This is a genomic window from Streptomyces sp. NRRL S-340 (genome assembly GCF_000720185.1).
Lineage (GTDB): Bacteria > Actinomycetota > Actinomycetes > Streptomycetales > Streptomycetaceae > Streptomyces.
Map to the genome: position 1 here is coordinate 55,665 of NZ_JOIY01000026.1, position 57,037 is coordinate 112,701.

At 73.4% G+C, this 57,037-nt stretch carries 50 protein-coding genes (2 of these 50 only partly in view); 36 read left to right on the plus strand and 14 right to left on the minus strand.

The window, feature by feature from the left end; genetic code table 11:
- The 7 genes from rpsM to IG64_RS20900 all read left to right on the plus strand — a co-directional run.
- Window positions 1-119, plus strand: the 3' end of a protein-coding gene (gene rpsM / locus IG64_RS20870) for a 30S ribosomal protein S13 (RefSeq protein ID WP_037858429.1). 262 nt of this gene lie to the left of the window's left edge; the window shows 119 of its 381 coding nt (coding positions 263-381); its start codon lies off the left edge, out of view; its stop codon occupies window positions 117-119.
- A gap of 65 nt (window positions 120-184) precedes the next feature.
- Entirely contained in the window at window positions 185-589 is a 405-nt protein-coding gene (gene rpsK / locus IG64_RS20875; protein WP_003956432.1) for a 30S ribosomal protein S11, read from the plus strand.
- Between the two features lie 144 nt (window positions 590-733).
- Window positions 734-1,756 (plus strand): DNA-directed RNA polymerase subunit alpha, encoded by a 1,023-nt coding sequence (locus IG64_RS20880; RefSeq protein WP_003966937.1) that lies wholly within the window; start codon window positions 734-736, stop codon window positions 1,754-1,756.
- Window positions 1,757-1,960: 204 nt separating this feature from the next.
- Window positions 1,961-2,446: a 50S ribosomal protein L17 gene (gene rplQ / locus IG64_RS20885; RefSeq protein WP_037858430.1), complete on the plus strand. Its 486-nt coding sequence runs from the start codon at window positions 1,961-1,963 to the stop codon at window positions 2,444-2,446.
- A 141-nt stretch (window positions 2,447-2,587) separates the two neighbouring features.
- Window positions 2,588-3,442, plus strand: coding sequence for a tRNA pseudouridine(38-40) synthase TruA (gene truA / locus IG64_RS20890; protein WP_037858431.1), 855 nt, complete (start codon window positions 2,588-2,590; stop codon window positions 3,440-3,442).
- 112 nt (window positions 3,443-3,554) lie between these two features.
- The gene (locus tag IG64_RS20895; RefSeq protein WP_037858433.1) at window positions 3,555-4,865 is read left to right on the plus strand and encodes a UDP-glucose dehydrogenase family protein; all 1,311 of its coding nucleotides are present in this window, start codon (window positions 3,555-3,557) and stop codon (window positions 4,863-4,865) included.
- Window positions 4,862-5,641, plus strand: a complete 780-nt coding sequence (locus tag IG64_RS20900) for a polyprenol monophosphomannose synthase (RefSeq protein WP_051813145.1) — start codon at window positions 4,862-4,864, stop codon at window positions 5,639-5,641. Before IG64_RS20895 ends, IG64_RS20900 begins: the two co-directional genes overlap by 4 nt.
- A gap of 27 nt (window positions 5,642-5,668) precedes the next feature.
- Here the strand turns inward: IG64_RS20900 and IG64_RS20905 are convergent, their stop codons facing one another.
- Entirely contained in the window at window positions 5,669-6,535 is an 867-nt protein-coding gene (locus IG64_RS20905; RefSeq protein ID WP_037858436.1) for a hypothetical protein, read from the minus strand.
- Between the two features lie 367 nt (window positions 6,536-6,902).
- On the opposite strand from IG64_RS20905, the gene rplM reads away from it, so the two are divergent.
- The 3 genes from rplM to glmM all read left to right on the plus strand — a co-directional run bounded on the left by rplM (window position 6,903) and on the right by glmM (window position 9,536).
- Window positions 6,903-7,346 (plus strand): 50S ribosomal protein L13, encoded by a 444-nt coding sequence (gene rplM, locus IG64_RS20910; RefSeq protein WP_037858438.1) that lies wholly within the window; start codon window positions 6,903-6,905, stop codon window positions 7,344-7,346.
- A gap of 42 nt (window positions 7,347-7,388) precedes the next feature.
- Entirely contained in the window at window positions 7,389-7,901 is a 513-nt protein-coding gene (gene rpsI, locus IG64_RS20915) for a 30S ribosomal protein S9 (RefSeq protein ID WP_051813147.1), read from the plus strand.
- 276 nt (window positions 7,902-8,177) lie between these two features.
- On the plus strand, window positions 8,178-9,536 hold the full coding sequence (gene glmM / locus IG64_RS20920) for a phosphoglucosamine mutase (RefSeq protein WP_037858440.1): 1,359 nt from the start codon (window positions 8,178-8,180) through the stop codon (window positions 9,534-9,536).
- Window positions 9,537-9,674: 138 nt separating this feature from the next.
- Here the strand turns inward: glmM and IG64_RS20925 are convergent, their stop codons facing one another.
- Window positions 9,675-10,619, minus strand: a complete 945-nt coding sequence (locus tag IG64_RS20925; RefSeq protein ID WP_037858442.1) for a DUF389 domain-containing protein — start codon at window positions 10,617-10,619, stop codon at window positions 9,675-9,677.
- A 28-nt stretch (window positions 10,620-10,647) separates the two neighbouring features.
- Window positions 10,648-11,616 carry a type I pantothenate kinase gene (gene coaA / locus IG64_RS20930; protein ID WP_037858444.1) on the minus strand — a complete coding sequence of 323 codons (969 nt, stop codon included), beginning with the start codon at window positions 11,614-11,616 and terminating at the stop codon, window positions 10,648-10,650.
- Window positions 11,617-11,971: 355 nt separating this feature from the next.
- On the opposite strand from coaA, the gene glmS reads away from it, so the two are divergent.
- The 3 genes from glmS to IG64_RS20945 all read left to right on the plus strand — a co-directional run bounded on the left by glmS (window position 11,972) and on the right by IG64_RS20945 (window position 14,582).
- Window positions 11,972-13,819, plus strand: coding sequence for a glutamine--fructose-6-phosphate transaminase (isomerizing) (glmS, locus tag IG64_RS20935; protein ID WP_037858445.1), 1,848 nt, complete (start codon window positions 11,972-11,974; stop codon window positions 13,817-13,819).
- 144 nt (window positions 13,820-13,963) lie between these two features.
- Complete coding sequence (locus IG64_RS20940; RefSeq protein ID WP_037858447.1) at window positions 13,964-14,176, plus strand: DUF4287 domain-containing protein; 213 nt, start codon at window positions 13,964-13,966, stop codon at window positions 14,174-14,176.
- A 34-nt stretch (window positions 14,177-14,210) separates the two neighbouring features.
- Entirely contained in the window at window positions 14,211-14,582 is a 372-nt protein-coding gene (locus IG64_RS20945; RefSeq protein WP_037858448.1) for a holo-ACP synthase, read from the plus strand.
- Between the two features lie 51 nt (window positions 14,583-14,633).
- On the opposite strand, the gene IG64_RS42875 is transcribed toward IG64_RS20945, so the two are convergent.
- The gene (locus IG64_RS42875; protein ID WP_078884116.1) at window positions 14,634-16,640 is read right to left on the minus strand and encodes a PP2C family protein-serine/threonine phosphatase; all 2,007 of its coding nucleotides are present in this window, start codon (window positions 16,638-16,640) and stop codon (window positions 14,634-14,636) included.
- 122 nt (window positions 16,641-16,762) lie between these two features.
- On the opposite strand from IG64_RS42875, the gene IG64_RS20955 reads away from it, so the two are divergent.
- From IG64_RS20955 to IG64_RS41655, 5 genes are all read left to right on the plus strand, one after another.
- A complete protein-coding gene (locus tag IG64_RS20955; protein ID WP_037858509.1) occupies window positions 16,763-18,223 on the plus strand; it encodes a bifunctional ADP-dependent NAD(P)H-hydrate dehydratase/NAD(P)H-hydrate epimerase in 1,461 nt (486 codons plus the stop codon).
- Between the two features lie 44 nt (window positions 18,224-18,267).
- Complete coding sequence (alr, locus tag IG64_RS20960) at window positions 18,268-19,470, plus strand: alanine racemase (protein ID WP_037858449.1); 1,203 nt, start codon at window positions 18,268-18,270, stop codon at window positions 19,468-19,470.
- A gap of 134 nt (window positions 19,471-19,604) precedes the next feature.
- Entirely contained in the window at window positions 19,605-20,831 is a 1,227-nt protein-coding gene (locus IG64_RS20965; protein ID WP_037858450.1) for an alpha/beta fold hydrolase, read from the plus strand.
- Complete coding sequence (tsaE, locus tag IG64_RS20970) at window positions 20,797-21,357, plus strand: tRNA (adenosine(37)-N6)-threonylcarbamoyltransferase complex ATPase subunit type 1 TsaE (RefSeq protein WP_037858451.1); 561 nt, start codon at window positions 20,797-20,799, stop codon at window positions 21,355-21,357. The genes IG64_RS20965 and tsaE overlap by 35 nt, the downstream gene beginning before the upstream one ends.
- Before the next feature lie 634 nt (window positions 21,358-21,991).
- The gene (locus tag IG64_RS41655) at window positions 21,992-22,165 is read left to right on the plus strand and encodes a hypothetical protein (RefSeq protein WP_199811631.1); all 174 of its coding nucleotides are present in this window, start codon (window positions 21,992-21,994) and stop codon (window positions 22,163-22,165) included.
- A gap of 200 nt (window positions 22,166-22,365) precedes the next feature.
- Here the strand turns inward: IG64_RS41655 and IG64_RS20980 are convergent, their stop codons facing one another.
- Window positions 22,366-22,926: a hypothetical protein gene (locus IG64_RS20980; RefSeq protein WP_037858454.1), complete on the minus strand. Its 561-nt coding sequence runs from the start codon at window positions 22,924-22,926 to the stop codon at window positions 22,366-22,368.
- A 183-nt stretch (window positions 22,927-23,109) separates the two neighbouring features.
- Here IG64_RS20980 and tsaB point away from each other — a divergent pair, with 183 nt between their 5' ends.
- Genes tsaB through IG64_RS21000 form a run of 4 tightly spaced genes read left to right on the plus strand, consistent with a single transcriptional unit; the run spans window position 23,110 to window position 25,666 of the window.
- Window positions 23,110-23,763 carry a tRNA (adenosine(37)-N6)-threonylcarbamoyltransferase complex dimerization subunit type 1 TsaB gene (gene tsaB / locus IG64_RS20985; RefSeq protein ID WP_037858455.1) on the plus strand — a complete coding sequence of 218 codons (654 nt, stop codon included), beginning with the start codon at window positions 23,110-23,112 and terminating at the stop codon, window positions 23,761-23,763.
- 44 nt (window positions 23,764-23,807) lie between these two features.
- Window positions 23,808-24,269: a ribosomal protein S18-alanine N-acetyltransferase gene (rimI, locus tag IG64_RS20990; RefSeq protein ID WP_107474313.1), complete on the plus strand. Its 462-nt coding sequence runs from the start codon at window positions 23,808-23,810 to the stop codon at window positions 24,267-24,269.
- Window positions 24,270-24,275: 6 nt separating this feature from the next.
- Complete coding sequence (tsaD, locus tag IG64_RS20995; protein WP_037858458.1) at window positions 24,276-25,400, plus strand: tRNA (adenosine(37)-N6)-threonylcarbamoyltransferase complex transferase subunit TsaD; 1,125 nt, start codon at window positions 24,276-24,278, stop codon at window positions 25,398-25,400.
- Window positions 25,397-25,666: a hypothetical protein gene (locus IG64_RS21000; RefSeq protein WP_037858459.1), complete on the plus strand. Its 270-nt coding sequence runs from the start codon at window positions 25,397-25,399 to the stop codon at window positions 25,664-25,666. The genes tsaD and IG64_RS21000 overlap by 4 nt, the downstream gene beginning before the upstream one ends.
- A gap of 288 nt (window positions 25,667-25,954) precedes the next feature.
- On the opposite strand, the gene IG64_RS21005 is transcribed toward IG64_RS21000, so the two are convergent.
- From IG64_RS21005 to IG64_RS21020, 4 genes are read right to left on the minus strand one after another with little or no spacing between them, the layout of a single operon-like run.
- The gene (locus tag IG64_RS21005) at window positions 25,955-28,267 is read right to left on the minus strand and encodes a glycoside hydrolase family 3 N-terminal domain-containing protein (protein WP_037858460.1); all 2,313 of its coding nucleotides are present in this window, start codon (window positions 28,265-28,267) and stop codon (window positions 25,955-25,957) included.
- Between the two features lie 35 nt (window positions 28,268-28,302).
- Window positions 28,303-29,208, minus strand: coding sequence for a carbohydrate ABC transporter permease (locus IG64_RS21010; protein ID WP_420709951.1), 906 nt, complete (start codon window positions 29,206-29,208; stop codon window positions 28,303-28,305).
- A gap of 4 nt (window positions 29,209-29,212) precedes the next feature.
- Window positions 29,213-30,109, minus strand: coding sequence for a carbohydrate ABC transporter permease (locus IG64_RS21015; protein ID WP_037858462.1), 897 nt, complete (start codon window positions 30,107-30,109; stop codon window positions 29,213-29,215).
- Window positions 30,106-31,419 carry an ABC transporter substrate-binding protein gene (locus tag IG64_RS21020; protein WP_037858464.1) on the minus strand — a complete coding sequence of 438 codons (1,314 nt, stop codon included), beginning with the start codon at window positions 31,417-31,419 and terminating at the stop codon, window positions 30,106-30,108. The genes IG64_RS21015 and IG64_RS21020 overlap by 4 nt, the downstream gene beginning before the upstream one ends.
- 164 nt (window positions 31,420-31,583) lie before the next feature.
- On the opposite strand from IG64_RS21020, the gene IG64_RS21025 reads away from it, so the two are divergent.
- Window positions 31,584-32,612, plus strand: a complete 1,029-nt coding sequence (locus IG64_RS21025) for a LacI family DNA-binding transcriptional regulator (protein ID WP_037858465.1) — start codon at window positions 31,584-31,586, stop codon at window positions 32,610-32,612.
- A gap of 159 nt (window positions 32,613-32,771) precedes the next feature.
- Here IG64_RS21025 and IG64_RS21030 read toward each other — a convergent pair whose 3' ends face one another.
- Window positions 32,772-33,992 carry a THUMP-like domain-containing protein gene (locus IG64_RS21030; RefSeq protein ID WP_234438580.1) on the minus strand — a complete coding sequence of 407 codons (1,221 nt, stop codon included), beginning with the start codon at window positions 33,990-33,992 and terminating at the stop codon, window positions 32,772-32,774.
- Between the two features lie 90 nt (window positions 33,993-34,082).
- Here IG64_RS21030 and IG64_RS21035 point away from each other — a divergent pair, with 90 nt between their 5' ends.
- From IG64_RS21035 to groL, 4 genes are all read left to right on the plus strand, one after another.
- Complete coding sequence (locus IG64_RS21035) at window positions 34,083-35,048, plus strand: polysaccharide deacetylase family protein (protein WP_037858513.1); 966 nt, start codon at window positions 34,083-34,085, stop codon at window positions 35,046-35,048.
- The gene (locus IG64_RS21040) at window positions 35,045-35,893 is read left to right on the plus strand and encodes a polysaccharide deacetylase family protein (protein ID WP_037858468.1); all 849 of its coding nucleotides are present in this window, start codon (window positions 35,045-35,047) and stop codon (window positions 35,891-35,893) included. Before IG64_RS21035 ends, IG64_RS21040 begins: the two co-directional genes overlap by 4 nt.
- A 324-nt stretch (window positions 35,894-36,217) precedes the next feature.
- Window positions 36,218-36,526 (plus strand): co-chaperone GroES, encoded by a 309-nt coding sequence (gene groES, locus IG64_RS21045; protein ID WP_009190181.1) that lies wholly within the window; start codon window positions 36,218-36,220, stop codon window positions 36,524-36,526.
- A gap of 117 nt (window positions 36,527-36,643) precedes the next feature.
- The gene (gene groL / locus IG64_RS21050; RefSeq protein ID WP_037858470.1) at window positions 36,644-38,269 is read left to right on the plus strand and encodes a chaperonin GroEL; all 1,626 of its coding nucleotides are present in this window, start codon (window positions 36,644-36,646) and stop codon (window positions 38,267-38,269) included.
- A 618-nt stretch (window positions 38,270-38,887) separates the two neighbouring features.
- Here the strand turns inward: groL and IG64_RS21055 are convergent.
- Together IG64_RS21055 and IG64_RS21060 are read right to left on the minus strand one after the other, a co-directional pair.
- On the minus strand, window positions 38,888-39,661 hold the full coding sequence (locus tag IG64_RS21055) for an SDR family NAD(P)-dependent oxidoreductase (RefSeq protein WP_037858472.1): 774 nt from the start codon (window positions 39,659-39,661) through the stop codon (window positions 38,888-38,890).
- Window positions 39,662-39,768: 107 nt separating this feature from the next.
- Complete coding sequence (locus IG64_RS21060) at window positions 39,769-40,464, minus strand: MOSC domain-containing protein (protein WP_037858474.1); 696 nt, start codon at window positions 40,462-40,464, stop codon at window positions 39,769-39,771.
- 80 nt (window positions 40,465-40,544) lie between these two features.
- Here IG64_RS21060 and IG64_RS21065 point away from each other — a divergent pair, with 80 nt between their 5' ends.
- Window positions 40,545-41,441, plus strand: a complete 897-nt coding sequence (locus IG64_RS21065) for a LysR family transcriptional regulator (RefSeq protein WP_037858475.1) — start codon at window positions 40,545-40,547, stop codon at window positions 41,439-41,441.
- Window positions 41,442-41,535: 94 nt separating this feature from the next.
- Here the strand turns inward: IG64_RS21065 and IG64_RS39070 are convergent, their stop codons facing one another.
- Window positions 41,536-41,865 (minus strand): WhiB family transcriptional regulator, encoded by a 330-nt coding sequence (locus tag IG64_RS39070; protein ID WP_037858476.1) that lies wholly within the window; start codon window positions 41,863-41,865, stop codon window positions 41,536-41,538.
- Between the two features lie 382 nt (window positions 41,866-42,247).
- On the opposite strand from IG64_RS39070, the gene IG64_RS21075 reads away from it, so the two are divergent.
- The 4 genes from IG64_RS21075 to IG64_RS21090 all read left to right on the plus strand — a co-directional run bounded on the left by IG64_RS21075 (window position 42,248) and on the right by IG64_RS21090 (window position 47,113).
- A complete protein-coding gene (locus IG64_RS21075; RefSeq protein ID WP_003948568.1) occupies window positions 42,248-42,859 on the plus strand; it encodes a response regulator transcription factor in 612 nt (203 codons plus the stop codon).
- 743 nt (window positions 42,860-43,602) lie between these two features.
- The gene (locus tag IG64_RS21080; RefSeq protein ID WP_026252030.1) at window positions 43,603-44,190 is read left to right on the plus strand and encodes a sigma-70 family RNA polymerase sigma factor; all 588 of its coding nucleotides are present in this window, start codon (window positions 43,603-43,605) and stop codon (window positions 44,188-44,190) included.
- A gap of 142 nt (window positions 44,191-44,332) precedes the next feature.
- Entirely contained in the window at window positions 44,333-45,838 is a 1,506-nt protein-coding gene (guaB, locus tag IG64_RS21085) for an IMP dehydrogenase (protein ID WP_037858477.1), read from the plus strand.
- 150 nt (window positions 45,839-45,988) lie between these two features.
- Window positions 45,989-47,113, plus strand: a complete 1,125-nt coding sequence (locus tag IG64_RS21090; protein ID WP_037858479.1) for a GuaB3 family IMP dehydrogenase-related protein — start codon at window positions 45,989-45,991, stop codon at window positions 47,111-47,113.
- Between the two features lie 554 nt (window positions 47,114-47,667).
- Here the strand turns inward: IG64_RS21090 and IG64_RS21095 are convergent.
- On the minus strand, window positions 47,668-48,876 hold the full coding sequence (locus IG64_RS21095; RefSeq protein WP_037858480.1) for a nucleotide sugar dehydrogenase: 1,209 nt from the start codon (window positions 48,874-48,876) through the stop codon (window positions 47,668-47,670).
- A gap of 292 nt (window positions 48,877-49,168) precedes the next feature.
- Between IG64_RS21095 and IG64_RS21100 the strand changes: the two genes are divergently transcribed.
- From IG64_RS21100 to IG64_RS21115, 4 genes are all read left to right on the plus strand, one after another.
- Complete coding sequence (locus IG64_RS21100; protein ID WP_037858481.1) at window positions 49,169-50,875, plus strand: glycerol-3-phosphate dehydrogenase/oxidase; 1,707 nt, start codon at window positions 49,169-49,171, stop codon at window positions 50,873-50,875.
- A 456-nt stretch (window positions 50,876-51,331) separates the two neighbouring features.
- Window positions 51,332-53,542, plus strand: coding sequence for a serine/threonine-protein kinase (locus IG64_RS21105; RefSeq protein WP_037858484.1), 2,211 nt, complete (start codon window positions 51,332-51,334; stop codon window positions 53,540-53,542).
- 123 nt (window positions 53,543-53,665) lie between these two features.
- Complete coding sequence (locus IG64_RS21110; RefSeq protein ID WP_037858486.1) at window positions 53,666-56,806, plus strand: protein kinase; 3,141 nt, start codon at window positions 53,666-53,668, stop codon at window positions 56,804-56,806.
- Window positions 56,807-56,951: 145 nt separating this feature from the next.
- Window positions 56,952-57,037, plus strand: partial view of a serine/threonine-protein kinase gene (locus IG64_RS21115; RefSeq protein ID WP_037858487.1) — the 5' portion only. 1,852 nt of this gene lie beyond the right edge of the window; 86 of the gene's 1,938 nt are visible here — the first part of the coding sequence; its start codon is at window positions 56,952-56,954; its stop codon lies beyond the right edge, outside the window.

The following is a 57,037-nucleotide window of genomic DNA, read 5'->3' on the forward strand; positions in this document are numbered from 1 at the left end:
AGGGTCTGCGGCACCGCCGCGGTCTGCCCGTCCGCGGTCAGCGCACCAGCACGAACGCCCGTACCCGCAAGGGCCCGCGTCGCGCCATCGCCGGCAAGAAGAAGCCGGGCAAGAAGTAGTCCGCAGCGGACTCGCCGTCCAGCGGTCTTCGCTGTAGGACCGACCACCTCCCGTAGGAGAAGACATGCCCCCCAAGGGACGTCAGGGCGCTGCCAAGAAGGTGCGCCGCAAGGAAAAGAAGAACGTCGCTCACGGCCACGCGCACATCAAGAGCACGTTCAACAACACGATCGTCTCGATCACGGACCCGTCGGGCAACGTGATCTCCTGGGCCTCCGCCGGCCACGTCGGCTTCAAGGGCTCCCGGAAGTCCACGCCGTTCGCCGCGCAGATGGCCGCCGAGTCGGCTGCCCGCCGCGCGCAGGAGCACGGCATGCGCAAGGTCGACGTGTTCGTCAAGGGCCCGGGTTCCGGTCGTGAGACCGCCATCCGTTCGCTCCAGGCGACCGGTCTCGAGGTCGGCTCCATCCAGGACGTCACCCCGACCCCGCACAACGGCTGCCGTCCGCCGAAGCGTCGTCGCGTCTGACGCCGGCCCGGTCGGTGGTTCAGGGCGGTACGGCTCCTTCGGGCCGTGCCGCCCGTACCCTTGCAGTACCCGCACTTCTCATGGGTGCGGTTTCCGTCGGGCGTCAAATAGCGGGCGTCCACGAAAGAAGGATCTGATCCACAGATGCTGATCGCTCAGCGACCTTCGTTGACCGAAGAGGTCGTCGACGAGTTCCGCTCCCGGTTCGTGATCGAGCCGCTGGAGCCGGGCTTCGGCTACACCCTCGGCAACTCCCTGCGCCGTACGCTCCTCTCCTCGATCCCGGGTGCGGCGGTCACGTCCATCCGCATCGACGGTGTCCTGCACGAGTTCACCACCGTGCCGGGCGTCAAGGAGGACGTCACCGACCTGATCCTCAACATCAAGCAGCTGGTCGTCTCCTCGGAGCACGACGAGCCGGTCGTGATGTACCTGCGCAAGCAGGGCCCGGGTCTGGTCACCGCCGCCGACATCGCGCCCCCGGCCGGTGTCGAGGTGCACAACCCCGACCTCGTCCTCGCCACGCTCAACGGCAAGGGCAAGCTGGAGATGGAGCTGACCGTCGAGCGCGGTCGCGGTTACGTCTCCGCCGTGCAGAACAAGCAGGTGGGCCAGGAGATCGGCCGTATCCCGGTCGACTCCATCTACAGCCCCGTGCTCAAGGTCACGTACAAGGTCGAGGCCACGCGTGTCGAGCAGCGCACCGACTTCGACAAGCTGATCGTCGACGTCGAGACCAAGCAGGCGATGCGTCCGCGTGACGCCATGGCCTCCGCGGGCAAGACGCTGGTCGAGCTGTTCGGTCTCGCCCGCGAGCTGAACATCGACGCCGAGGGCATCGACATGGGCCCGTCCCCCACGGACGCCGCCCTCGCCGCCGACCTCGCGCTGCCGATCGAGGAGCTGGAGCTGACCGTCCGCTCCTACAACTGCCTCAAGCGTGAGGGCATCCACTCCGTGGGTGAGCTGGTCGCGCGCTCGGAGGCCGACCTGCTCGACATCCGCAACTTCGGTGCGAAGTCGATCGACGAGGTCAAGGCGAAGCTGGCCGGCATGGGCCTGGCCCTCAAGGACAGCCCGCCCGGATTCGACCCGACCGCCGCCGCGGACGCCTTCGGCGCCGACGACGACGCGGACGCCGGGTTCGTGGAGACCGAGCAGTACTGACGGCTCGGGCCTTCCGGTCCGCACTCGGGCGCGGGTGCGCTGCGCTTGATCGCGCAGTTCCCCGCGCCCCTGTCGGGACGCCCTTCGGGCTGCCCCGACACCCTCCGGAGCTGAAGAAGCTCCGGATCTCCGACAGGCGACCGCCTGCTCGGATACTGACTCCGGTACCTGATACGGCCGGGGCAGACACCTAGGAGAAACATCATGCCGAGGCCCACCAAGGGTGCCCGTCTGGGCGGCAGCGCCGCGCACGAGAAGCTCCTCCTCGCGAACCTCGCGAAGAGCCTCTTCGAGCACGGCCGCATCACCACCACCGAGGCGAAGGCCCGCCGCCTGCGTCCGTACGCCGAGCGTCTGGTCACCAAGGCGAAGAAGGGCGACCTTCACAACCGCCGTCAGGTGCTCCAGGTCATCACGGACAAGAGCGTCGTCCACACCCTCTTCACCGAGATCGGCCCGCGGTACGAGAACCGTCCCGGTGGCTACACCCGCATCACCAAGATCGGTAACCGCCGTGGCGACAACGCGCCCATGGCCGTCATCGAGCTGGTCGAGGCGCTGACGGTGCAGCAGCAGGCCACCGGCGAGGCCGAGGCCGCCACCAAGCGTGCGGTCAAGGAGGCCGAGGAGGCCAAGGCCGAGCAGACCGAGGCCACCGAGGCTCCTGCCGAGGAGTCCAAGGACGCGTAAGCGTTCTGCCGGGCACGGCGGGTCGGTGGCTGCGGCTCCGTCGTGACCGGTCGCGCAGTACCCCGCGCCCCTCGAGGGCGCTGGCGGGTCCGTTCCTTTCCAGGGGCGGGCCCGCTTTCGTCTGGCTGAGAGGATCTCTGGGTGAGTGACGAAGTGGAGCCCGGGTTCGTGCGGGTGCGGCTGGACCTGTCCTACGACGGCGGTGGCTTCCACGGGTGGGCCAAGCAGGCCGGCGGGAAGCGGACCGTACAGGGCGAGATCGAGGACGCGCTGCGCACGGTGACCCGGTCCCGCCGGACGTACGAGCTGACCGTGGCCGGGCGGACCGACGCCGGGGTGCACGCGCGCGGCCAGGTGGCCCACGTGGACCTGCCGGAGGAGGTCTGGCGCGAGCACCACGAGAAGCTGCTCAAGCGGCTCGCCGGGCGGCTGCCCAAGGACGTGCGGGTGTGGGCGCTGAGGCCCGCGCCCAGCGGTTTCAACGCCCGGTTCGCCGCGGTCTGGCGCCGGTACGCCTACCGGGTCACCGACAACCCCGGCGGCGTCGACCCGCTGCTGCGCGGGCACGTGCTGTGGCACGACTGGCCGCTGGACGTCGACGCGATGAACGAGGCCGCCCGGCAGCTGCTCGGCGAGCACGACTTCGCCGCCTACTGCAAGAAGCGCGAGGGCGCGACCACCATCCGCACGCTCCAGGAGCTGAGCCTGGTGCGCGGGGCCGACGGGATCATCACGGCGACCGTCCGCGCGGACGCCTTCTGCCACAACATGGTGCGCTCGCTGATCGGGGCGCTGCTCTTCGTCGGCGACGGGCACCGCCGACCCGGCTGGCCCGCCGAGGTGCTGGCCGCGGGCGTCCGGGACTCCGCGGTGCACGTCGTGCGGCCGCACGGCCTGACCCTGGAGGAGGTCGGCTACCCGGCCGACGAACTGCTGGCCGCGCGCAGCCATGAGGCGCGCAACAAGCGGTCGCTTCCGGCCACCGGCTGCTGCTGACCCCGCCCGGTCACCCGCCGTGACGGTACGGCCGGTGCCGGGCGGGAACTCGCAGGGACGGTCCGACCGCCGTACGGCGGTGGCAGGGGGCGTACGGCGAGGAGGGCGGCCCATGCGGCTCACCGTCATCGGCACCGGCTACCTGGGTGCCACGCACGCCGCCTGCATGGCGGAACTGGGGCACGAGGTGGTCGGGGTCGACGTCGACGCGGGCAAGGTCGCCGCGCTGCGGGCCGGCCGGGTGCCGTTCCACGAGCCCGGACTGGCCGCGATGGTCGCCCGGCACACGGCGAGCGGGCGGCTGCGGTTCACGACCTGCTACGAGGAGGCCGGTGCCTTCGGGCAGGTGCACTTCGTGTGCGTGGGCACCCCGCAGCGCAAGGACGGCGACGCCGCCGACCTGACGTGCGTCGAGAGCGCCTTCGCGGCCCTCGCACGGCACGCGCGCAAGAACGCGCTGCTGGTGGGCAAGTCGACCGTGCCGGTCGGCACGGCCGCGCGGCTGGCCGCCGGGCACCGCGTCGAGATCGCCTGGAACCCGGAGTTCCTGCGGGAGGGCTTCGCCGTCGAGGACACGCTGCGCCCGGACCGGCTGGTGTTCGGGGTGCGCACGGCGCGTGCGCAGCGGCTGCTGCGGACCGTGTACGCGCCCGTCCTGGCCGCCGGGACACCGCTGGTCGTGACCGACTTCGCCACCGCCGAACTGGTGAAGACGGCCGCGAACTCCTTCCTCGCCACCAAGATCTCCTTCATCAACGCGATGGCCGAGGTGTGCGAGGCGGCGGGCGGCGATGTGCGCGAGCTGGCCGAGGCGCTGGGGTGCGACGAGCGGATCGGGCGGGCGTTCCTGCGGGCCGGGGCCGGGTTCGGCGGGGGCTGTCTGCCCAAGGACATCCGTGCCTTCGCGCACCGGGCCGCCGAGCTGGGCGTGGACCTGGGCTTCCTGCGCCAGGTCGACGCGATCAACATGCGGCAGCGGGACCGGGTGATCGCCCTGGCCAGGCAGCTGTGCGGGGGCACGGTGCTCGGGGCGCGGGTGGCGGTGCTGGGCGCGGCCTTCAAACCGGACTCCGACGACATCCGCGACTCGCCCGCGCTGAACGTGGCCGCGCGGCTGGATCTCGACGGCGCCGACGTGACGGTCTACGACCCCCGGGCGATGGACAACGCCCGCAAGGCCTTCCCGCTGCTCGGCTACGCGCTGTCGGTGGAAGAGGCGCTGCGCGGGGCGGAGCTGGTGCTGCACCTGACCGAGTGGCCGCAGTTCCGGCAGGTCGATCCGCGCCGGGCGGCGGCCCTGGTGTACCGTCCGCGGATCGTGGACGGGCGGGGCGTGCTGGACGCGCGGGCGTGGCGGGCGGCGGGCTGGCGGTTCCGGGCGCTGGGTGCTCCCGCGCCGGACGGAGAGGGCGAGGAGAGATGACGCAGCCTGAGGAGCGCCGCGCGGGCGAGGGCGGCGGGCACGCGGTCACGGTGGTGATGCCGACGTACAACGAGGCGGGGAACCTGGCGCGGACGGCCGAGGCGGTGCTGGGGCTGCCGCTCGGCGGGCTCCGGCTCCTCGTCGTCGACGACGACAGCCCCGACGGCACCGGGCGGATCGCCGACGAACTGGCGGAGAAGTACGGCGTGGACGGACCCTCGGGGCACCGCCGGATGGGCGTGCTGCACCGCACCCGCAAGGACGGCCTGGGCCGGGCGTACACGGCGGGCATGACGGCCGCGCTGGCGGAGGGCGCCGACTACGTCGTGCAGATGGACGCCGACGGCAGCCACCCGGTGGAGGCGGTGCCGCGGATGCTGGACGCGGCGCTGTCCTCGGGGGCCGGGCTGGTGGTGGGCAGCCGGTACGTGGCGGGCGGCTCGCTGGACGAGCGGTGGGGCGCGCACCGGGTGCTGCTGTCCCGGTTCGCCAACGCCTACGCGCGGGCGGTGCTCGGCACCGGGATCAAGGACATCACCGCGGGCTTCAACCTGTGGTCGGCGGCCACGCTGCGGGACGTGGGCCTGTCGACCCTGGACAGCGCGGGCTACAGCTTCCAGGTCGAGCTGAAGTACCGGGCGGTGCGGGCGGGCCACCGTGCCGTCGAGGTGCCGATCCGGTTCGGGGAGCGTACGGAGGGTGCGTCGAAGATGACGCTGCGCGCCCAGCTGGAGTCGGCGGTGGTGCCGGTCAGGCTGCGTCTGAAGCGGTGGTAGCGGCCGGGGCCGGCCGCGCCCCGGCGCTCACTGTCCGGTCGCGGCGGAGGCCTGGGCCTCGCCGCGCCGGCGGATCTGGCGGAACGTGTACTCGGCGAGGTCGTCGCCGGTGCGGAACACCTTGGTGTCCTTGGTCGTCACGTCCTTGCCGCCGGGGAAGCCGGTGAGGGTGAAGTAGGCGTAGCGGCCGTAGGAGTTGGTGGTGGAGCGGCAGACCGCGCCGTCGCAGAAGGCCTTGACGCCGCTGCCGGCGAGCGGCTCGACGATGCTCTTCTTGTCGGCCTGGCCCTTGGCCCTGGCGGCCTGTGCCTCGGTGTCGAAGACGGCGACGCCGACGGTGACCGCGATGCCGCCGCGGGTGTAGGTGGCGCGGATCAGGCGGGTGCAGCCGTTGCCGGTGAGGACCTTGGCGAGGGTGCCCTGGACGGCGGAGGCGCAGTCGCGGGTGTCGGCCGTGGGCCCCTTCTCGTAGACGGTCCGGTCCATGGTCAGCCGGGTGCCCCCGAAGAGGGTGCCGGGGCCGAGCGGGGCGGTGTCCTTCTTCGCGCTGGATATGAAGTCCTTCGGGTCCAGCGGCGGCGGTGCGCTGGTGGGTTCGAAGGAGGGACCGGAGGCCGAGCCGCTGGGCAGGGCGGCGGTGGGCTGCGGGGAGGCGTGGCCGCCGGATCCGCCGTCGGCCGAGATCACGGCGACGGCCACGGCCGCGCCGACGGCGACGGCGGCCAGCGCGCCCCCGCCGACGAACAGCAGCCGGCGCCGCTTGGCGCGCGTCTCGGAGGCCTCGGCGAGTGCCGCCCAGTCCGGGGTCCCGTCGCCGCCGTTCGACGGCTGCTGCGCGTTCGGTTTCCAGGGATCCCACTGGGACTGCGAGCCGCCCCCCTGCCCATAAGTCATGGGCGGCATCCTAACGGCGCCCCACGGCTCCCGGGCGCGCCGCGGGCCGCCGCGGCGGCCTCCCGTCCGCGGGCCGCGGGCGCCCGGGGCGGCCGGGCCGGGGCGGGGCGGACGTACACTGGGGCGGAACAGGCGGGACCGGCGCGGCGGCCGTCGTTTTGACCCACGGTGTGCCGCCCGGGTAGTCTGCTTGTTCGTTGTGTATTGGCTTGGCTCTTCTCACGGACCCGGCCCTTACACCGGTCCACCGGGCCGATGACCAGCGACCAGCACGCGGTTTGCGTCACCGCTGTGCGGTCAGGGCTGTCGTGATCGTCTTCGGTGACCTTGTCAGGACCATTCACTGAAGAAGCGAAGGCTACGAACCGTGCGTACGTACAGCCCCAAGCCCGGCGACATCACGCGCCAGTGGCACGTCATCGACGCCCAGGACGTCGTCCTGGGTCGCCTGGCGACCACCGCCGCCACCCTTCTGCGGGGTAAGCACAAGCCGATCTACGCGCCGCACGTCGACGCTGGTGACTTCGTCATCATCATCAACGCCGACAAGGTGCACCTCTCCGGCAACAAGCGGACCCAGAAGATGGCGTACCGCCACTCCGGCTACCCGGGCGGTCTGCGCTCCGTCCGCTACGACGACCTCCTCGCGAACAACCCGGAGAAGGCCGTCGAGAAGGCCGTCAAGGGCATGCTCCCCAAGAACTCCCTGGGCCGTCAGATGCTCTCGAAGCTGAAGGTCTACAAGGGTGACCAGCACCCGCACGGCGCCCAGCAGCCGGTGCCGTTCGAGATCACCCAGGTCGCGCAGTAAGTCCGGCCACCCCCTAAGACTGAACAGAATCTGAGGAGAATCGTGGCCGAGACCACTGCCGAGCAGCCGATCGAAGAGATCGACATCGAGAGCTACACCACCGAGTCCGAGGTCCCCGTCGAGGGCGAGTACACCTCGGAGTCCATGGCCTCCCGCTTCGGCGAGCCGCAGCCGGCCGCCGGCCTGGGCCGCCGCAAGAACGCCATCGCCCGCGTCCGGATCGTCCCGGGCACCGGCAAGTGGAAGATCAACGGTCGCACCCTCGAGGACTACTTCCCGAACAAGGTGCACCAGCAGGAAGTCAACGAGCCCTTCAAGGTGCTGGAGCTCGAGGGCCGTTACGACGTCGTCGCCCGCATCTCCGGTGGCGGTGTGTCCGGCCAGGCCGGCGCCCTCCGTCTCGGTGTCGCCCGCGCCCTGAACGAGGCCGACGTCGACAACAACCGCGGCCCGCTCAAGAAGGCCGGCTTCCTCAAGCGCGACGACCGTGCGGTCGAGCGCAAGAAGGCCGGTCTCAAGAAGGCCCGCAAGGCTCCGCAGTACAGCAAGCGCTAATCAGCCGCTGCCTGCGGACAGGCCTACTCCGAACGCCCCGGCGGCACGCCACTGTGCCGCCGGGGCGTTCGTTTATCACCGGCCTTGGGCGTATAACGGCACAAGGTGCTCAGGTGCTCAGGTGCTCAGCAGCTCAGCCGTTCAGCGGCTGGTGTGATCGGATGCCCGGCTCAGGGATCCGCGGACGCACCGAGAACATCGAACCCAGTGAATGGTGAACGCGCGCTGAAAACCTCGGCACGGCTTCACGAACTGACGCTTCCTCAAGGAGGACAAGTGGGACGACTCTTCGGCACGGACGGCGTGCGTGGTGTCGCCAACGCGGACCTGACCGCCGAGATGGCGCTCGGCCTGTCCGTCGCCGCGGCGCACGTACTGGCCGAGGCGGGCACCTTCGAGGGGCACCGCCCGAAGGCCGTGGTCGGCCGGGACCCGCGCGCCTCCGGTGAGTTCCTGGAGGCCGCCGTGGTCGCGGGCCTGGCCAGCGCCGGCGTGGACGTGCTGCGGGTCGGCGTGCTGCCGACGCCCGCCGTGGCGTACCTGACCGGCTCGCTCGGCGCGGACCTCGGCGTGATGCTGTCGGCCAGCCACAACGCCATGCCGGACAACGGCGTCAAGTTCTTCGCCCGCGGCGGCCACAAGCTCGCCGACGAGCTGGAGGACCGCATCGAGAAGGTCTACGAGGAGCACCGCACCGGCGCGCCCTGGGACCGTCCGACCGGCGCGGGCGTCGGCCGGGTCCGCGACTACGACGAGGGCTTCGACAAGTACGTCGCCCATCTCGTCGGTGTCCTCCCGAACCGGCTCGACGGGCTGAAGATCGTCCTGGACGAGGCGCACGGCGCCGCCGCCCGGGTCTCGCCCGAGGCGTTCGCGCGGGCCGGTGCCGAGGTGATCACCATCGGGGCCGAACCCGACGGCCTCAACATCAACGACGGCTGCGGCTCCACCCACCTGGGGCAGCTGAAGGCCGCCGTCGTCGCGCACGGCGCCCACCTCGGCATCGCGCACGACGGCGACGCCGACCGCTGTCTGGCCGTGGACCACACCGGCGACGAGGTCGACGGCGACCAGATCCTGGCCGTGCTCGCGCTGGCGATGCGGGAGCGTTCCGCGCTGCGCTCCGACACCGTCGTCGCGACCGTGATGTCCAACCTGGGCTTCAAGCTGGCCATGGAGCGTGAGGGCATCCACCTCGTGCAGACCGCCGTCGGCGACCGCTACGTCCTGGAGGAGATGAAGTCCGGTGGCTTCGCCCTCGGCGGCGAGCAGTCCGGCCACGTCATCATCCTCGACCACGCCACCACCGGCGACGGCACGCTCACGGGTCTGATGCTGGCCGCCCGGGTCGCCGCGACCGGCCGTACGCTGCGGGAGCTGGCGGGGGTGATGCAGCGCCTGCCGCAGGTCCTCATCAACGTCCCCGACGTCGACAGGTCCCGGGTGAAGACCTCCGCGGACCTGGCCACGGCGGTCGCCGAGGCCGAACACGAGCTGGGCGAGACCGGACGCGTGCTGCTGCGCCCCTCGGGCACCGAGCCGCTGGTGCGCGTGATGGTCGAGGCCGCGGACATCGAGCAGGCCCGCTCGGTGGCGGGGCGGCTGGCGGACGCGGTGAAGTCGGCCCTGGGCTGAGCACCGGAGGGTGGTACCGCGTGACCGCCCCGTTCCCGTCCGGCGGTTCACCGTGTGAGCGTGCCGGTCGGGTGCGAGGCGGCTTCCCGGAGCGTGCCGGTCGGGTGCGAGGCGGCTTCCCGCGTGAGCGTCCCGCTGCTATCCGGCGGTCTTCCGCATCCGTGCCCGCTGCGTCGACCACAGCCACTTCTGGAAGAGCAGGGTGAGGGTGCCGGCGAGGACGATGCCGAGCAGGTTCAGCAGCAGCTGCTTGCTGGAGCCCCAGGTCTGGGCGGTGTCGCCGTAGGCGAAGGCGACGGCCGCGTTCGCGGCCGCCGGGACGGTGGTCACGGAGATGGCGACACCGACCAGGGCGCCGGACTTGGCCGAGGTCAGCGACAGCGTGCCGGCGATCCCGGCGAGGACCGCCACCACGAAGGAGAACCAGTCGGGGGCGTACACGAAGCCGGTGCTGGGCCGCGGGCCCTCCAGCTGCGCCTTGCTGAACAGGCCGACGGCGTCCATGAGCAGGCTGAAGCCCACGGTCACGGCCATGGCCAGCGCGAACCCCGCCAGCAGCGCCACCAGGGAGCGCAGCGCCAGTCGGGGTGCCCGGCGCACCAGCGCCGTGCTGATGCCGGCCAGCGGTCCGAACTCCGGTCCCACCGCCATCGCGCCGACGATGAGGACGGCGTTGTCGAGCACCACGCCGCAGGCGGCGATCATCGTGGCCAGCGTGATGAACGCGAGGTAGGTGATCGACAGCGTCGACTCCTCGTGGGTGGCCTCGGTCAGCTCCTCCCACAGCACCGCGTCAGCGGCCTCGCCCGGCGCCTCCTCCTCGGCCCTGTCGGCCCGGTCGGACAGCGACAGGTCGATGCTCTCCACGGCGATGGAGCCGGTCCGGTCGATGCCCAACTCCCTCAGACCTCCGAGGAGTTCGTCGGCGGCCTCCCGGGCGACGTCGCACATGACCACGTCACCGGAGGGGCTGCGGGCCGCGCCCGGCAGCACGACGAGGTGCGCGGTGCCGACCGTCCGGTGGATCAGCCCCGCCACCTCGTCGGTGCGGTCGGCGGGGGTGATCAGTCGCAGATGCAGCATGCAGGGCAGCGTAGACGCCCCGCCGCGGTCACAGCTTCCGCAGCCGCAGCCGCTGCACCTTGTGGTCGGGCCCCTTGCGCACGACGAGCGTGGCCCGGCCGCGGGTGGGGGCGATGTTCTCCACCAGGTTGGGCCGGTTGATGGTCCGCCACATGGTGCGGGCGTAGTCGAGGGCCTCGTCCTCGGAGACCTGGGTGTACTTGCGGAAGTACGAGGAGGGGTCCTGGAAGGCGGTGTCGCGCAGCTTGCGGAACCGGTTCAGGTACCAGCGCTCGACGTCCTCGGTGCGGGCGTCGACGTACACGCTGAAGTCGAAGTAGTCGGCGAGCCCGACCCGGGTGCGGCCGTCCTGGCCGGGCAGCGCGGGCTGCAGGACGTTGAGGCCCTCCACGATCAGGATGTCGGGGCGGCGCACGGTGAGCTTCTCGCCGGGCACGATGTCGTAGATCAGGTGCGAGTAGACGGGAGCGGTGACCTCCGCCTTCCCCGCCTTCACGTCGGCGACGAACCGGGTGAGCGCCCGGCGGTCGTACGACTCCGGGAACCCCTTGCGGGCCATCAGGCCGCGTGCCTGGAGTTCGCGCGTCGGCAGCAGGAACCCGTCGGTGGTCACCCGCTCCACGCGCGGATGCTCGGGCCAGCGCGACAGCAGCGCCTGGAGCAGCCGGGCCACGGTCGACTTGCCGACGGCGACCGATCCCGCCACCCCTATGACGAAGGGGGTGCCGGACTGGGAGCCCTGCTCGCCGAGGAACCTGTTCAGCGCGCCGCGCAGCCCGTCGGTCGCGCCGACGTACAGATTGAGCAGCCGGGACAGCGGCAGGTACACGTCCCGCACCTCGTCGAGGTCGATGACGTCCCCGAGCCCGCGCACCCGTTCCACCTCCTCCGCGGTGAGCGGCAGCGGCGTCTTGTCGCGCAGCGCACTCCACTCGGCACGGGTGAGGTCGACATAGGGAGTCGCCTCCGGCCTGGGCCGGTGGGCGCTCCGGGGCATCGAGGGGACCGGAGAGATCACAGTCCATTGTTAACGGAGTTCGAACGGCGTGGGGGGTGGGGTGGGTCACGTGGACGTGCCCGCGTCACGCCGGCGTCACGATCGGACACCGGCCGGCGGTACGGCCGGCCACCTGCGGGGCCGCTGTGCCACGGGCGGCGGCTCACCGAGCCGCCACCTGCGGGGCCGCTGTGCCACGGGCGGCGGCTCACCGAGCCGCGGTGACGGCGTGTGGGCCACCGCCGGAGGCCGTACGGTCCTGGGCCGCGAGACCCTTCGTACCCCGGCGGGAATTTCCGATTTCGGGCACGGAGAGGCGGGTTCCGTCGGCTGACGGGCCGTAGGCTGCGGAGCCATGTGCGGAATCGTGGGATATGTGGGTTCGCAGTCGGCGCTCGACGTCGTGATGGCCGGGCTGAAGCGGCTGGAGTACCGGGGGTACGACTCGGCGGGTGTCGCCGTGCTCGCGGACGGCGGCCTCGCGGCGGCCAAGAAGGCCGGAAAGCTGGTCAACCTGGACAAGGAGCTGGTCGAACGGCCGCTGCCGACCGGCTCCACCGGCATCGGGCACACCCGCTGGGCCACCCACGGCGGCCCCACGGACGCGAACGCCCACCCGCACCTCGACAACGCCGGACGCGTCGCCGTGGTCCACAACGGCATCATCGAGAACTTCGCCCTGCTGCGGGCGGAGCTGGCCGAGCGCGGGCACGAACTGGCCTCCGAGACCGACACCGAGGTCGTCGCGCACCTGCTGGCCGAGGAGTTCTCCTCCTGCGCCGACCTCGCCGAGGCCATGCGCCTGGTGTGCCGGCGCCTGGAGGGCGCCTTCACTCTCGTCGCCGTGCACGCCGACGCGCCCGGCGTGGTCGTCGGCGCCCGCCGCAACTCCCCGCTCGTGGTGGGCGTCGGCGAGGGCGAGTCCTTCCTCGCCTCCGACGTCGCCGCGTTCATCGCCCACACCCGCTCCGCGATCGAACTCGGCCAGGACCAGGTCGTCGAACTGCGCCGGGACGGCGTCACCGTCACCGGCTTCGACGGGCGGCCCGCCGAGGTCCGCTCCTACAACGTCGACTGGGACGCCGCGGCCGCCGAGAAGGGCGGTTACGACTACTTCATGCTCAAGGAGATCGCCGAGCAGCCCAAGGCGGTCGCCGACACCCTCCTCGGCCGCATCGACGCCGCCGGCTCCCTGACCCTGGACGAGGTGCGGATCAGCGCCGCCGAACTGCGCGAGACGGACAAGGTCGTCATCATCGCCTGCGGCACGGCCTTCCACGCGGGCATGATCGCCAAGTACGCCATCGAGCACTGGACCCGCATCCCCTGCGAGGTCGAACTCGCCAGCGAGTTCCGCTACCGGGACCCCATCCTGGACGCCCAGACCCTGGTCGTCGCCATCTCCCAGTCCGGCGAGACCATGGACACCCTGATGGCGCTGCGCCACGCCCGCGAGCAGGGCGCCAAGGTCCTCGCCATCTGCAACACCAACGGCTCCACCATCCCGCGCGAGTCCGACGCGGTGCTGTACACCCACGCCGGACCCGAGGTCGCCGTCGCCTCCACCAAGGCCTTCCTCACCCAGCTCGTCGCCTGCTACCTCGTCGCCCTCTACCTCGGTCAGGTGCGCGGCACCAAGTGGGGCGACGAGATCCGCGCCGTCATCCGCGACCTCTCGCAGATCGGCGGCGCGGTGGAGCGCGTCCTGGACACGATGGAGCCGGTACGGGAACTCGCCCGCTCCCTCGCCGGCAAGAACACGGTGCTCTTCCTCGGGCGGCACGTCGGCTATCCCGTGGCCCTGGAGGGCGCGCTCAAGCTCAAGGAACTCGCCTACATGCACGCCGAGGGCTTCGCGGCGGGCGAGCTGAAGCACGGCCCGATCGCGCTGATCGACGAGGACCTGCCCGTCGTCGTGGTCGTCCCGTCCCCGCGCGGCCGGTCCCTGCTCCACGACAAGATCGTCTCCAACATCCAGGAGATCCGGGCGAGGGGTGCGCGCACGATCGTGATCGCCGAGGAGGGCGACGAGGCGGTCGTCCCCTACGCCGACCACCTCATCCGCATCCCCGCCACTCCGACCCTGCTCCAGCCGCTGGTCGCGACGGTGCCGTTGCAGGTCTTCGCCTGCGAACTGGCCACCGCCCGGGGCAACGAGGTGGACCAGCCGCGCAACCTCGCGAAGTCGGTGACGGTGGAGTAGCCGTCCGGGGGCGCACGGCTGCGGTGCGGGGCCCGGCGGGAGGGCGGCGATGAATTTCCGCGCCGCTGTCAGTCCTATGGGCAATAGTTGTCAGTCGTGGGAGCGACAACGCCCAACGCCCCGGCACCGAAAGGACGTTCCGCCATGACCGCACCCGTCAAGGGCCCCGCCAGCTACTTCCCGTCCATCGAGAAGAAGTACGGCCGGCCGATCGCCGAGTGGCAGGAACTCGTCCGTTCCTCGCCGCTGACCAAGCACATGGAACTCGTCGGCTGGCTCAAGTCCGAGCACGGAATGGGCCACGGGCACGCCAACGCGCTGGTGGCCCACACCCTCGCCGAGGACAGCGCCGGGTGACCACCCGGCGGGCGCGCACCCGTAGGGTCGTCCCATGAGCATCATCGGGGTCGGCATCGACGTGGCCGAGATCGACCGGTTCGCGGCGTCGCTGGAGCGGACGCCCGCACTGGTCCGGCGGCTCTTCGTGGAACGCGAGCTGCTGCTGCCGAGCGGGGAGCGGCGGGGCATGGCCTCGCTGGCCGCCCGGTTCGCCGCGAAGGAGGCCGTCGCCAAGGCGCTGGGCGCCCCGGCCGGGCTGCTGTGGACGGACGCGGAGGTGTACGTCGAGGACAGCGGGCGGCCGCGGCTGCGGGTGAAGGGCTCGGTGGCGGCGCGGGCCGCCGAACTCGGCGTACGGTCCTGGCACCTCTCGCTCAGCCACGACGCGGGGGTGGCCTCCGCGGTGGTGATCGCGGAGGGGTAGCCGGAGCGGGCCCGCGGAACGGGGTGGGGCGGCGCGTTTCCTGGCACGCCGTCAGCCGGCGCCGGGCCCCGCACCCGTGCCCGTGCCCGGGTCTGTTCCCGTCCTCGTGTCCGTCTCCGTCTCCGTCCGCGTGGCCGTGTCCCCGTCCGTGCCCGTGCCTGTCCCCGCGTCCGTCTCCGTCCGCGTGCCTGTCCCCGTCTCCGCTGTCCCCGCGTCCATGGCGACCACGCGGAACGCCAGTACCGTCGCGTCGTCCTCCGTCTGCGGGCCGGTGAGGCGGGCGACCAGGTCGCGGACGAACGCGTCGAGCGCCTCGCCGCCCGGCGGGACGCCGTCCGCGGCGCAGTCCGCGACGGTACGCAGCAGCCGTGAGGAGTCCCGGTCGAGGTCCGAGCCGCGCCGTTCGATCAGGCCGTCCGAGTAGAGCAGCACCACGTCCCCGGGGCGCAGCCAGGTCTCGGCCGCCGTGTAGGTCTCGTCCGGCAGGACGCCCAGCGGCATGCCGGGGCCGCCCGGGGGCGGACCGAGCAGCACCGCTTCGCCGCCGCGGACCAGGACCGGCGGGGGATGGCCCGCGCACGTCCAGCGCAGCAGTCCGCGGTCGGGGTGGAAGCGGGCGATGACCGCCGTGGCGGTGGACTCCTCGCCGTCGTCGCAGGCGACCGTGTTGAGCCAGCCGGTCAGCCGTTCCACCCACTCGCCGGTGTACGCCAGCCCGGCCAGCGCGTACCGCAGCTTCGCCATCAGGGTGACCGCTTCGAGGCCGTGCCCGCGCGCGTCCCCGAGCGCGATGAGCACCTTCCCGGAGGGCAGGACACGGGTCTTGTACCAGTCGCCGCCCACCCGCGCGGCGCCCGCCTCGGGACGGTAGGCGGCGGCGGCCTCGACCCCGTGCCGGGCCAGTTCCGCGGGGAAGGCGGGCAGCACCGCGTCCCGCAGCCGCTCCGCCACCTCCGCGACGGCGTCGGCCCGCTCCCGCTGCGCCCGCGCCTCCCGGGTCGCCTGCTCGGCCAGGGCACGGCTGCGCCGGTCGGCGGTGACGTCGTGGAGCACCGCGCGCACCGCCCACACCGGCCCCGAGGGCGGGCGGACCGGCTCGGCGACGAACCGCAGGATCCGGCCTTCCGGCCCGGCGAGCCGCAGGTCGCACTCGGCCACCGGCGCGCCCAGCAGGACGTCGTGGACCGCCCGGTACAGCGCGTCCAGGCTCTCCGGGGCCACCATGCGCCCCAGCTCCAGCAGACCGGGCGGCGGCTGCGAGGCGGACAGGCCGAGCGCGTGGGCGAATCCCGACGACGCCTCGACGCCCCCGTCGCCCAGGCTCCACTCGGCCCAGGACACCCCGACCAGGCGCTGCGCCTCCTGCGCCATCAGGGACTCGTGCCCGCGCTCCCAGCTGAGCAGCAGCAGATCCCCGCAGGGCGTCACCCGTACTTCGCTGCTCACCCGGACGGTGAGGTCGCCGGGCCCCGGCAGCGGCCAGTCGGCGGGCTCGGGCCCCTGGGAGCGCCCGGTGCGCAGGGCCTGCGTGAGCAGGCGGGGGACGGCCGTGCCCACGAGGGTGGGCAGGCGCTCGAACAGCGGCACCGGACCGGTCCACGGAGGCAGGGCACCGGGCGGCAGATGCCGGGCACCGTACTCGCGGGCGGCCCGGTTCTGGCCGACGCACAGGAACTCCGGGGCGGGAAGGTCCGGGGCGGGGGAGCCCGGCTCGGGGAAGTCCGGGACGCGGGAGCCCGCATCGGGGGAATGCGGCTCCGCCTCCGGGGGTACCGGGCCGGGGGAAGCGCGGATGATCGTGACGGGGACCGGCAGGGAGTCGAGCAGGCGCAGCACCGGCGCGTCCACGGTCGCGGGCCCGGGGAGCGCACTCGCCTGCGGGTCGCGCGCCCTGTTCTCGCGCCCGGCGCCGCCGCAGGCACTCACGTGCCGGCCGATCCTGAACCGCTGCTCGGTGAGCAGCAGCTCCAGGGACTGCAGCCGCAGTCGGCGCGACGCGTCCTGGCCGGGCGCCGCCCAGGGGCGCGGCGCGTCGAAGCCCGCCGGTTCGTCCGCCATCCGCTCGCGCCTTCTCCCTCGCTCCACCCGGCGGTCCCGGGTCCGCCGGCATTTCCCAGTGGCTCGCCGGGACCACCGGGTTCCCGTGCGGCACCCGACGTATGCAGGGCAGACTCGACGGCATGCGTAACGCCTACAGCGTCGAGACGGTCAGGACAGCCGAGCGCGCCCTCATGGCGCGGCTCCCCGACGGCGCCCTCATGCAGCGCGCGGCCGCCGGGCTCGCCGCCGCCTGCGCGGACCTGCTCGGACGGGTCTACGGCCGCCGGGTGGTGCTCCTGGTGGGCAGCGGTGACAACGGGGGTGACGCGCTGTACGCGGGGGCCCGGCTGGCCCGCCGCGGCGCGGGGGTCACCGCGGTCCTGCTCGCCCCCGGCCGCACGCACCCGGGCGGTCTCGCGGCCCTGCGCCGCGCGGGCGGCACGGTCACCGGCGCGGAGGCCGCCGGTGCGCCCCTCGACCGGGCCGACCTGGTCGTCGACGGCGTCGTCGGCATCGGCGGCAAGGGCGGTCTGCGCCCCGAGGCCGTGCCCCTGGCCGAGCGCGTGGCCCGTTCAGGGGCCCCGGTCGTCGCCGTCGACCTGCCCAGCGGCGTCGAGGCGGACACCGGCGAGGTGCGCGGCGCCGCGGTCCGCGCCGACGTGACCGTCACCTTCGGCACGCACAAGCCGGGACTGCTTATCGACCCGGCCCGCGAGTACGCCGGCACGGTCCGTCTCGTCGACATCGGTCTGGGCGCCCACCTGCCCGCCGAGCCGGAGATCCAGGCGCTGCAGCACGCCGACGTGGCCGCGCTGCTGCCGCGCCCCGCCGCCGAGAGCGACAAGTACCGCAGGGGCGTCGTCGGCATCGCGGCCGGCTCGGCCCGCTACCCCGGGGCGGCCGTGCTCGCCGTCTCCGGCGCGCTGCGCGGCGGGGCGGGCGCCGTACGGTACGTCGGCCCCGCCGGGCAGGCCGTCATCGCCCGCTTCCCCGAGACCCTCGTCTCCGACCGGGGCCCGCGCGAGGCGGGCCGGGTGCAGGCCTGGGTGGTGGGTCCGGGCGCCGGTGAGGACGCGGCCACGGTGGCCGAGGTGCTGGCGGCCGACGTGCCCGTGCTGGTCGACGCCGACGGGCTGCGCCTGGCCGACCGCGCCGCCGTACGGGCCCGTACCGCGCCCACCCTGATGACCCCGCACGCGGGCGAGGCCGCCGCCCTGCTCGGGGTGGCGCGCGAGGAGGTCGAGTCGGCCCGGCTGTCCGCCGTACGGGAACTCGCCGCCGCCTACCGGGCGACCGTCCTCCTGAAGGGCTCGACCACGCTCGTGGCAGGCCCGGACGGCGGTCCCGTCCGCGTCAATCCCACCGGAACCCCCTACCTCGCCACGGCCGGCAGCGGCGACGTGCTGTCCGGGCTGGCGGGTTCGCTGCTGGCGGCCGGGCTGTCCGCAGCGGACGCGGGCAGCGCCGGCGCCTACCTGCACGGTCTGGCCGGCCGCTTCGCCTCGGACGGCGCCCCGGCCGGCGCGCACGACGTGGCGGAGGCTCTCCCGCGGGCCTGGCGGGACGTGCGGGACGCGGCGGCCCCGGGGCGGCTGCGGTAGGACTCCCCGCCGCCTCCACCGCCCTCTGAGACACTGGGGGCGCGATGAACGAGACAGCACACCCGCGGACGGCTCCGCTGCGCGCCCGCGCCGAGATCGATCTGGCCGCTCTGCGGGCCAACGTGCGGGCCCTGCGCGAGCGGGCGCCCGGCGCCGCGCTCATGGCCGTGGTCAAGTCCGACGCGTACGGCCACGGCGCCGTGCCGTGCGCCCGCGCGGCCGTCGCCGCCGGGGCGACCTGGCTCGGCACCGCCACGCCCGAGGAGGCGCTGGCGCTGCGCGCGGCCGGGCTGTCGCCGCGGCAGGTGCGGGTGATGTGCTGGCTGTGGACGCCGGGCGGCCCCTGGCGCGAGGCCGTCGAGGCCGACGTGGACGTGTCCGTGAGCGGACTGTGGGCCATGGCGGAGGTGCGGGAGGCCGCGCGCGCCGCCGGGCGGCCCGCGCGGGTGCAGCTCAAGGCCGACACCGGGCTCGGGCGCAACGGCTGCCAGCCCGGGGACTGGCCCGCCCTCGTCGCCGAGGCGCTGCGCGCCGAGGCGGAGGGCCTGGTCCGCGTCACCGGGCTGTGGTCCCACTTCGCCTGCGCCGACGAGCCGGGGCACCCCTCGATCGCCGCGCAGCTCGCCCGGTTCCGCGAGATGACCGCGTACGCCGAGGCGCGGGGGGTGCGCCCCGAGGTACGGCACATCGCCAACTCGCCGGCCACGCTCACCCTGCCCGAGGCCCACTTCGACCTGGTCCGCACGGGCATCGCCGTCTACGGCATCTCGCCCAGCCCGGAACTGGGCACCCCGGCCGACTTCGGGCTGCGCCCGGTGATGACCCTGTCCGCCTCGCTGGCCCTGGTGAAGCGCGTCCCGGCCGGGCACGGCATCAGCTACGGACACCACTACGTCACCCCCGGCGAGACCACCCTCGGCCTCGTGCCCGTCGGGTACGCCGACGGCATCCCGCGCCACGCCTCCGGCACGGGCCCGGTGCTGGTCGGCGGCAAGTGGCGCACGGTCGCGGGCCGGATCGCCATGGACCAGTTCGTCGTCGACCTCGGCGGCGACGAGCCGGCGACCGGGTCGGAGGCCGTGCTGTTCGGACCGGGCGACCGCGGCGAGCCGACCGCCGAGGACTGGGCGCAGGCCGCGGGCACCATCGCGTACGAGATCGTCACCCGCATCGGGACACGCGTCCCGCGCGTCCATGTGAACGCGGCGGACGAGAGCGGCGGGGCGGGGGGCCCGGCGGACGTCTGAACCGGCCCGGCCGACGAAGAGCGGCCCCGCCGCGTCCCCCGGGAGGCGGCCCAGGGCCCCCGGGTGTCCACTCGGACAGCCGCCGGACCAGTCACACAGCCACACAGTCATACAGCCACACGGAGGAGCGGTAGGTGAGCGAGAGCAGTGCGGCGGCCGGCGCCTCGGGGGCGTTCGGCGGCTGGCGCAGGGCGACCGGCATCGCGGGCGCCGCGATAGGCGTCGTGGCGGCGGGCGCCGCCGCCACCGTCGCCGTCGAGCGGATGACCGTGGGCCGGGGCATGCGCAGGAAGGCCCGGCTCGCCCTGGACTCCGCCGGCCCCTACGGAACCCTGCGCGGCACCCCGGGCCGCGCGTACGCCGACGACGGCACCGAGCTGTACTACGAGGTCGACGACCTCGACCCCGCCCCTTCCGCGGACCTCTCCCCGCGCCGCCGCCGCCTCTTCGGGCGCAAGGATCCCGCCCCCGTCACCGTCGTCTTCAGCCACGGCTACTGCCTCAGCCAGGACTCCTGGCACTTCCAGCGCGCCGCGCTGCGCGGGGTCGTGCGGACCGTGCACTGGGACCAGCGCAGCCACGGCCGCTCCGGGCGGGGCGTGGCCCAGAGCCGGGACGACGTGCCGCTGACCATCGACCAGTTGGGCCGCGACCTGAAGGCCGTGATCGACGCCGCCGCGCCCGAGGGGCCGATCGTGCTGGTCGGGCACTCCATGGGCGGCATGACCGTGATGGCCCTGGCCGCCCAGTACCCGGAGCTGATCCGCGACCGGGTCGTCGCCACCGCCTTCGTCGGCACCTCCTCCGGACGGCTCGGCGAGGTCAACTTCGGGCTGCCGGTCGCCGGGGTCAACGCGGTGCGGCGGGTGCTGCCCGGCGTGCTCAAGGCGCTGGGGCAGCGCGCGGAACTGGTGGAGAAGGGGCGCCGGGCCACCGCCGACCTGTTCGCGGGGATCATCAAGCGCTACTCCTTCGCCGGGCGGGACGTCGACCCGGCCGTCGCCCGGTTCGCCGAGCGCATGATCGAGAGCACCCCCATCGACGTGGTCGCCGAGTTCTACCCGGCCTTCACCGACCACGACAAGACCGGCGCGCTGGCCCTGTTCACGCGGATGCCGGTACTCGTCCTGGCCGGGGTGCAGGACCTGGTCACGCCCAGCGAGCACAGCGAGGCCATCGCCGGCCTGCTGCCCGACGCCGAGCTGGTGCTCGTGCCGGACGCGGGGCACCTGGTGATGCTGGAGCACCCGGAGGCCGTCACCGACCGGCTCGCCGACCTGCTGACCCGCGCGGGCGCGGTCCCCGCAGGCGCTACCGTGGGTGGACATGGAAGCACCAGCAGCACCGCACAGCCCGGCTGACCCCGAGTCCGTCGAGATCACCCTCACCTCCGCCGAGCAGACGCGCGAGTGGGGCCGCCGCCTCGCCGGGCTGCTGCGGGCGGGGGACCTCGTGATGCTCAGCGGGGAACTCGGGGCGGGCAAGACCACGCTGACCCGCGGGCTGGGCGAGGGCCTCGGCGTGCGCGGCGCGGTCACCTCGCCGACCTTCGTGATCGCCCGCGTGCACCCGTCCCTCGGGGACGGCCCGCCGCTCGTCCACGTGGACGCGTACCGCCTGTCCGGCGGGCTCGACGAGATGGAGGACCTGGACCTCGACGTCTCGCTGCCGGACTCCGTGATCGTCGTGGAGTGGGGCGAGGGCAAGGTCGAGGAGCTGACCGACGAGCGGCTGCAGATCGTCATCCACCGGGCCGTCGGCGGCGCCCCCACGGGCGAGGCGCCCGGCGCGGACACGGTGACCGGGACGGACGAGGTGCGGCGTCTGACGGTGACCGGGATCGGCCCGCGCTGGTCGGCCGTCGACCTCGGCGCACTGACCGCGTGACCGCTGACCGTGTGACCGCCTGACCGGCGTGCGGCCGGGCGCCGGCTCCCACCCGCGGGCGGCTCGCGGGCATGTCCCGCTTCCGCGGCCCGCCCCACGTCCGGGTTTCGCGAGCGCCCCCGGGCCCGCCCCGGTTCCGCGTGCGGCCCGCGTCGCGTCCCGCTCCCGGGCGCGGTCCGCGCGCACGTTCCTGGTTCCGGTGGCCGGTCCGCGGGCGCACGCCCTTGGTACCGCCGGTCCGTCCGCGGGCGCACGCCCTTGGTACCGCCGGTCCGTCCGCGCGCCCGTCCCATCCCGGCAGCCAGTCCGCGCCCCCGTCCCGATCCGGCGGTCGGTCCACGCGCACGCCCTGGCTCCGGCGGTCGGTCCACGCGCACGCCCTGGCTCCGGCGGTTGGTCCACGCGCACGTCCTGGCTCCGGTGGTCGGTCCTCGTGCGCCGGGTGCCTGTTCCGGGCCCGGGGCCGGTTCGGCCCCGGTGCCGGGGCCGGGGGTTCCGGAGCCGGGACCTGGTCCTGGGTGCCGACAGCGTGTCGGCAAGCCTTGCGTCCGGTGCGCCCGGCGTGGTCACATGGGGTCCAGTTCGTGGTTAGGTCTACCTAACCATGCCCGCCCCCGACCCCCAGGAGGCGTCCGTGTCGGCTGCCGAGAACCAGCCACGGCCGTACCCGGTCGCCGGTGTGAGCATGCGGGACCTGCTGGCCTCCTGCGCCGCGGCGGAGGCGGTCTCGCGCCCGCCGCGCGCCCCGGAGCAGGCACCCGCGCGTCCGGTCACCCGTTCGGCGCAGGGGCGCCGGCGGGCGGCGTAGAGCCGCAGCCGCCGTCGCCCCAGGTAGGCCCTGTCGTCACATCCCCGTCTGCCTCGCGACGCCATGCACACACTCTCGCCGCACCGGGCCCGGACCCGGGTGCATCCGGTACGAGGGTCAGGGCCCGGCACGCCGAGGGCACGCAGCCGACGCCGCGAGGGCAGCCCTGCGGGCGGACGACGGGAAGGTGACGGCAGGGCCTAGCGGATGACGACGACCTTCTGGCCGATCGTCGCGAACATCCACATCGTGTCGCCGTCCGTCCGGGACTCGCGGATGCCGCCCGTCTGCAGGGCCGGGTCCGGGTCGGGCTGCTCCGTGCTGTCCACCGCCGCGCTGAAACCGATGACGACCCCGTTGACGGCGGCGAAACGCACCACGTGCTCGACGGGCACGCCGTCGGTCCCGGTGACCGCCTTCGACCGCGAGGTGACGGTGTAGGTGCCCGGCGCCGGGTCGACGGTGCCCGGCGTGACCTTGAAGGTGTTCTCCACCCGGCCGCCCGCGCCGACCAGCCAGACCCGGTCGTCGTCCACCGAGTACACCACCCGCTCGCCCGTCCCCGAGCCGGCGGGCAGCGCGGCCGGGTGGCGCCGGTCGCGGGGCGCCTTGCTGACGACGGCCGCGGGGCTCGCCGACGTGCCGGGCCTGCCGCCGAGACCGGGCGGTACGTCCGCCTGCGCCCGGTAGGTCAGGAAGCCGATCGTGGCGACGGCGGTCGCGGTGAGCCCGGCCACGAATCCCGAGCTGCTCCTTGCCACGGTCGCCCACCTTCGTGTCGGTTGCTCCAGCGGATGTCTGTCTTGCGACGGTAGCAGCCGGATTGTTCCTCGCTGGGGCGGCCGTGCCGTCACCGGCGCCCGTGTCGGGCCGCGGGTCCGGCGCCGGGCCGCGCGGCCGCCCGCGGCGCCCGGCACGGCCCCCCGGCGCCGTAGGCTGTTCGCGTGCTCTTGCTCGCTCTGGATACCGCCACCCCCGCCGTCACCGTCGCCCTGCACGACGGCACGGCCGTCATCGCCTCCTCCAGCCAGGTCGACGCGCGCCGGCACGGAGAGCTGCTGCTGCCGGCCGTCGACCGGGTCCTCACCGAGGCCGGGCTGAAGCTGGACGCCGTCACGGGCATCGTGGCCGGCATCGGCCCCGGCCCCTACACCGGACTGCGCGTCGGTCTGATGACCGCCGACACCTTCGGGCTCGCGCTCGGCGTACCCGTGCACGGTGTGTGCACACTCGACGGGCTCGCCTACGCAGCCGACGTTCCCGGCCCCTTCGTGGTGGCCACCGACGCCCGCCGCAAGGAGGTCTACTGGGCGCGCTACGCCGACTCCCGCACCCGGCTGACCGACCCGGCCGTCGACCGGCCCGCCGACATCGCCGCGCAGGTCGCGGGCCTGCCCGCGGTCGGCGCGGGCGCGCTGCTCTACCCGGACACGTTCCCGCAGGCGCACGAGCCCGAGCACGTCTCGGCCGCCGCGCTCGCCTCCCTGGCGGCGGAGCGGCTGGCCGCCGGCGAGGAACTGCCCGCCCCCCGTCCGCTGTACCTGCGCCGGCCCGACGCCCAGGTGCCCAAGAACTACAAGGTGGTCACCCCCAAGTGACCGGACCGACGACGAACCAGGCGGGCGGGCCCCAGCTGCGCGAGATGCGCTGGTGGGACATCGACCCGGTGCTGGAACTGGAGAAGGCCCTCTTCCCCGAGGACGCCTGGTCACGGGGCATGTTCTGGTCCGAGCTGGCCCACTCGCGCGGCCCCGAGGCGACCCGGCGGTACGTCGTGGCCGAGCAGGACGGCCGGATCGTCGGCTACGCCGGACTGGTCGCCTCCGGTGACCAGGGCGACGTCCAGACCATCGCGGTCGCCCGCGAGCTGTGGGGCAGCGGGCTCGGTGCCCGGCTGCTGTCCGAGCTGCTGCGGGCCGCGACCGCCTTCGAGTGCACCGAGGTGATGCTGGAGTGCCGCGTGGACAACCTCCGCGCGCAGAAGCTCTACGAGCGCTTCGGCTTCGCCCCCATCGGCGTCCGGCGGGGCTACTACCAGCCGGGGAACGTGGACGCCCTGGTGATGCGCCTGTCCGACCCCTCCGCCTGCGTACAAGGAACCTGAAGACCCATGGCTGACCCACGCGACGAGCCTCTCGTACTCGGTATCGAGACCTCCTGCGACGAGACCGGCGTCGGCGTCGTCCGCGGCACCACCCTGCTGGCGGACGCCGTCGCCTCCAGCGTCGACGAGCACGCCCGCTTCGGCGGTGTCGTCCCCGAGGTCGCCTCCCGGGCGCACCTGGAGGCGATGGTGCCCACCATCGACCGCGCGCTGAAGGAGGCCGGGGTGAGCGCGAAGGACCTGGACGGCATCGCGGTCACCGCCGGACCCGGCCTGGCCGGCGCCCTGCTGGTCGGCGTGTCGGCGGCGAAGGCGTACGCCTACGCCCTCGGCAAACCCCTCTACGGCGTCAACCACCTCGCCTCGCACATCTGCGTGGACCAGCTGGAGCACGGCCCGCTGCCCGAGCCGACGATGGCGCTGCTGGTCTCCGGCGGCCACTCCTCGCTGCTGCTGTCCACGGACATCACCTCGGACGTGCGCCCGCTCGGCGCGACGATCGACGACGCGGCCGGCGAGGCCTTCGACAAGGTCGCCCGGGTGCTGAACCTGGGCTTCCCCGGCGGCCCGGTCATCGACCGGTACGCGCGTGAGGGCGACCCGGCGGCGATCGCCTTCCCGCGCGGCCTGACCGGTCCGCGCGACGCCGCCTACGACTTCTCCTTCTCCGGGCTGAAGACGGCCGTGGCCCGCTGGATCGAGGCCAGGCGGGCGGCGGGGGAGGAGGTCCCGGTGCGCGACGTGGCGGCCTCCTTCCAGGAGGCGGTCGTGGACGTCCTGACCCGCAAGGCCGTGCGCGCCTGCAAGGACGCGGGCGTGGACCACCTGATGATCGGCGGCGGGGTGGCCGCCAACTCCCGGCTGCGCGCCCTCGCCCAGGAACGCTGCGAGGCCGCGGGCGTCCGGCTGCGCGTCCCCCGGCCCAAACTGTGCACGGACAACGGCGCGATGGTGGCTGCCCTCGGCTCCGAGATGGTCGCCCGCAACCGCGCGGCCTCCGACTGGGAGCTGTCGGCGGACTCCTCCCTGCCGGTGACGGACCCGCACGTGCCGGGCGAGACGCACCGCCGCGGCCACTCGCACGGCCATGACCACGTGCACGAGGTCAGCAAGGAGAACCTGTACTCGTGACCGTCGCGCTGATGTGGGAGGCCCGCGCGGTCGCGGGCCGGGGCGGTGAACTCCTCGACTGGGCACGGCGCCAGACGCTCGCTCAGGAGCCGATGCGCCGCGAGACGTTCCGCGCCCCGCAGGACCGGGTGCTGGTCGTCACCTGGTGGGACGCGGCCTACGACGCCGATCTTCCCGAACTGCCCGAGCCGGACGGCTCGTTGGTGACCCGTACCGTCCACCGCTGGCGGTTCGAGCAGGTCGCGGACGCGCCGGCGCCCGGCTAGCCGGGGCGGGAGCGGGTCAGGGCGCCGAGTGGCGTGCGGCGCCCGCGGTGCGCTATGATCATCACACAGCAAGCGGCCGGAACAACGGCCCGCGAGCAGTGCGTTGGTGGTCCAAGGAAAGACGTCCCGCTTCCTGCGGGGAGATGCAGGTGCAAGGCCTGCCCGGCGCTCGACCAGACCCCGTCCCGGTTCTCCGGGGCGGGGTCTTGTGCGTGTCCGGCGCGCCGCCGTCGGGCGGGCCGGGTCCCGGTCCGCCCCCCCGGGCGAACGCGGACCGGGACCCGGTGCTCAGCCTTCCCGCGAGACGAGCGTGTCGCAGCGCAGCCGCCGCTCCGTGCCCACCTCCCGCACCGGACCCGTCAGGGTCAGCCGGGCCGTGTGGCGGACGTCCGCGCTGGAGGCGGCCAGCCGCAGTTCCAGGTCGCCCGGCTCGACGATCCGGCGCCCCGACCGGTCGGTGAACGCCGACAGGTCCGCGTGGAAACGGAACGTCACCCGGCTCGACTCGCCGGGGGCCAGCTCCAGCCGCTGGTAGCCGACCAGCCGGACGTCGGGCCGGGTCACGGCGGCCACCGGGTCGTGCAGATAGAGCTGCACCACCTCGGCGCCCGCCCGCTCACCCGTGTTCCGCACCGTCAGCGAGAGGTCGTAGGCGCCGTCCGTGCCGGTCGTGGCGCTCTCCTCGCCGGTGAAGTCCTCCCAGGCGAACGTCGTGTACGAGCGGCCGTGCCCGAACGGGTACAGCGGTGTCGGGTCCAGGCTGCTCACCTCGTCGGCCAGGCCCAGCGGCGGCTGGAGGTAGGTCCAGGGCTGGCCCCCGGGACCGCGCGGCACGCTCACCGGCAGGCGGCCCGACGGGTTCACCCGGCCCGAGAGCACACCCGCGACCGCGGGGCCGCCCTCCTCGCCGGGGAAGAAGGCCTGGACCACCGCGCCGAGCCGGCCCTCCCAGCGGCCCAGCGCGTAGGGGCGGCCGGTGAGCAGGACCAGGACGACGGGGACGCCGGTGGCGACCAGCGCGTCCAGCAGTTCGCCCTGCACACCGGGCAGCGCCAGGTCCGCCACGTCGCAGCCCTCGCCGGAGGTGCCGCGGCCGAACAGTCCCGACCGGTCGCCGAGCACCGCCACGCACACGTCGGCCTCCGCCGTGCGTGCCACCGCCTGGGCGAAGCCCGAGGTGTCCGGGTCCGCCACGCCGCAGCCCTCGGTGAACGACACCTTGGCGTCCGGCAGTTCGCCGCGCAGCGCGTCGAGGACGGTGGGGATCTCGATGCCCAGCGGCACCTCGGGGTGCTGGGTGCCGACGTGGGAGGGGAAGGAGTAGCAGCCCAGCATCGCCAGCGCGTCGGCGGCGCGGGGCCCGACGACCGCGATCCGCGTGCCGGGGGAGAGGGGCAGCACCCCGTCGGGGTTGGACAGCAGGACCACCGACTCCTCGGCCAGGCGGCGGGCCACGGCCCGGTTCCCGGCCGAGTCGAGGTCGACGGGCCCGGCGGGCACATCGGGGTCCCAGTCGGCGTCCAGGAGGCCCAGCTCGCACTTCTGGAGCAGGACCCGGCGGGCGGCGCGGTCCACCAGCTCCTCGGGGACGGTGCCCGCGCGGACGGCGGCGACCAGGCCGGTGCCGTAGCACTTGACGGTGGGCAGTTCCACGTCGATGCCGGCGGCGAGCGCCAGGTGCGCGGACTCGGCGGGGCTGCCGGCCACCCGGTGCAGGGTCTGCAGGAAGTCGATGCCGAAGTAGTCGGCGACCACCGTGCCGGTGAAGCCCCACCGTTCGCGCAGCAGCCCGGTGAGCAGGGCGGGGTCGGCCGAGGCGGGCACGCCGTCGGTCTCCGTGTACGCCGCCATCACCGAGCGGGCGCCGCCCTCGCGCAGCGCCATCTCGAAGGGCACCAGCGTGACGTCGGCGAACTCGCGGGTGCCCGCGCGGACCGGGGCCAGGTTGCGGGCGCCGGAGGAGGACGCGTATCCGGCGAAGTGCTTCAGGGTGGCGACCACGCCCGCCGACTGCAGGCCGCGCACGTAGGCGGTGCCGATCGTGCCGACCAGGTAGGGGTCCTCGCCGATGGTCTCCTCGACCCGGCCCCAGCGCGGGTCGCGCACCACGTCCAGGACCGGTGCGAGCCCCTGGTGGACGCCCAGCGCCCGCATGTCACGGCCGATGCGCGCCGCCATCTCCTCCACCAGCGGCGCATCGAAGCTCGCGCCCCAGGCCAGCGGCACCGGGTACGCCGTGGCACCCCAGGCGGTGAAGCCGGCCAGGCACTCCTCGTGGGCGACGGCGGGGATGCCGAACCGGCCCGCACCGGCGATGCGGCGCTGGGCCCGGCTCAGCGCGCGGGCCCCGGCCGCGGGGTCCACGGGGGCGGTGCCGAAGGAGCGGGTGAGCTGGCCCAGCCCCTGGGTGATCAGCTCGTCCCAGTCGTAGTCGGTGTTCATGTGCTGCTGGAGCGGGGCGACGCCGTCGCCGTCCGTGGCGGCACCCACCCACACGCCGTACAGCTGGGCCGTCTTCTCCTCCAGGGTCATCCGGGACAGGAGGTCGTCGACGCGGTCGGCGGCGGGCAGGGCGGGGTCCTGCCAGGAACGGGTGGTCATGGAACTCCTGTCGGAGACGTCGGTGGTGGGTGAGTTCACTTGCCGCCCACCCCCATCAGGCCCCCGACGAGGGCGCGCCGCGCCACCAGGTAGACGGCGAAGACCGGGATGCCGGAGAGGACGACCGAGGCGAGCAGGGCGGGGATGTTCACGCCGAACTGGCTCACGTAGTTGAACAGGCCGAGGGTGAGCACGCGCGGGCCGTCGGACTGGGTGAAGATCAGCGGGAAGAGGAAGCCGTTCCAGGCCTGCAGCGCGGCGTAGACGACGACCGTGCTGATGCCGCCCTTGGCCATCGGGACGACCAGCTGGAACAGCATGCGGGTGGTGGAGGCGCCGTCCAGCGCCATCGCCTCGTACATCTCCTCGGAGATGTCGCGCAGGGTGCCGGTGAGGATCAGCACCGAGACAGGCATGGCGAAGGCCGCGGTCGGCAGGACGACGGCGAGCAGGCTGTCGTACAGGTTCAGCTTGGCGATCATCAGGTAGAGCGGGACGACCACCGCCTGCGCGGGGATGGCCACGCCCAGCAGGAACAGCCGGAAGGAGGCGCCCGACCAGAAGGTGCGCGAGCGCACGGCCACGTAGGACAGCGGGACGCACAGGAGAAGGACGATGGCCACGACCGCGGCCGCGACGATCACCGTGTTGAGCAGCAGGTGCCCGAAGCCGTTGTGCAGGACGGTGTTGTAGTTGGCGAGGGTGGGGTGGGCCGGGGGCTTGAGGGCGTTGCCGCCCAGCGCCTCGTCCTGGCGGGTCAGCGAGGCCGAGATCATCGCGTAGATCGGGACGATGACGACGACCAGCCACAGCACCGAGCCGAGTCCGGCGATCGGGTTGGGGCGCCTGGTCCAGTGGCGGCGGCGGCGCGCGGGGCCGCCGGCCGGTGTGCGCGGTGCGGTCCTCACCGGACGCGGACGCCGCAGCGTGTCGTGTGGCACAGCGTCACATCCCTTCCCTGGTACTGCGCATGGCGCCGAACCCGGAGAGCCGGACCAGCACGAGCGACAGTGCGGTGGCGGCCACGACGAGGAACGACGCGATGGCGCTCGCGTAGCCGAAGTCGTAGCTCTTGAAGCCCGCCTCGTACATCAGGTAGGGCAGGATCGCGGTGTCGGTGCCCGGGCCGCCCTGGGTGAGGATCAGCACGGTCTCGAAGTACGTCAGCGAGCCGACGACCATCAGCACGCCGGACGTGGTCGCCGTGTTGCGCAGCTGGGGCAGTGTGATCGAGAAGAACTGGCGCCGGCGGCCGGCGCCGTCCATCGCCGCCGCCTGGTAGAGGACCTCGGGGATCTGCCGGGCCCCGCCCTGGTAGATCAGGGTGTGGAACGGGATGAACTGCCAGCCGCCGACGAAGACGATCGCCAGGAAGGCGCCGGAGGTGGTGCCGAGCGTGTCGCCGTGGATGATGCCGAAGTTCGGGTCGAGCAGCGCGTAGAAGAGCAGTGAGATCGCCGTCGAGGAGAGCAGGAACGGCACGAAGAAGACCGCCGACAGGATCGCGCGGTTGCGCTGGCGGCCCGCGGCCCAGACCCCGAGCAGCAGGGAGACCACCGTCTGGAAGGCCCAGCTGACCGCGGTCAGCACGACGGTCACTGTCAGGGACTGGGTCAGGCGCGGGTCGTGGATCAGTTTCTGCCAGTTGGCGAGGCCGACGGGCTGGGGGTCGCCCAGGCCGTTCCACCTGGTGAAGGACAGGTAGAAGGCCAGCGCCATGGGAGCGACGGCGAAGACCGTGAAGAACAGGACGGCGGGCAGCGCCCAGGCGGCGTGCGGACGGCCGGTCCGCACGCCCCTGCCCGGGCCGCCCTTCGTCCGGGTGGTGACCGCAGAACTCACTTCAGCCCCTTGAGCGCCGAGACGAACTGGTCCGGCGACGACTTGCCCACGAACAGCTTGTTGATCTCGGTGAGCATCGGCGTCTGCCAGCTCGGGTCGACCGCCTGGTCCCAGCTCAGGGTGAAGGCGGGCGCCTGCTGCACCATCTGGTACTGGAACTTGGCGAAGGCGGGGTTGGGGGAGGAGTCGAGCAGGGTGGCGGCCTTGGTCGTGGTCGGTACGTCACCGTTGGCGATCAGGTCCTTGGTGTAGGCCTCGGAGGCGCAGTCGCGCAGGAAGGCGACGGCCGCGTCCTTGTCGGAGACCCGGGTGTTCACGGACCAGTAGTTGGTGGGGTTGCCGACCACGTTGCGGATGTCGCCGGCACCGCCGTCGTACTTCGGGAAGGCGCACCAGCCGAGTTCCTTCCTGGCGAAGTCCGGGAACTTGCCGAGCTGCGTGGAGTACTCCCACGAGCCCATCAGGTGCATCGCCGCCTTGCCCTTGGCGAACACGGCGGGGGCGCCGCCGTTGTTGTACGACACCGAGCTGTAGCCCTTGCCGAAGGCGCCGTCGTCGATGAGCTGCTTGACCGTCTCGGCCGCCTTCAGCACGGCCGGGTCGCCCCAGGCCGAGGCGTCGCCGTTCCTGATCTTCTCGAAGACCTGCGGGCCGCCGATGCGGTCGAGCAGGTACTCCAGCCACATCAGCTCGGGCCAGGTGTCGGCGCCGCCGAGGGCGAACGGGGTGATGCCCGCCTTCGTCAGCTTGGTGTTGTTGTCGAGCAACTGGTCCCAGGTGGTGGGCGGTTGCAGCTTGTGCTCGGCGAACAGGGACTTGTTGTAGAAGAGGATCACCGGCTGCATGCCGCGCATCGGGATCCCGTAATTGCGGCCGCCGAGCCCGCCCGCGGCGAGCACGGAGGGCAGGAAGCCGCCCTTGAGCGTCGCGTCGGACGTGATGACGTCGGTGAGATCGACCAGCTGGCCGGCCTCCTGGTAGGCCTTGATGGAGCCGCCGCCCCAGTTGTAGAAGACGTCCGGCGCGTTGGGCGAGCCCATGGCGGTGCGCAGCTTGGCCGGGTAGTCGGAGGCGGGGATCTTCTGCAGTTCGACCTTGGCCTTGGCCTGCTTGGCCGTGGCCGAAGCGTTGAACCGGTCGACCGCCTTGACCTGGATCTTCACCGCGTCGTCGCCGTACACCATCGCCGTGATGGTGCCGCCGCCCGAACCGCCCGAACCGCTGCCGGAACCGCAGGCCGTGAGCCCCGCGGCCGAGATCAGGGTGGTGGCGCCGGCGCCGAGGAACCAGCGCCTGCTGTAGGACTCCATGTGACGGCACCTCTCACGAAGGATCGCTCGGGCCGGACGCGGTGCCGTCGGCACCGGGAACACTCCGGTTGCCCGAATGTTTCGGATGTGACTTCGAATGTTCCGGGAACGTAAGGCGTGCCGGGGGGTTCGTCAAGGGGTCGCGCAGAGATACGATCCCGGCCATGAAGCCGACCAAGACCCCCGCAACCCGCACCGCCACCCTCGCTGAGATCGCCCGCGAGGCCGGGGTGTCGGCTCCGACTGTTTCGAAGGTCCTCAACGGGCGCGCCGACGTGGCCCCGGCGACCCGCAGCCGCGTCGAGGACCTGCTGCGCGCCCACGGCTACCGGCGCAGGCGCGCCGAGGCCACCCGCTCGCCGCTGATCGACGTCGTCTTCCACGAGCTGGAGAGCGCCTGGGCGATGGAGGTCATCCGGGGCGTGGAGAACGTGGCGCGGGACGCGGGCCTGAGCGTCGTGCTCTCCGAGAGCGCGGGCCGGCTCACCCCCGGCCGGACCTGGGCGGACCAGGTCGCCGCCCGCCGCCCGCACGGCGTGGTCCTCGTCCTGTCGGACCTCGACGAGTCCCAGCGGGCGCTGCTGACCAGCCGCTCCATCCCCTTCGTGGTGATGGACCCGGCCGGCGACCCGGGCACCGACGTGCCCTCGATCGGCGCGACCAACTGGCAGGGCGGCCTCGCCGCCACCCGGCACCTGGTGGAGCTGGGCCACACCCGCATCGGCGCCATCAGCGGGCCGTCCCGGATGATGTGCAGCCGCGCCCGGGTCGACGGCTACCGGGCGGCGCTGGAGACGGCGGGGGTACCGGTCGACCCGTCACTGATCGTCACCGGCGACTTCCACCACGAGGCCGGCTACCGCCTCGGCCTGGAGCTGCTGCGCCGCCCGGACCGCCCGAGCGCCGTCTTCGCGGGCAACGACCTCCAGGCGCTCGGCCTGTACGAGGCGGCGCGGGAGCTGGGCCTGCGCATCCCGGAGGACCTGAGCGTGGTCGGCTTCGACGACCTGCCCGTGGCGCGCTGGGTGGGGCCGCCGCTGACGACCGTACGGCAGCCGCTCACCGAGATGGCGGAGGCGGCGGCGCGGCTGGTGCTCGACCTCGGACGGGAGGAGGAGCCGCCGGCGGCGACACGGGTGGAGCTGGCGACGAGCCTGGTGGTGCGCAGCAGCACGGCGCGGCCGGGCGAGTGACCCACCGGGGGGCCTTCGAAACTTTCGAAGCCGGCCACCGGAAGGCGTCGGGGGCGCCGGAAAGTACAGGAAGGCGCGGGAAGGCGCCGGAACAGCCGCTGGAGGGCGGAGCCGGCGCCCGGCACGCCGCGGGCGCCGCCGCGGCGGGGAGGCCTCCCGCTAGGCGGCAGGGGCGGGGTGCCCCAGCAGCATCGTCGGGGCGCCCGCGACCCGGGTGAGGAACACCGTCATCGTGCCGCGCCCGTGCGGCTTCGGCAGCACCTTGCGGCGCAGTTCCTCCGGCTCCACGGCCGAGCCGCGCTTCTTCACGGTGAGCGTGCCGACCTCGTGCTCCCGCAGCAGCGCCTTCAGTTTCTTGACGTTGAAGGGCAGCCGGCCGGTGATCTCGTAGGCGGTGGCGTACGGGGTGGGGCGGAGCTCGTCGGCGGTGACGTAGGCGATGGTCTCGTCGACGAGGCCGCCGCCGAGTTCCTCGGCGACCTCGGCGACCAGGTGGGAGCGGATGACGGCGCCGTCGGGCTCGTACAGGTACCGGCCCACCGGCCGCACCGGCGGGTCGGGCAGGCCGCGGCCGCGCAGGCTGTGCGGGCCGGGCAGCAGCGTCGCGCGCACCGTGCCCGGCTCGGTGCCGAACCACAGCACCGCTTCCTTCACGTCCCCGCCGTCGGAGATCCACTCGGCCTCGGCCTGGGGCGCGACCGCCTCGTGCGGGATGCCGGGGGCGACCTTCAGGGCGGCGTGCGGAGCCCTGAGCGCGGCCTGCACGGCCCAGGACAGCGGCGGCGAGTACGCCTCGGGATCGAAGATCCGCCCACCCGTCGCCCGGCCGGCCCCTCGTCCGCCGCCGCGCCGGGCGGGATCCACGAACACGGCGTCGTACGACGACGTGTCGACGTCCGTGACGTCCGCCTCGCGGACCTCGATGAGGGCGTCGAGCCCGAGCGCCGCCGCGTTGGCGCGGGCCGCCGCGGCCGTCACCGGGTCCCGGTCCACGGCCAGGACGCGGATCCCGGCGCGGGCCAGCGCGATCGCGTCCCCGCCGATGCCGCAGCACAGGTCCGCCAGGCAGGACACGCCCAGTTCCCTCAGCCGCGCCGCGCGGTAGGCCGCCACGCTCGCCCGGGTGGACTGCTCCACGCCGTTCGGGGTGAAGAACATCCGCTCCGCGTCCGCCGCCCCGAACTTCGCCGCCGCCCGCTGCCGCAGCCGGGCCTGTCCGAGCGCGGCCGAGACCAGGCCGGCGGGGTGCTCGCGGCGCAGCCGGGTGGCGACGGCGAGTTCGTCGGCGGGGGCGGTGCCGCGCACCTCCTCCAGGAGGGCGCGGCCCTCGGGGGTGAGGAGCGAGGCGAAGGCGTGCAGCGGGGCGAGTGGGTCGGTCACCGCCTCATTGTGGGCCAGTCGGTGGACGGTGCGGCGCCGGCCGCGGTGTCGCCGCGGGTTCGGGGCGGTGGCCTGCGAGGATCCGGCGCCATGAGTTCAGTAGTACAAAATGACAAAAATCGCCTCCCGTGTCGCGCGGGCCTCGCGGGCCGTCCTGGCGGACCGGGACGCAGGGCCGCCCTCCGCGCCTCACTCGCCGCCCTCGCCGTCGCCGCCCTCGTCTCCGGCTGCGACCGGCCGGGCACGCCGGTGGCCCCCGCCCCGGGCCAGCAGCGCCTCCAGGCGCCCCCCGCCCGCGCCCTCGACTCCTACGCCACCCGGCTCAAGGTCTCCGCCGCGGCCCGTACCGCCGCCGCCAGGCGCTGGGGCCTGAGCCAGGCCCCGCTCCTGCCTCCGCCGCCACCCGCCGTCAAGCCGAGGATCCACGCCCGCCCCGGCTTCGAGGTGGACCACCAGGAGGAGTGGGACCTGCCTCCGGTCTTCACCACCGTCCCCACCAAGGACAAGATCCTCTTCCTCACCATCGACGACGGCGCCGAGAAGGACCCCGCCTTCCTGCGCATGATGAACGACCTGAAGGTGCCCTACACGGCCTTCCTCAGCGACTACCTCGTCAAGGACGACTACGGCTACTTCCGCAAGGCCCAGTCCCTCGGCAACACCCTGAACAACCACACGCTGCACCACCCGTACCTGCCGGGCCTGTCCTACGACGAGCAGCGGCACGAGATCTGCGACATGCAGGACATCATGCTCAAGCAGTTCGGCAAGCGTCCGCAGCTCCTGCGCCCGCCCTACGGCAACTACAACCAGGACACCCTGCGCGCCGCCAAGTCCTGCGGCATCAAGTACGCGCCGATCTGGAACGAGGAGGTCTACGTCGACCACTGGGAGTTCCGCGAGGACGACAAGCGGCTGCGCCCCGGCGACATCGTGCTCACCCACTTCCGCGGCCGCGGCGAGTGGGACGGCACCATGGCCGACGACATGCGCCGCTTCCTGAACTACGCGACCGCCAAGGGGTACGCGGTGGCCCGGCTGGAGGACTACCTGTGAGACCGCGGCCGTGGCCGCGGCGCACGGCCGCGGCACTGCTCGCGGCCGTGCTGCTGCTCCTGGCCGGCTGCGCCTCGTCCGTCGACCCGATCGAACGGCTGGGCCGCAAGGCCGCCCAGCGGGTACGGCCGACCGGCCCGGCCGCGCCCCCGCAGCCGTACCGCCGCTGGGGCCTGACGGCCCCGCTGCCCGCGGCCCCGCGGCCGCCCTCCCGCCCCGTCTCGCGCGCGGCGGCAGCCGCCGGCCGGGCCTTCGCGCCGCCCCCGGTGGTCGACCACGTCGACACGCCCGACCGGGTCGTCTTCCTCACCTACGACGACGGCGCCGAACGCGATCCGCGGTTCGTCGACATGGTCCGTGAACTGCGGCTGCCGGTCAGCATGTTCCTCACGGACAGCGTCATCGGGCCGGAGTACGGGCACTTCGCGCGCCTGCTGTCGGTCGGCGCGGCCCTGGAGAACCACACCCTGGAACACCCGGCCCTGCGCGGCCTGCCCTACGCCGGCCAGCGCGCCGAGATCTGCGGCCAGCGCGACAAGCTGCACGCCCGCTTCGGCGTCCGCCCCCGCCTCTTCCGGCCGCCCTACGGCGTCTACGACACCACGACCCTGCGCGCCGCCGCCGACTGCCAGGTCTCCGCCGTGGTGCTGTGGCGCGCCTCGATGACGGAGACCCGCCTGCGTTTCACCCGCGGCCGCCCCGCGCTGCGCCCCGGCGACATCCTCCTGGTCACCTCGGACGACGACGACCTGGACGGCCCGACGCTGCGCGAACGCACCACACGCCTGCTGCGCGACATCGAGGCGGAGGGGCTGACGGTCGGAAGGCTGCAGGACTACCTGTGACGGATCGGCCCGTCCGGCCCTTGCGGACGAAGCCGTCCGGACCGGCGGCGGGGGACCGGGGGCGGCGGCTCCCGGACCGCCCACCGCAGCGGACGGCACCTGCGCGAGCGCCCCTGAAGAGCCCGTCCTCCTCCGACGCGCCGCACGGCAATTGGCACTCCGCTTGACCGAGTGCTAATCGCGGTCATAGTCTCGGCTCTGGCACTCCCCACCGGAGAGTGCCAACAACGCGACGGGCAGGTCCGGCACCCGCGACGACGGATCGACCTGGTCGCCACCTCAGACAGTTAACCCCGTGAGATCTCCGAAGGGGGAGGTCGGATCGTGACGACCGCCAGCTCCAAGGTTGCCATCAAGCCGCTCGAGGACCGCATCGTGGTCCAGCCGCTGGACGCCGAGCAGACCACGGCCTCTGGCCTGGTCATTCCGGACACCGCCAAGGAGAAGCCCCAGGAGGGCGTCGTCCTGGCCGTGGGCCCGGGCCGTTTCGAGGACGGCAACCGTCTTCCGCTCGACGTCAAGGTCGGCGACGTCGTGCTCTACAGCAAGTACGGCGGCACCGAGGTGAAGTACAACAACGAGGAGTACCTCGTCCTCTCGGCTCGCGACGTGCTCGCGATCATCGAGAAGTAAGTCACCTCAGCATTCCTGCTGTGAGCTGCGCCCCTGGCCCCCGCGACCGTTAAGAAGCCGGGCGTCCGGGGCGCAGTTTCTTTTTCACCCAAGATTTCCGAGAGGGCTCCCGCTGCCATGGCGAAGATCCTGAAGTTCGACGAGGACGCCCGTCGCGCCCTCGAGCGCGGCGTCAACAAGCTCGCCGACACGGTCAAGGTGACGATCGGCCCCAAGGGCCGCAACGTCGTCATCGACAAGAAGTTCGGCGCCCCGACCATCACCAACGACGGCGTCACCATCGCCCGTGAGGTGGAGATCGAGGACCCGTACGAGAACCTCGGCGCCCAGCTGGTGAAGGAGGTGGCGACCAAGACCAACGACATCGCGGGTGACGGCACCACCACCGCCACCGTGCTCGCCCAGGCGCTGGTGCGCGAGGGCCTGAAGAACGTCGCCGCGGGTGCCTCCCCGGCGCTGCTGAAGAAGGGCATCGACGCCGCGGTCAAGGCCGTCTCCGACGACCTGCTCGCCTCGGCCCGCCCGATCGACGAGAAGTCCGACATCGCCGCCGTGGCCGCGCTGTCCGCCCAGGACCAGCAGGTCGGCGAGCTGATCGCCGAGGCGATGGACAAGGTCGGCAAGGACGGCGTCATCACCGTCGAGGAGTCCAACACCTTCGGTCTGGAGCTGGACTTCACCGAGGGCATGGCCTTCGACAAGGGCTACCTCTCGCCGTACTTCGTCACCGACCAGGAGCGTATGGAGGCCGTCCTCGACGACCCGTACATCCTGATCAACCAGGGCAAGATCTCCTCGATCGCGGACCTGCTCCCGCTGCTCGAGAAGATCATCCAGGCGAACGCCTCCAAGCCGCTGCTGATCATCGCCGAGGACGTCGAGGGCGAGGCGCTCTCCACCCTCGTCGTCAACAAGATCCGCGGCACCTTCAACGCCACCGCGGTGAAGGCCCCCGGCTTCGGCGACCGCCGCAAGGCGATGCTCCAGGACATGGCCGTCCTCACCGGCGCCACCGTCATCTCCGAGGAGGTCGGCCTCAAGCTCGACCAGGTCGGTCTCGACGTGCTCGGCTCCGCCCGCCGCGTCACCGTCACCAAGGACGACACCACGATCGTCGACGGTGCCGGCAACAAGGCGGACGTCGAGGGCCGCGTCGCCCAGATCAAGGCCGAGATCGAGTCCACCGACTCCGACTGGGACCGCGAGAAGCTCCAGGAGCGCCTCGCGAAGCTGGCCGGCGGCGTGTGCGTGATCAAGGTCGGCGCCGCCACCGAGGTGGAGCTGAAGGAGAAGAAGCACCGTCTGGAGGACGCCATCTCCGCGACCCGCGCCGCGGTCGAGGAGGGCATCGTCTCCGGTGGTGGCTCCGCGCTGGTCCACGCCGTGAAGGTGCTCGAGGGCAACCTCGACAAGACCGGCGACGAGGCCACCGGTGTCTCGGTCGTCCGCCGCGCCGCCGTCGAGCCGCTGCGCTGGATCGCGGAGAACGCCGGCCTGGAGGGCTACGTCATCGTCTCCAAGGTCGCCGAGCTGGAGAAGGGCAGCGGCTACAACGCCGCCACCGGCGAGTACGGCGACCTGGTCAAGGCCGGCGTCATCGACCCGGTCAAGGTCACCCGCTCCGCCCTGGAGAACGCGGCCTCCATCGCCTCCCTCCTCCTGACGACCGAGACCCTGGTCGTCGAGAAGAAGGAAGAGGAAGAGCCGGCCGCCGCGGGCCACAGCCACGGCCACGCCCACTGAGGCAGCGCTCTGATCCGAGCCGCTCAGCGACTCGGGCGGGCCACCGGTGCCCGGCACCCCTTCGGGGGGTGCCGGGCACCGCGCGTTCGGCCGGCAGGCGGGCGGGATGGTGCGGCGGCTCTCGCGCCGGCCGGGGAGGCGCACCGTGTGACAGCCCGGCGCGCCGGCCCCACGCGTCCGTCGGGCGGAAGGCGAGTCCGCCGGCGAGCCCGGCACCGCGCGGTGCGGAGGCGGAGCGCAAACAGAACACCGTCTGCGTGGAACCGGAAGCGCGGCCCGTGGGACCTGCCGGGGAAAGTGGTCAAGCGCCGAAGATCCCGCCCCGTCCCCTCCAGTGACCAGGTACGACGCTCCCACGACGCTGCTCCGCGGGGGCGGCAGACGAGCATGCCGGGCCCCTGCCGGCCCCTGCCCGAAGCCGTCCGCCGCCTGACGCTCGCCCGCTGCCAGGCGGGGCCGGTGTGCGGGACGGCGGCGCGACGCTCAGGTGAAAGGGGAGGGGCGGTCGGCCGCCGACCGCCCCTCCCCGTCTGCTCGTCCCTCGGGACCGGCGTGGCCGCGACCGCGGGCGGCCCAGGACCGGCGACCGGCTCAGGATCGGCGACCGGCCCCGGGGGCTCACCGCGGCCCGTACTTGCGGCCCGTCTTCGAGGTGACCCCGCCCAGCAGGCCCCGCGGTGTCACCTTGACCAGGCCCATCAGCGCCTTGTAGCGGGGGTCCGGGATCGAGACCGTGCGGCCGCGGGCCAGGTCCGCGAGGGCCGCCGCGACCAGCTTGTCCGCGTCCAGCCACATCCAGCCGGGGATGTTGTCCGTGCCCATCCCGGCCCGCTGGTGGAACTCGGTGCGCACGAAGCCGGGGCACAGCGCCATCAGGCGTACGCCGCTGCCCGCCAGGTCCCGCGCCGCACCCTGGGTGAACTGCACGACCCACGCCTTCGAGGCCCCGTAGGTGCCGCGCGGCACGAACGCCGCGACCGACGCCACGTTCACCACGCCGCCCCGGCCGCGCTCACGCATCGCCGCGGTCGCCGCCGACGTCAGCCGCAGCACCGCCTCGACGTGCACCTTGAGCATCCTCAGCTCGTCGGCCATCTCCACGTCGAGGTAACGGCCCTTGTTGCCGAAGCCCGCGTTGTTGACCAGCAGGTCGACGGGGTTCTTCCGGTCGCCCAGCCGGGCGGCGGCCTTCTCGATGCCCTCGTCCGTCGCCAGGTCGGCCGTCAGCACCTCGGCCTCGATGCCGTGCCGGTCGTGCAGCTCGGTCGCCTGCTCCGTCAGCCGCCCGGTGTCACGCGCCACCAGGACGAGGTTGTGGCCGTCCGCCGCCAGGCGCCGCGCGAACGCGGCGCCGATGCCCGCGGTCGATCCCGTAATCAGAGCCGTTGTCATGGCGAAAGGTTAGTGGTCCCGCCCCCTCGTCCCCGATCTCTGCACAGGGCCTGCCGATCAGTGACGGACCGGTGTGACCGGCCGGCCCGGCCGTGCCCGACGACCCGTCAGCCCGCCGCCTCCCCGGCGCCGTACCGAGCCGCGTACCTGCGGGCCGCGGCCAGCGACTCCGGATGCAGCGCCGGACCGGCCGCCAGCAGGCGCGGCAGCAGGGAGCGCTCCGTGGTGGCGGCCCGGAACTGGAGGGCCACCGTCACGTCGTGGTCCGGGCGGTGCACGATCTCCACCGGGTCCCCGCGGCGGATCTCACCCGGCTCGATCACCCGCAGGTACGCACCCGGCGCACCCTTCCGCGTGAATCTCCTGACCCACCCTCGCTCGCCCAGATGGCCCTGGAAGGTCCGGCACGGGATCCGTCCGCAGGTGACCTCCAGCACCACCGGGGGACCCTCCGGCGAGCCGAGGCGCCAGCGCTCCCCGATGCGCGCACCGGATATGTCGATGCCCGTGGTGGTGAGGTTCTCGCCGAACGAGCCGTTGGGCAGCGCCCGGCCCAGCTCGCGCTCCCAGTCGTCCAGGTCCTCGCGCGCCACGGCGTAGACCGCCTGGTCGTCACCGCCGTGGTGCCGCGTGTCGCACACCGCGTCCCCGGCCAGCCCGCTCGCGCCGACGCCCTTGGGGCCGGGCGCCGCGACCCGCACCGGGTGGTCCACCGGCTGCTTGGCGATGCCGGTGAGGCCCTCCGGCTGATCGGTGTACGGCACGGCCACGGCACGGCCCAGGTTGACCGAGAGAAGCTTCATGCCGGAACGGTAGAGGACTTGAAGTCAAAGTGTCGACGCGTTTTCCGGTGCTTCGCCCAAGCTTGCCTTATGCTCGAAGGGTGATCGAGGCCCGTCATCTGCGCGTCCTGCGCGCCGTCGCCGCCACCGGCTCCTTCTCCGCGGCGGCCCGCGAGCTGGGCTGCACCCAGCCCGCCGTCAGCCAGCAGATGAAGGCCCTGGAGGGGTCGGCCGGCACCCCGCTGCTCGTGCGCACCGGCCGCGAGATGCGGCTGACCGAGGCCGGCGAGGCCCTGGTGCGGCACGCGGGCGGCATCCTCGCCGGACTCACCGCCGCCGAGGAGGAGGTCGCCGCCATCGCCGGTCTGCGCGCCGGCCGCGTCCGCCTGGTCTCCTTCCCCAGCGGCAGCTCCACCCTCGTCCCCACGGCCCTCGCCGCCCTGCGCGCGGCGCACCCCGGCACCCGCGTCTCCCTGGAGGAGGCGGAACCGCCCCGCTCCGTGGAACTGCTGCGCGCCGGCGACTGCGACGTGGCCCTCGCCTTCCGCTACGAGGGCGCCGCGGGCGCCGAGGAATGGGCGGACCTGGTGGTGCGCCCGCTGCTCACCGACCGGCTCGTCGGACTCGTACCCGAAGGACACCCGCTGGCCCGGGCCGAGTCCGTCGCCATCGCGGAACTCGCCGACGAGCCGTGGATCGCGGGCTGCCCCCGCTGCCGGGGCCAGCTCGTGGAGGTGTGCGCGAGCGCCGGGTTCACGCCCCGCATCGACTTCGCCACGGACGACTACCCGGCGGTGGCCGGTCTGGTGGGCGCGGGTCTGGGCGTGGCCGTCCTGCCCCAGCTCGCCATCGAGTCCGTACGGCCCCGGGGCGCCAGCACCGTGGCACTGGAGCCCGCGGTGCGCCGCGAGATCGTCGCGCTCACCCTGCCCGACCTGGCCCAGGTGCCGGCCGTGGCGGCGACCCTCGACGAACTGGTGCGCGCCGGGTCCAGGTGAGCGCGGCGCACCGGCCGTGTACCGAAGCGAAGGGCACGCGCGTGCGTGCCCTGATCGCCGTAGTACGTCCGTATGGGTAAGAAGAAACGTTCCTTCAGGTATGTGAAGCGGTGTCACCGCTTGATGACGAAGCCGTCACCAGTCGGTTCCGTGCCCGCCCCATGAGCTCCTCGCGCTCGTCCTCGGTGAGGCCGCCCCACACTCCGTACGGCTCGCGCACCGCCAGGGCGTGTGCCGCGCACTCCGCACGGACCGGGCACCTCATGCAGACCTCCTTGGCCGAGTTCTCTCGAGCGCTCCGAGCCGCCCCGCGCTCGCCCTCGGGATGGAAGAAGAGCGAGCTGTCCACTCCGCGGCAGGCAGCCAGCAGCTGCCAGTCCCACAGGTCCGCATTCGGTCCGGGAAGGCGGGAGAAATCTGCCATTGCGTGACCCCTTGTAGCCGTTCGGTGGCGGATACGGTGCCAACGACCGTACATCTCCGATCTAAGGAGATGAAAATATGACTCATTGCGAATCTAGCCCCAGACACCTAGAAACGGGAAGAAAAGGGGCCGAATGGGGCATAGCTTGTGATGAAAAGTTGAGGGTATGACGTCTGTGTCTGCACTGTGTCCGCTCCCTCACGTAGAGTGCCGAAAACGGCGTGCGGCCCCGTAACTCTTTCGAGTGACCGTCGTTGAGAGTGCGGAGGCGGTTGAAAACACAGGTGCTCGGGCAGGCGTCCGAGACGGTCGACCGCACAGGTGACGATTTCGTACCAGCCTGGAGGCTCAAGGTGACGCGCATCAGCTGCGGAGGGCGGCCATGACATCCGTCCTCGTCTGCGACGACTCCCCGCTTGCCCGAGAGGCGCTCCGCCGCGCGGTCGCGACCGTGCCCGGCGTCGAGCGTGTGACGACGGCGGCCAACGGCGAGGAAGTCCTCCGCCGCTGGGGTGCCGACCGCTCGGACCTCATCCTCATGGACGTGCGCATGCCCGGACTGGGCGGTGTCGAGACGGTCCGGCGGCTGCTGTCCGCCGACCCCGGTGCGCGCATCATCATGCTCACGGTCGCCGAGGACCTCGACGGTGTCGCACTCGCCGTGGCCGCCGGCGCCCGCGGCTATCTGCACAAGGACGCCTCCCGCGCGGAGTTGCGCGCCACGGTGACCCAGGCCCTCGCCGACCCGACCTGGCGGCTCGCCCCGCGCCGGCTGCGCTCGGCCGAGATGGGCGCCGCGCCCACGCTCACCGCGCGTGAGATCCAGGTCCTCGAAGGCATGAGCCACGGCCGCTCCAACGCGGAGATCGGCCGTGAGCTGTTCCTCTCCGAGGACACCGTCAAGACACACGCCCGGCGCCTGTTCAAGAAGCTCGGCGCCTCTGACCGCGCGCACGCGGTGGCCCTCGGTTTCCGGTGGGGCCTGGTCCGCTAGGACCGGTCCGGCGGATCAGGGCACAAAGAGCGCACGGCGCCTGACCGGGCCAGGTCAGCGGGCTGGTGCGGACAGCGGCAAGGCGGCAAAGGACGCCCGCGCGAGGGGGAGTCCTCCCGCGCGAGCGGATGCCGGGCGTCGGGGAACCGGCGAGTGACGACAGCGCCGCGGACGGACGGGCCCCGTGTCCGCGGCATGAGCCGCCGGACCGCACCTCAGCCTCGCCGACGGGACCCCGGGTCCGCGCGGCGCGTCCCCAGGGCGAGTCGCCGTGCAGCCGCGCCGGCCGCACGGACGCCTGTGCCGGTCGCGCGTACCACTGTGCCGGGCCGCGCACGCACGGCTACGCCGGTCGCGCCTGCAGCTGTGCCGCGGTCGCGCTGCGGACACGGGCCGCGGCCGCAACCGCACCGCGGCGGCCCGCCCGGACGGGGCGCCCTCCCGGGCGCGCGCCGGCCGGCCGGGAACGGGGAGACGGGGCCCGCGAAGGGCCCTCGAGCGGGTGCCGGCGGTGTCGCCCGTCGCGCCCCGGGTACCACTGACCGTGCGGCCCGCCGGGCGGCCGGTGCTCGTTTCGCCGCGGATGCCGCATCCTTGGAGGTGTGGAGTTCCTCGGGGACGAGTCGGTCGAGCGGAATGGGAGGGTGCAGGGGATGGGTTCCGGCGCACCCGCTCATAACGCTTCGGTGCACAACCGCGAAGGCGGTGCCGCGGAGCAGACGACGCCAAGGCACGATGGACCGATGCGCGACGACGAGGCGGCAGTTGCCCCAGGGGCGATCGGTGCGCTGGTGCACCGGGCCGTCGACGGCGACGAGCAGGCCACGCACGACCTGCTCGCCCGCGTCCACCCCCTGGCGCTGCGCTACTGCCGCACCCGTCTGTCGCGGCTCCCGGGCGACGCGCGCCACTTCGTCGAGGACCTGGCCCAGGAGGTCTGCGTCGCCGTCCTGCTCGCCCTGCCGCGCTACCGCGACACCGGCCGCCCCTTCGAGGCGTTCGTCTTCGCCATCGCCTCCCACAAGGTGGCCGACCTCCAGCGCGCGGCGATGCGCCACCCCGGTTCGACGGCCGTGCCGTCCGACGAGATGCCCGAGCGCCCCGACGACTCCCTCGGCCCGGAGGAGCGCGCCCTGCTCAGCAGCGACGCCGAGTGGGCGAAGAAACTCCTCGCCAACCTCCCGGAGAACCAGCGCGAGCTGTTGCTCCTGCGCATCGCGGTCGGCTTGACCGCCGAGGAGACCGGGCAGATGTTGGGAATGTCACCGGGGGCCGTCCGGGTGGCCCAGCACCGGGCGCTGAGCAGGCTGCGGGCGCTCGCCGAGCAGTAGCCGGGCGTCCGTTGGACCGGCCGCGCGCCGGTGTCGTAGGAAGATACGAAGCCCGGGGCGGTCCTTCGTCGTGGAATGAGACGCCTCCGCTTCCCGTTAGCATGGACATCCGCACCGATCAAGGCCATTTGGGGAAGGTGTCATGACTGCAAACGTCGACGGAGTGCCCGAGAAATTCGCGACACTCGGGCTGACCTACGACGACGTGCTGCTGCTGCCGGGCGCATCCGAGGTGCTCCCGGGCGCGGTCGACACCTCGTCCCGCATCTCCCGCAACGTCCGGGTGAACATCCCGCTGCTGTCGGCGGCGATGGACAAGGTGACCGAGTCCCGCATGGCGATCGCGATGGCCCGGCTGGGCGGCGTCGGCGTGCTGCACCGCAACCTCTCCATCGAGGACCAGGCCAACCAGGTCGACCTGGTGAAGCGGTCGGAGTCCGGCATGGTCACCGACCCGATCACGGTGCACCCGGAGGCCACGCTCGCCGAGGCGGACGCCCTGTGCGCGAAGTTCCGCATCAGCGGTGTCCCGGTCACCGACCCGGCCGGCAAGCTGCTCGGCATCGTGACCAACCGCGACATGGCCTTCGAGAGCGACCGCGGCCGCCGCGTGCACGAGGTCATGACCCCGATGCCGCTGGTCACCGGCAAGGTGGGCATCTCCGGCCCCGAGGCCATGGAGCTGCTGCGCAAGCACAAGATCGAGAAGCTGCCGCTGGTGGACGACGAGGGCGTCCTCAAGGGCCTGATCACGGTCAAGGACTTCGTCAAGGCCGAGAAGTACCCCAACGCCGCGAAGGACGCCGAGGGCCGGCTGCTCGTCGGCGCCGCCGTCGGCGCCAGCCCGGAGGCGCTGGAGCGCGCCCAGGCGCTCACCGAGGCCGGTGTCGACTTCCTCGTCGTGGACACCTCGCACGGCCACAACAGCAACGCCCTGAGCTGGATGTCGAAGATCAAGTCGAGCGTGAGCGTCGACGTGATCGGCGGCAACGTCGCCACCCGCGACGGCGCCCAGGCGCTGATCGACGCCGGTGTGGACGGCATCAAGGTGGGTGTGGGCCCGGGCTCCATCTGCACCACCCGCGTCGTCGCCGGCATCGGCGTTCCCCAGGTCACCGCCATCTACGAGGCGTCCCTCGCGGCCCGTGCCGCCGGTGTCCCGCTGATCGGCGACGGCGGCCTGCAGTACTCCGGTGACATCGGCAAGGCGCTGGCCGCCGGCGCCGACACGGTGATGCTGGGCAGCCTCCTCGCCGGCTGCGAGGAGTCCCCGGGCGAACTGCTCTTCATCAACGGCAAGCAGTTCAAGTCGTACCGGGGCATGGGCTCGCTGGGCGCCATGCAGTCCCGCGGTCAGGGCAGGTCGTACTCGAAGGACCGCTACTTCCAGGCCGACGTGACCGCCGACGAGAAGCTCGTGCCCGAGGGCATCGAGGGCCAGGTCCCCTACCGCGGACCGCTCGCCAACGTCCTGCACCAGCTCGTCGGCGGCCTGCGCCAGACCATGGGCTACGTCGGCGCCGCCACCATCGAGGAGATGGAGTCCAAGGGCCGGTTCGTCCGGATCACCTCGGCGGGTCTCAAGGAGTCCCACCCGCACGACATCCAGATGACCGTCGAGGCGCCGAACTACAGCAGCAAGAAGTGAACCGGAAGTCCTCCCCGCGCGCGTAGAGCCGCGCGCGGGGAGCACCGCCGGCGACGTGGAAGGGCGGCCCCGGGCGCACCGGGGCCGCCCTTGTCATGGGTGTCGGCGATACTGGAAGACGCTGCAACGCATCAGGGAAAGGCCACAGACGTGACTGAGATCGAGATCGGGCGCGGCAAGCGCGGCCGCCGGGCGTACGCCTTCGACGACATCGCCGTCGTCCCCAGCCGCCGTACGCGGGACCCGAAGGAGGTCTCGATCGCCTGGCAGATCGACGCCTACCGGTTCGAGCTGCCCTTCCTGGCCGCCCCCATGGACTCCGTCGTCTCCCCGGCCACCGCGATCCGCATCGGTGAGCTGGGCGGCCTCGGCGTGCTCAACCTCGAAGGCCTGTGGACCCGCCACGAGGACCCGCAGCCCCTGCTGGACGAGATCACCGAGCTGCCCGCCGAGGCCGCGACCCGCCGCCTCCAGGAGATCTACGCCGCTCCCGTCAAGGAGGAGCTGATCGGCGCGCGCATCAAGGAGGTGCGCGACTCCGGTGTGGTCACCGCCGCCGCGCTCTCCCCGCAGCGCACCGCCCAGTTCTCCAAGGCCGTCGTCGACGCGGGCGTGGACATCTTCGTCATCCGCGGCACCACGGTCTCCGCCGAGCACGTCTCCTCCTCGCACGAGCCGCTGAACCTGAAGCAGTTCATCTACGAGCTGGACGTCCCGGTGATCGTCGGCGGCTGCGCCACCTACACCGCCGCCCTGCACCTGATGCGCACGGGCGCGGCCGGCGTGCTGGTCGGCTTCGGCGGCGGCGCCGCGCACACCACGCGCAACGTGCTGGGCATCCAGGTCCCCATGGCCACCGCGGTCGCGGACGTGGCCGCCGCCCGCCGCGACTACATGGACGAGTCCGGCGGCCGGTACGTGCACGTGATCGCGGACGGCGGCGTCGGCTGGTCCGGCGACCTGCCCAAGGCGATCGCCTGCGGCGCGGACGCCGTGATGATGGGCTCCCCGCTCGCCCGTGCGACCGACGCGCCCGGCAAGGGGCACCACTGGGGCATGGAGGCCGTCAACGTGGAGCTGCCGCGCGGCCAGAAGGTCGACCTCGGCACCGTCGGCACCATCGAGGAGGTCCTCACCGGTCCCTCGCACACCCCGGACGGCTCGATGAACTTCTTCGGCGCGCTGCGCCGTGCCATGGCCACGACGGGCTACAGCGAGCTGAAGGAGTTCCAGCGCGTCGAGGTCACGGTGGCGGACGCGCAGCACAAGCGGTAAGTCTCGCCGGGCTTCCACGCCAGGGAAGGGGCCCGGCCACTCGCTCAGGCGAGTGGCCGGGCCCCTTGGCGTTCGAGCGGTGGGGGCGCGTTCGGTGAGGTGGGGGCGCATGGTTGCGTTCGGGGCGAATGCGCCGGGGACGGGCGTGTCGGGCCGGTGACGTCCGTGATCGGCGACCCGGTCGTCCGGGACGCCCCCTTCCAAGGACACGATCCGGACCCCGCCCTCGGGGCCCGGCCCGATCTCCGACGCGCCGTTCACCGGGCCGCTGGGTGGCATCGTGGAAGGGGGCGCACCCATGGGCCGTCACCGCGAGCCCACCCGCCGGGACCACATCCGGCTTCGGCTGGTGAAGTGCCGGAGGAGGTGGATCTCGCGGATTCACGGATGGTGAGCGGCCGCCCCGCACAAGCTGGGGGCGGACACTCCGTGATCCGTCTGGGGCCTGCCGCAGTGGCCCCTGCGGTGGGTTCCGTCTCATACGGCAGCGGCGGGACTCGTCCGCTTTCACCGCTTTCACCGCTTCCGGCCGCCGGGCCCCCGCGCGCCCCCTTTCACAACCGGTGCGCCGCCCCCAGCGGGGCCGCGCCGCGGGTGTCCAGGAGCAGTTGGGCCTTCACCGACAGGCCTTGCAGGTCGTACGTCCGGTGGTGCTGGAGCAGGATCGTCAGGTCGGCGTCGGCCACCGCTTCGTAGAGGGCGTCCGCGCGCGGGACGGGGCGGTCCTGGACGCTCCAGGCGTGCACGTACGGGTCGTGGTAGCTGACGCAGGCGCCCAGGCCCGTCAGGCGGTCGGCGATCTCCTCGGCGGGGGTGCCCTGGAGGTCGGCGAGGTCGGGCTTGTAGGTGACGCCCAGGAGGAGGACGCGGGCGCCGCGCGCCGACTTGCCGTGCTCGTTGAGCAGGGCGGCGGCGCGCTGGACGACGTAGCGGGGCATGCGGCTGTTGACCTGCTGGGCGAGTTCCACCATGCGCAGGCCGCGGCCGGCCGTGCCGGACATGTCCTGGGGCAGGCCGGGGCCGCCCACGCCGGGGCCGGGCCGGAAGGCCTGGAAGCCGAACGGCTTGGTCTCGGCGCAGCGCACCACGTCCCACAGGTCGACGCCGAGGTCGTGGCAGAGCACGGCCATCTCGTTGACGAGGGCGATGTTGACGTGCCGGTAGTTGGTCTCCAGGAGGTGGACCGTCTCCGCCTCGCGCAGTCCGCGCGCGCGGACCACCTTGTCGGTGAGGCGGCCGTAGAAGGCGGCGGCGGACTCGGTGCAGGCCGGGGTGAGGCCGCCGATCACCTTCGGCGTGTTGGCCGGGGTGATGTCGCGGTTGCCGGGGTCGACGCGGCTGGGGGAGTAGGCGAGGTGGAAGTCGCGGCCGGCGAGGAGGCCGGAGCCCTCCTCCAGGAGCGGGCGCAGGAAGGCGTCCGTGGTCCCGGGGTGGACGGGTGACTCCAGGATCACCGTGGTGTGCGGGCGCAGGTGTCCGGCGAGGGCGCGGGCGGCGGTCTCCACCTGCCCCAGGTCGAACCCGCCGTCGGCGCCGCGCGGGGTGGGCGCGCAGATCACGGCGGTGCGCACCCGGCCCAGCTCGGCGGGGTTGGTGGCCGGCCGGAAGCCCCCCGAGAGCATCCGGCGCAGTTCGGCGGCGCTGAGCGAGCCGGGTTCCTCCCCGATGCGGTACCCGAGCGTGGGGACACCGGCGGCGACGGCGGCCTGGGCCAGGGGCAGGCCGAGAGGACCGAGTCCGATGACGGCGAGATCTGCGGGCATGGCGTGGGCCGTCCTTCCCAATAACCGAGGTGGTGCGGGCACGCAAGTCCGGTGGACAGGACGAGCGAGAGCAATGTCAGACTAGGAGTAAATATGACCGTTTTGCGGGATTGACCAGCGTGTTTCTGGGTGAACCGGTGGGAGTTGTCCACAGGCTGGGGGCGACTGGTGGCTGAAGACGGGCAACCCGGTCAGAATTTGGGCAGGGGAGAACGCGAGGGGTACTGGAGACGGATGGGACGGGGCTTCGCCCGACGGGTGCGGCCGGCTCGACCGAGAGCGGGAGGCAGCGGTGAGGACAGCGACACTGGGGCCGGCGCAGCGCGCCGAGTCACTGGCGGCAATGGCCGAGCGTGAGCTGGACATTCTGGTCGTGGGTGGCGGCGTGGTGGGTGCGGGCACGGCCCTGGACGCGGTGACGCGCGGCCTGTCCACCGGCATCGTCGAGGCACGCGACTGGGCGTCCGGCACCTCCAGCCGGTCCAGCAAACTGATTCACGGCGGTCTGCGCTACCTGGAGATGCTCGACTTCGCCCTGGTGCGCGAGGCGCTGAAGGAACGCGGCCTGCTGCTGGAGCGGCTGGCTCCGCACCTGGTCAAGCCGGTGCCGTTCCTGTACCCGCTCCAGCACACCGGCTGGGAGCGGCTGTACGCGGGCTCGGGCGTCGCGCTCTACGACGGCATGTCGATGGCCCGCGGCCACGGCCGCGGACTGCCCCTGCACCGCCACCTGAGCCGCCGTCACGCCCTGCGCGTGGCCCCCTGCCTGAAGAAGGACGCCCTGGTCGGCGCCCTGCAGTACTACGACGCCCAGATGGACGACGCCCGCTTCGTGGCGACCCTGGTGCGCACCGCCGTGTCCTACGGCGCGCTGGCCGCCAACCGCGCGCGGGTCACCGGGTTCCTGCGCGAGGGCGAGCGCGTGGTCGGTGCGCGGGTGCAGGACGTCGAGGGCGGCGACGAGTACGAGGTCCGCGCCCAGCAGGTCGTCAATGCGACCGGGGTGTGGACGGACGACACGCAGGCGATGGTGGGCGAGCGCGGCCAGTTCCACGTCCGCGCATCCAAGGGCATCCACCTCGTCGTGCCCAAGGACCGCATCCACTCCTCCACCGGTTTGATCCTGCGCACCGAGAAGTCCGTCCTGTTCGTCATCCCCTGGGGGCGGCACTGGATCATCGGCACCACCGACACCGACTGGGACCTGGACAAGGCCCACCCGGCCGCCTCCAGCGCCGACATCGACTACCTCCTGGAGCACGTCAACTCGGTGCTCGCGGTGCCGCTGACCCGCGACGACGTGGAGGGCGTCTACGCGGGCCTGCGGCCCCTGCTGGCCGGCGAGTCCGACGCCACCAGCAAGCTCTCGCGCGAGCACACCGTGGCGCACCCGGTGCCGGGGCTCGTGGTCGTCGCGGGCGGCAAGTACACCACCTACCGGGTGATGGCCAAGGACGCCGTCGACGAGGCGGTGCACGGCCTGGACATGCGCGTCGCCGACTGCGTCACCGAGGAGACCCCGCTGTTCGGCGCGGAGGGCTACCAGGCGCTGTGGAACGCGCGGGCGCGCATCGCCGCCGAGACCGGGATCCACGTGGTGCGCGTCGAGCACCTGCTGAACCGGTACGGGACGGCGGCGCGGGAAGTCCTCGACCTCATCGCCGCGGACCCCTCCCTCGGCGCGCCGCTGAAGGCCGCGGACGACTACCTGCGCGCCGAGGTCGTCTACGCCGCCTCCCACGAGGGGGCCCGGCACCTGGACGACGTGCTGACCCGGCGCACCCGCATATCCATCGAGACCTTCGACCGGGGCACGCGCAGCGCGCGCGAGGCCGCCGAGCTGATGGCGCCGGTCCTGGGCTGGGACGAGGACCAGATCGCACGCGAGGTGGAGCACTACCAGAAGCGGGTCGAGGCGGAGCGGGAGTCGCAGCGCCAGCCCGACGACCTGACGGCCGACGCGGCACGGCTGGGGGCGCCGGACATCGTGCCGCTGTAGGCGGTGCCGCCGGGGACCGGGCCCGGAGGCCTCCGGGTGACTCCGCGGCCTGGCCGGGAGGGGGTTCGGGGTGATTCGAGAGCGGGTCTGGGAGGCGGTCGGGAGGCGGGGCCCGGAGCGGTGCGTACGCGGGCCCCGGATGCGGGTCCCGGGTGGTTCGGGTGCGGTTCGCGCGGTGGTGCGTACGCAGGTCCCGGGTGCGGGCCCCCGGTGGTTCGTACGCAGGTTGCGGGGCGGTTCGTGAGGCCGCCCGGGGAGGAGAGGGGAGGAAGCGGGAGAGAAGGGGGCGACGCAGAAGGGTTTCGTCACCGGCCGTCATCACACCGTGTCACACGCGCTGTTCAGCGGTGGGTCCGCCGCGCCCCGGGGTGTCCGCACAGGGCACCCTGGGCGTCGAGCACTTGTCGGGTGAGGGACAATGGAGCCTCTGTCAGGGCGGGTTGCATGAGGGGACGCATGTCGGAGGCGGAGCGGGCGGGGGCATCCCGTCAGGACACTCGTCAGGACAACAGCGAGCGTCTTCTCGCCGGGCGGTACCGGCTGGGAGACGTGCTCGGCCGCGGCGGCATGGGCACGGTGTGGCGGGCCGAGGACGAGACCCTGGGGCGGACGGTCGCCGTCAAGGAACTGCGGTTCCCGTCGAACATCGACGAGGAGGAGAAGCGGCGCCTGATCACGCGGACGCTGCGTGAGGCCAAGGCCATCGCGCGCATCCGCAACACCAGCGCGGTGACCGTCTTCGACGTGGTCGACGAGGACGACCGGCCGTGGATCGTCATGGAACTGGTCGAGGGCAAGTCCCTGGCCGAAGTGATCCGCGAGGACGGCCTGCTGGAGCCGCGGCGGGCCGCCGAGGTCGGGCTCGCCGTCCTCGACGTGCTGCGTTCCGCGCACCGTCAGGGCATCCTGCACCGCGACGTGAAGCCCTCCAACGTGCTCATCGCGGAGGACGGCCGGGTCGTGCTCACCGACTTCGGCATCGCCCAGGTCGAGGGCGACCCGTCCATCACCTCGACCGGCATGCTCGTCGGCGCGCCGTCCTACATCTCCCCGGAGCGGGCCCGCGGCCACAAGCCCGGCCCGGCGGCCGACCTGTGGTCGCTCGGCGGCCTGCTGTACGCGGCGGTGGAAGGCTCCCCGCCGTACGACAAGGGGTCGGCCATCGCCACGCTGACCGCGGTGATGACCGAGCCCCTGGAGGAACCCAAGAACGCGGGGCCGCTGCGGGACGTCATCTTCGGCCTGCTCAACAAGGACCCGGAGAAGCGTCTCGACGACGCGGGCGCCCGCGCGATGCTCAACGCCGTCATCAGGGCGCCCGAGCGCGGGGCGGCGGCGGAGCCGGAGCCCCCAGCGGATGCGACGAAGGTCGTACCGCTGCCCGTGCAGCCGGACCGGCGGTCGGGCAAGGGCGGTACGAAGAAGTCCGGGTCGGCGGCAGGCGCTGATTCCGGCTCCGCTTCCGGTTCCCGCTCCGGTTCCGGTTCCGGCGCGGGAGGCAAGCGGGGCGAGGAGGCGGCCGACCGGCTGCGCGGTGCGCTGCGGTCCGTGCGCAAGGCGGCCGGGACGGCGGCCTCGGGCGCCGCGTCCCGTACCAAGCAGACGGCGGACGGCCCCGGCACGGCGGCCTCGGGGGCGGCTGCCGTGGGCCGCGCGGCCGGCGGGGCGGGCACCGCGGGCGGTTCCGTCGCGGGCGGTGCCGGCGCAGCGGCGGCCGGGAACGCCACGGGCACGGCCGGCGGCGGCAAGGGAACCGGGAGCGGGGGCGCGGCCGGGGCCGGCCAGGGGACCGGTGCGGCGGCGGGCGGTACGCAGGCCGGGCGCGCCGGTGGCGGCTGGCCCGTGGTACCGCCGCCGGACCTGGACCTGCCCCCGCGTCCGGTGCCCAGGGCGCCGCTCACGGACGTGGTGCCCAGGCGGACCCTGGTGATCATCGCCGTGGTCGTGGTGCTCGCCGTGATCGCCACGGTGCTGACCATCGCCTTCAGCGGCAACGACGACAAGGACTCCAAGAGCGGCGGCGCCGGTACGTCGGCCGGGGCGACGGCCACCGGGAGCGCGGCGGCCGGGCAGGGCAAGGGCAACGCCCGGGGGACGGACGGCAAGCAGACCGGTTCGGCGACGGCCACGGACGGCTCGCGGACCGCGGGCCAGGGCACCGGCACACCGGGCGGCGACGCCTCCGGCACCTCGGACACCGGCTCCGGAGCGGACTCCGGCCACGGTTCCGGTGACGACGGCGCGGCCACCACGTACAAGGGGGACCAGGGCTTCTCCATCGGGCTGCCCAAGGGCTGGAAGTACACGACCACCGGGTCCTCGGGTGCTCGTTTCACCGGTCCGGACGGGCAGAAGCTGCTCGTCGCCTGGACGTCGACGCCGAAGGACGACCCCGTGGCCGACTGGCAGAGCCAGGAGGACTACATGCGGCGCTCCGACTACCACCGCGTCCGCATCGAGAAGGTGGGCTACCGGGGGTGGAACGCCGCGGACTGGGAGTTCACCTACACCGAGGACGGCACCAAGTACCGCACGGTGGACCGCGGTTTCGTCGTCGGCGACCACCTCGGCTACGCCCTCATGTACACGGCGAAGGCCGACAAGTGGGACAGCGACCTGCGCAGGAACACCTGGCGGACGCTGGCGAAGACGTTCGAACCCAAGTGAGATCCGGCTTCCCCTCTTGCGGGTTGCCTCCGGCACGTATCGTGAGTGGTTGCGGACCGTGAGCACCGGGAACGGGACGCGTGGCGAACGCATCTGACCGAACGTGCGGCCGGGGGAGGCAACGTGGACGACTACGCGGGCCGGGTTCTCGCCGACCGCTACCGGTTGCCGCTGCCCCCGTCCGACGCGTACGAACTCACCGAGACGCGGGCCTTCGACACGTACAGCGGACAGGAAGTCCTGCTGCGCCAGGTGCCGTTGCCCGAGGTCGTCGAGGCGGAGGTACTGGACGCGGACGGGCTGCCGGAAGGGTTCACGGCCCGCGACGGCGCCTTCCGCGGGCCCGGGGGACCGGGGGAGCCCGCGGGCCCCGGCACCTCTGGGGGGCGTACGGGGTGGGGCGTGCCCCCGGCGCGCGGCTCCCGCGCGGACTCCGGGGCCACGCGGCTGCCCGCCGACCCGGCGGTACGGCGCGCGGTCGAGGCCGCGCAGGCCGCCGCGCGGATCCCCGACCATCCCCGGCTCGACCAGGTCTTCGACGTGTTCGCGGAGGGCGGCTCGCTGTGGATCGCCAGTGAGCTGGTCGCCGCGCGCCCGCTGGCGGCACTGCTGGCCGAGCGGCCGCTGACGCCCTACCGTGCGGCCGAGGTGGCCTCCGACATACTCATGGCGCTCCGGGTCCTGCACGGCCACGGCTGGGTGCACCGCAACATCACCTCCCGCACGGTGATGGTCTGCGACGACGGCCGGGTGATGCTGACCGGCCTCGCGGTCGGTGCCGCGGAGGAGGCGCTGTGCGGGTACGACCCGGTCCCCGCACCGGACGACGAGGCCGACGCACCCGGCGTACTCGGCGGACCGGCCGACGCGGCGGGGGCGGCCCCGCACCCGGCGGTGGGTCCGCGCGCAGAGCCCGGACCGTACGGCGGGCGGGACGGCGGGCCCGGCGGCGCGTTCTCGGGCGGTGCACCGGCGGCCGCCGCGGTCGGTGAGGGTTCCGGCGGCGCTGCGGGGCACGGCGGTCCCGGGCGCGGGTGGGGCAGGACGGATGCTCCGGGCGGGGCGAGTGGCGCGGGTGGCCGGGGTGCGAGTGGCGCCGGTGGTGCCGACGGCCCCGGTCCGAGCGGTGCGGGCGGCCCGGGTGCGGGTGGGGCCGGTGGCGCGCGGGGCTTTGGCGGGCCGGAGTCCGCCGCCGACCCCGAGGCGGCCCGGCGGGCCGCGATCGAGGCGCGGGCGGCGGGGGCGCTGCCGCTGCCCGGAGGAGAGGACAGCGGCGCGGGGGCGGCGGGAGCGCTGGTGCGGCGCACGCCGGAGACCGGCGACGACATCAGGGCGGCACGCGCCGGGGCGATCGCCGCGTACCGCGCGGGCGCGCGAGCGGCGGCCCGCGTCCAGGAGGCGCAGCAGAGCGCACGCACCGCCCTGCCCGGCGCCCGCCCGTCCGCCGAGGACCAGGGGCAGGGTGCGCTGCCCGGCACCCGTCCGCCCGCCGGGTACCCGGGAGGGGACGGCGCTCTGCCCGGTGCCCGCCCGCCCGCCGAGAACCCGGGGGGTCACGGCGCTCTGCCCGGTGCCCGGACGCCGGACGGGGGTGCGGGGCGCGGCGTGCCGCCCGGTCAGATCGCCGATCCCTACGGTGTACGGGCCGCGCCCTGGGGCGGAGCCGCGCCGCGGCCGGAGGGCGCCGAGGACGGCAGGACGGCCGCCGTGGACCGCGGGAGCGATGCGCAGGGACGTACGGCTCTCCCGGCGGCCGGCCCCGAGGGCGCCGGGCCGGGCGCGTCCGGCCCGGCCCGTTCCGTCTTCGAGCCGCCCGCCCTGGGCCCGGCCGTCGCGGACCGGCCGGCCGGAGGACGGCCCGCCGTCCACCCGCCCGCCGTCGCCCCGCCCCCCGGCGACCTGCCCACCGGTGCAGCCGCGGGCGGCGCCGACACCTCCCCCGCCGCCCGCTGGGACGGCTGCTCCACCGGGGGCGGCGGGGCCGCCGTACGGCGGGGGCCCGGGACCGCGCTGGCCGCCGAGCGGGCGCGGCAGGCGCGGATGACCGTGGTGGGACCGGTGACCGAGCGCTGGGCGCCCGAGCAGGCCGGGCCGGTCCACGCGAACTGGCAGCTGGCCGCGCCGATCGGGCCCGCCACCGACCTGTGGGCGCTGGGCGCGCTGCTCTTCCGGGCGGTGCAGGGGCATGCTCCCTACCCGGAGGAGTCGACCGCCGAGCTGGTGCAGATGGTGTGCGCCGAACCGCCCGCCTTCGCGGAGGAGTGCGGTCCGCTGCGTCCGGTGGTGGAGTCGCTGCTGCGTCAGGACCCCACCGACCGGCTCGGCTTCGAGGAACTGGGCGGCTGGCTGCGCTCGCTGGTGCGGTCCGCGCCCGAGCCGGAGGCGGGGGCGCACGTGGTGGCCGCACCGCCCGCCGACCCTGCCCGGCTGCCGATCGTGCGCCGCCGCGGCGAGCTGGTGCGCAGACGGCGCGCTGCGCTGCCCGCCCACCACGGGCGGCACAAGCGGGCCGGACAGGAGGCCCGTTCACCGCGCAGCCTGGGGCGGCTCCTGCTCCTGCTGGTGCTGGTCCTGCTGGCCGCGGCGGTCGCGTACGCGATGCTGTTCATGCCGAAGTCCGGCCGTTCAGGCGACGGCGGCAGACCCGGCGGTGACCGTACGGGCGCCGCGGGACGGGAGAGTCCGCCGCCGGAGTCCTCGGGCGGCTCCGACGCGAGCGGCGCGCCCGGGACCGGCCGGAGCACGGCGGACGGCGGCAGCCCCTCGCGGTCGTCCGGCGCGGCCGAGACGCAGACCACCGGCGCCGGTGTGCCCGGCGGCTTCACCCTGCGCAAGGACGCCGCCGGGTTCCGGATCGCCGTCGCGAACGGCTGGAGCCGCACGCCGAGGAACAGCCTGGGCCAGGTGGTGTACGCGCACGGGGACTTCGAGCTGATCGTGGTGCCCGGCCGGGACAGCGCGGCCCGCTTCGGCAGCGACCCGATGGTGTACCAGCGGGAGTCGGAGCGCGAACTGCAGGGTTACCGCGACTCCAGCTGGGCCACCTCGTCCGGGATGCGGACCATCCAGGTGGGCGGGAAGACCATGGCCGAGGGGCAGTTCACCTGGAGCGGCGCGGGCGGCCGGCAGCTGTTCGTGCGCAACCTCGCCGTCCTGCTCGACGGCCGCTACCACGTGGTGCAGGTGCGGGGCCCGGAGTCCCAGCGGGACCAGGTGAGCAAGCTCTACGACCAGGCGTCGGCGACGTACCGGTACACCGGGTGAACCCCAGGCGACGCGCCAGTTCCCCCCAACCCCGGGAAGCGACAACTGTCACAGTGCGGTTTCTTGGCACCCCCGCCGGTTCCCTGCCGGAGGGCCGGTCCCTACGCTGGCTCTGTCAAGAACATTGCGGGGAAACGTGAATCAGATGCAGGGCCAGCTGCTCGCCGGACGCTACCGGCTCGCCGACTCGATCGGCAGCGGCGGCATGGGCCGGGTCTGGCGCGCGCACGA

What these genes read in the sequence shown, in the direction of transcription:
- rpsK (WP_003956432.1), top strand. Translation starts at nt 185, where the DNA reads ATGCCCCCCAAGGGACGTCAGGGCGCTGCCAAGAAGGTGCGCCGCAAG.
- IG64_RS20880 (WP_003966937.1), top strand. Translation starts at nt 734, where the DNA reads ATGCTGATCGCTCAGCGACCTTCGTTGACCGAAGAGGTCGTCGACGAG.
- rplQ (WP_037858430.1), top strand. Translation starts at nt 1,961, where the DNA reads ATGCCGAGGCCCACCAAGGGTGCCCGTCTGGGCGGCAGCGCCGCGCAC.
- IG64_RS20895 (WP_037858433.1), top strand. Translation starts at nt 3,555, where the DNA reads ATGCGGCTCACCGTCATCGGCACCGGCTACCTGGGTGCCACGCACGCC.
- IG64_RS20900 (WP_051813145.1), top strand. Translation starts at nt 4,862, where the DNA reads ATGACGCAGCCTGAGGAGCGCCGCGCGGGCGAGGGCGGCGGGCACGCG.
- IG64_RS20905 (WP_037858436.1), bottom strand. Translation starts at nt 6,535, where the DNA reads ATGACTTATGGGCAGGGGGGCGGCTCGCAGTCCCAGTGGGATCCCTGG.
- IG64_RS20925 (WP_037858442.1), bottom strand. Translation starts at nt 10,619, where the DNA reads ATGCTGCATCTGCGACTGATCACCCCCGCCGACCGCACCGACGAGGTG.
- coaA (WP_037858444.1), bottom strand. Translation starts at nt 11,616, where the DNA reads ATGCCCCGGAGCGCCCACCGGCCCAGGCCGGAGGCGACTCCCTATGTC.
- glmS (WP_037858445.1), top strand. Translation starts at nt 11,972, where the DNA reads ATGTGCGGAATCGTGGGATATGTGGGTTCGCAGTCGGCGCTCGACGTC.
- IG64_RS20940 (WP_037858447.1), top strand. Translation starts at nt 13,964, where the DNA reads ATGACCGCACCCGTCAAGGGCCCCGCCAGCTACTTCCCGTCCATCGAG.
- IG64_RS20945 (WP_037858448.1), top strand. Translation starts at nt 14,211, where the DNA reads ATGAGCATCATCGGGGTCGGCATCGACGTGGCCGAGATCGACCGGTTC.
- IG64_RS42875 (WP_078884116.1), bottom strand. Translation starts at nt 16,640, where the DNA reads ATGGCGGACGAACCGGCGGGCTTCGACGCGCCGCGCCCCTGGGCGGCG.
- IG64_RS20955 (WP_037858509.1), top strand. Translation starts at nt 16,763, where the DNA reads ATGCGTAACGCCTACAGCGTCGAGACGGTCAGGACAGCCGAGCGCGCC.
- alr (WP_037858449.1), top strand. Translation starts at nt 18,268, where the DNA reads ATGAACGAGACAGCACACCCGCGGACGGCTCCGCTGCGCGCCCGCGCC.
- tsaE (WP_037858451.1), top strand. Translation starts at nt 20,797, where the DNA reads ATGGAAGCACCAGCAGCACCGCACAGCCCGGCTGACCCCGAGTCCGTC.
- rimI (WP_107474313.1), top strand. Translation starts at nt 23,808, where the DNA reads ATGCGCTGGTGGGACATCGACCCGGTGCTGGAACTGGAGAAGGCCCTC.
- tsaD (WP_037858458.1), top strand. Translation starts at nt 24,276, where the DNA reads ATGGCTGACCCACGCGACGAGCCTCTCGTACTCGGTATCGAGACCTCC.
- IG64_RS21005 (WP_037858460.1), bottom strand. Translation starts at nt 28,267, where the DNA reads ATGACCACCCGTTCCTGGCAGGACCCCGCCCTGCCCGCCGCCGACCGC.
- IG64_RS21020 (WP_037858464.1), bottom strand. Translation starts at nt 31,419, where the DNA reads ATGGAGTCCTACAGCAGGCGCTGGTTCCTCGGCGCCGGCGCCACCACC.
- IG64_RS21025 (WP_037858465.1), top strand. Translation starts at nt 31,584, where the DNA reads ATGAAGCCGACCAAGACCCCCGCAACCCGCACCGCCACCCTCGCTGAG.
- IG64_RS21035 (WP_037858513.1), top strand. Translation starts at nt 34,083, where the DNA reads ATGAGTTCAGTAGTACAAAATGACAAAAATCGCCTCCCGTGTCGCGCG.
- groL (WP_037858470.1), top strand. Translation starts at nt 36,644, where the DNA reads ATGGCGAAGATCCTGAAGTTCGACGAGGACGCCCGTCGCGCCCTCGAG.
- IG64_RS21055 (WP_037858472.1), bottom strand. Translation starts at nt 39,661, where the DNA reads ATGACAACGGCTCTGATTACGGGATCGACCGCGGGCATCGGCGCCGCG.
- IG64_RS21060 (WP_037858474.1), bottom strand. Translation starts at nt 40,464, where the DNA reads ATGAAGCTTCTCTCGGTCAACCTGGGCCGTGCCGTGGCCGTGCCGTAC.
- IG64_RS39070 (WP_037858476.1), bottom strand. Translation starts at nt 41,865, where the DNA reads ATGGCAGATTTCTCCCGCCTTCCCGGACCGAATGCGGACCTGTGGGAC.
- IG64_RS21075 (WP_003948568.1), top strand. Translation starts at nt 42,248, where the DNA reads ATGACATCCGTCCTCGTCTGCGACGACTCCCCGCTTGCCCGAGAGGCG.
- IG64_RS21080 (WP_026252030.1), top strand. Translation starts at nt 43,603, where the DNA reads ATGCGCGACGACGAGGCGGCAGTTGCCCCAGGGGCGATCGGTGCGCTG.
- guaB (WP_037858477.1), top strand. Translation starts at nt 44,333, where the DNA reads ATGACTGCAAACGTCGACGGAGTGCCCGAGAAATTCGCGACACTCGGG.
- IG64_RS21095 (WP_037858480.1), bottom strand. Translation starts at nt 48,876, where the DNA reads ATGCCCGCAGATCTCGCCGTCATCGGACTCGGTCCTCTCGGCCTGCCC.
- IG64_RS21105 (WP_037858484.1), top strand. Translation starts at nt 51,332, where the DNA reads ATGTCGGAGGCGGAGCGGGCGGGGGCATCCCGTCAGGACACTCGTCAG.